General features: G+C 57.0%; 53 protein-coding genes, 4 tRNA genes and 3 pseudogenes (2 of these 60 running past the window's edge). 37 read left to right on the forward strand and 23 right to left on the reverse strand.

Translation table 11 applies throughout. The features are described 5' to 3' along the window. From tsaA to PI739_RS02635, 6 genes are all read right to left on the reverse strand, one after another. Positions 1-130, reverse strand: partial view of a tRNA (N6-threonylcarbamoyladenosine(37)-N6)-methyltransferase TrmO gene (gene tsaA, locus PI739_RS02610; protein WP_271351731.1) — the 5' portion only. Its footprint begins 563 nt before the window's first position; 130 of the gene's 693 nt are visible here — the first part of the coding sequence; the start codon lies at positions 128-130; the stop codon falls past the left edge of the window. A gap of 10 nt (positions 131-140) precedes the next feature. Beyond that, the gene (locus tag PI739_RS02615) at positions 141-602 is read right to left on the reverse strand and encodes a YehS family protein (RefSeq protein ID WP_003433332.1); all 462 of its coding nucleotides are present in this window, start codon (positions 600-602) and stop codon (positions 141-143) included. A 79-nt stretch (positions 603-681) separates the two neighbouring features. Then, positions 682-1,392: an rRNA pseudouridine synthase gene (locus tag PI739_RS02620; protein ID WP_003364769.1), complete on the reverse strand. Its 711-nt coding sequence runs from the start codon at positions 1,390-1,392 to the stop codon at positions 682-684. 92 nt (positions 1,393-1,484) lie between these two features. After that, complete coding sequence (locus PI739_RS02625) at positions 1,485-1,925, reverse strand: GNAT family N-acetyltransferase (protein WP_003433330.1); 441 nt, start codon at positions 1,923-1,925, stop codon at positions 1,485-1,487. 102 nt (positions 1,926-2,027) lie between these two features. Continuing rightward, complete coding sequence (gene rimO / locus PI739_RS02630) at positions 2,028-3,371, reverse strand: 30S ribosomal protein S12 methylthiotransferase RimO (protein ID WP_003433328.1); 1,344 nt, start codon at positions 3,369-3,371, stop codon at positions 2,028-2,030. A gap of 311 nt (positions 3,372-3,682) precedes the next feature. Continuing rightward, entirely contained in the window at positions 3,683-4,774 is a 1,092-nt protein-coding gene (locus tag PI739_RS02635; protein WP_003364761.1) for a catalase family protein, read from the reverse strand. Between the two features lie 333 nt (positions 4,775-5,107). On the opposite strand from PI739_RS02635, the gene PI739_RS02640 reads away from it, so the two are divergent. Then, positions 5,108-7,003, forward strand: coding sequence for a potassium transporter Kup (locus PI739_RS02640; protein ID WP_003433327.1), 1,896 nt, complete (start codon positions 5,108-5,110; stop codon positions 7,001-7,003). Between the two features lie 87 nt (positions 7,004-7,090). Here PI739_RS02640 and PI739_RS02645 read toward each other — a convergent pair whose 3' ends face one another. The 4 genes and pseudogenes from PI739_RS02645 to PI739_RS02660 form a co-directional block, all read right to left on the reverse strand. Then, a complete protein-coding gene (locus PI739_RS02645; protein ID WP_054080765.1) occupies positions 7,091-8,425 on the reverse strand; it encodes a virulence factor family protein in 1,335 nt (444 codons plus the stop codon). Beyond that, positions 8,425-11,042 (reverse strand): annotated as a pseudogene (mprF, locus tag PI739_RS02650) (bifunctional lysylphosphatidylglycerol flippase/synthetase MprF). Before mprF ends, PI739_RS02645 begins: the two are co-directional and overlap by 1 nt. Before the next feature lie 374 nt (positions 11,043-11,416). After that, a tRNA-Met gene (locus PI739_RS02655) sits at positions 11,417-11,493 on the reverse strand. Positions 11,494-11,792: 299 nt separating this feature from the next. Continuing rightward, a tRNA-Met gene (locus tag PI739_RS02660) sits at positions 11,793-11,869 on the reverse strand. A gap of 261 nt (positions 11,870-12,130) precedes the next feature. Between PI739_RS02660 and dinB the strand changes: the two genes are divergently transcribed. Continuing rightward, complete coding sequence (gene dinB / locus PI739_RS02665; protein ID WP_054080767.1) at positions 12,131-13,192, forward strand: DNA polymerase IV; 1,062 nt, start codon at positions 12,131-12,133, stop codon at positions 13,190-13,192. 48 nt (positions 13,193-13,240) lie between these two features. Here dinB and PI739_RS02670 read toward each other — a convergent pair whose 3' ends face one another. The 3 genes from PI739_RS02670 to PI739_RS02680 all read right to left on the reverse strand — a co-directional run bounded on the left by PI739_RS02670 (position 13,241) and on the right by PI739_RS02680 (position 17,496). After that, on the reverse strand, positions 13,241-14,197 hold the full coding sequence (locus PI739_RS02670; RefSeq protein ID WP_003433321.1) for a hypothetical protein: 957 nt from the start codon (positions 14,195-14,197) through the stop codon (positions 13,241-13,243). Between the two features lie 65 nt (positions 14,198-14,262). After that, positions 14,263-15,978: a proline--tRNA ligase gene (locus PI739_RS02675; protein ID WP_003364749.1), complete on the reverse strand. Its 1,716-nt coding sequence runs from the start codon at positions 15,976-15,978 to the stop codon at positions 14,263-14,265. 171 nt (positions 15,979-16,149) lie between these two features. Continuing rightward, positions 16,150-17,496 carry an OprD family porin gene (locus PI739_RS02680; RefSeq protein ID WP_003433319.1) on the reverse strand — a complete coding sequence of 449 codons (1,347 nt, stop codon included), beginning with the start codon at positions 17,494-17,496 and terminating at the stop codon, positions 16,150-16,152. Positions 17,497-18,353: 857 nt separating this feature from the next. Here PI739_RS02680 and PI739_RS02685 point away from each other — a divergent pair. Both PI739_RS02685 and PI739_RS02690 read left to right on the forward strand, forming a co-directional pair. Beyond that, positions 18,354-18,779 carry an HIT family protein gene (locus tag PI739_RS02685; RefSeq protein WP_003433318.1) on the forward strand — a complete coding sequence of 142 codons (426 nt, stop codon included), beginning with the start codon at positions 18,354-18,356 and terminating at the stop codon, positions 18,777-18,779. Positions 18,780-18,781: 2 nt separating this feature from the next. After that, complete coding sequence (locus PI739_RS02690; RefSeq protein WP_003364741.1) at positions 18,782-18,988, forward strand: SlyX family protein; 207 nt, start codon at positions 18,782-18,784, stop codon at positions 18,986-18,988. Between the two features lie 64 nt (positions 18,989-19,052). On the opposite strand, the gene PI739_RS02695 is transcribed toward PI739_RS02690, so the two are convergent. Beyond that, the gene (locus tag PI739_RS02695; protein WP_003364739.1) at positions 19,053-19,661 is read right to left on the reverse strand and encodes a cold-shock protein; all 609 of its coding nucleotides are present in this window, start codon (positions 19,659-19,661) and stop codon (positions 19,053-19,055) included. 458 nt (positions 19,662-20,119) lie between these two features. On the opposite strand from PI739_RS02695, the gene PI739_RS02700 reads away from it, so the two are divergent. From PI739_RS02700 to PI739_RS02780, 17 genes are all read left to right on the forward strand, one after another. Next, positions 20,120-20,593: a Dps family protein gene (locus PI739_RS02700; RefSeq protein WP_003314356.1), complete on the forward strand. Its 474-nt coding sequence runs from the start codon at positions 20,120-20,122 to the stop codon at positions 20,591-20,593. 322 nt (positions 20,594-20,915) lie between these two features. Beyond that, a complete protein-coding gene (locus PI739_RS02705) occupies positions 20,916-21,260 on the forward strand; it encodes a ribbon-helix-helix domain-containing protein (RefSeq protein ID WP_003364736.1) in 345 nt (114 codons plus the stop codon). Between the two features lie 292 nt (positions 21,261-21,552). After that, a complete protein-coding gene (gene aspS / locus PI739_RS02710; RefSeq protein WP_002554661.1) occupies positions 21,553-23,328 on the forward strand; it encodes an aspartate--tRNA ligase in 1,776 nt (591 codons plus the stop codon). Positions 23,329-23,445: 117 nt separating this feature from the next. Beyond that, positions 23,446-24,192: a YebC/PmpR family DNA-binding transcriptional regulator gene (locus PI739_RS02715; RefSeq protein ID WP_003364734.1), complete on the forward strand. Its 747-nt coding sequence runs from the start codon at positions 23,446-23,448 to the stop codon at positions 24,190-24,192. A gap of 130 nt (positions 24,193-24,322) precedes the next feature. After that, on the forward strand, positions 24,323-24,847 hold the full coding sequence (ruvC, locus tag PI739_RS02720) for a crossover junction endodeoxyribonuclease RuvC (RefSeq protein ID WP_003364732.1): 525 nt from the start codon (positions 24,323-24,325) through the stop codon (positions 24,845-24,847). A gap of 86 nt (positions 24,848-24,933) precedes the next feature. After that, positions 24,934-25,542 carry a Holliday junction branch migration protein RuvA gene (gene ruvA / locus PI739_RS02725; protein ID WP_003364731.1) on the forward strand — a complete coding sequence of 203 codons (609 nt, stop codon included), beginning with the start codon at positions 24,934-24,936 and terminating at the stop codon, positions 25,540-25,542. Next, positions 25,543-26,604 carry a Holliday junction branch migration DNA helicase RuvB gene (gene ruvB / locus PI739_RS02730; RefSeq protein ID WP_003433316.1) on the forward strand — a complete coding sequence of 354 codons (1,062 nt, stop codon included), beginning with the start codon at positions 25,543-25,545 and terminating at the stop codon, positions 26,602-26,604. It abuts the gene before it with no gap. A 134-nt stretch (positions 26,605-26,738) separates the two neighbouring features. Continuing rightward, positions 26,739-27,206, forward strand: coding sequence for a tol-pal system-associated acyl-CoA thioesterase (ybgC, locus tag PI739_RS02735; RefSeq protein ID WP_003314364.1), 468 nt, complete (start codon positions 26,739-26,741; stop codon positions 27,204-27,206). Then, positions 27,196-27,891 carry a protein TolQ gene (gene tolQ, locus PI739_RS02740; protein WP_002554655.1) on the forward strand — a complete coding sequence of 232 codons (696 nt, stop codon included), beginning with the start codon at positions 27,196-27,198 and terminating at the stop codon, positions 27,889-27,891. The genes ybgC and tolQ overlap by 11 nt, the downstream gene beginning before the upstream one ends. Before the next feature lie 14 nt (positions 27,892-27,905). Beyond that, on the forward strand, positions 27,906-28,370 hold the full coding sequence (gene tolR, locus PI739_RS02745; protein WP_002554654.1) for a protein TolR: 465 nt from the start codon (positions 27,906-27,908) through the stop codon (positions 28,368-28,370). Next, positions 28,370-29,440 carry a cell envelope integrity protein TolA gene (gene tolA, locus PI739_RS02750; RefSeq protein ID WP_003364724.1) on the forward strand — a complete coding sequence of 357 codons (1,071 nt, stop codon included), beginning with the start codon at positions 28,370-28,372 and terminating at the stop codon, positions 29,438-29,440. Before tolR ends, tolA begins: the two co-directional genes overlap by 1 nt. Positions 29,441-29,487: 47 nt before the next feature. Continuing rightward, entirely contained in the window at positions 29,488-30,738 is a 1,251-nt protein-coding gene (gene tolB, locus PI739_RS02755; RefSeq protein WP_210434907.1) for a Tol-Pal system beta propeller repeat protein TolB, read from the forward strand. 52 nt (positions 30,739-30,790) lie between these two features. Next, the gene (gene pal, locus PI739_RS02760) at positions 30,791-31,294 is read left to right on the forward strand and encodes a peptidoglycan-associated lipoprotein Pal (RefSeq protein WP_003314369.1); all 504 of its coding nucleotides are present in this window, start codon (positions 30,791-30,793) and stop codon (positions 31,292-31,294) included. A gap of 6 nt (positions 31,295-31,300) precedes the next feature. Beyond that, on the forward strand, positions 31,301-32,119 hold the full coding sequence (gene ybgF, locus PI739_RS02765; protein ID WP_080377286.1) for a tol-pal system protein YbgF: 819 nt from the start codon (positions 31,301-31,303) through the stop codon (positions 32,117-32,119). Positions 32,120-32,290: 171 nt separating this feature from the next. Next, on the forward strand, positions 32,291-32,938 hold the full coding sequence (queE, locus tag PI739_RS02770; protein WP_003390957.1) for a 7-carboxy-7-deazaguanine synthase QueE: 648 nt from the start codon (positions 32,291-32,293) through the stop codon (positions 32,936-32,938). 1 nt (position 32,939) lies between these two features. Continuing rightward, positions 32,940-33,629: a 7-cyano-7-deazaguanine synthase QueC gene (queC, locus tag PI739_RS02775; RefSeq protein WP_003364714.1), complete on the forward strand. Its 690-nt coding sequence runs from the start codon at positions 32,940-32,942 to the stop codon at positions 33,627-33,629. A 63-nt stretch (positions 33,630-33,692) separates the two neighbouring features. After that, a tRNA-Lys gene (locus tag PI739_RS02780) sits at positions 33,693-33,768 on the forward strand. 330 nt (positions 33,769-34,098) lie between these two features. Here PI739_RS02780 and PI739_RS02785 read toward each other — a convergent pair. Beyond that, positions 34,099-35,249, reverse strand: a pseudogene (locus tag PI739_RS02785) (IS3 family transposase). A gap of 205 nt (positions 35,250-35,454) precedes the next feature. Between PI739_RS02785 and PI739_RS02790 the strand changes: the two are divergent. Continuing rightward, positions 35,455-37,539 carry a calcium-binding protein gene (locus PI739_RS02790; protein WP_054080768.1) on the forward strand — a complete coding sequence of 695 codons (2,085 nt, stop codon included), beginning with the start codon at positions 35,455-35,457 and terminating at the stop codon, positions 37,537-37,539. A 355-nt stretch (positions 37,540-37,894) separates the two neighbouring features. Here the strand turns inward: PI739_RS02790 and PI739_RS02795 are convergent. Further along, positions 37,895-37,987 (reverse strand): annotated as a pseudogene (locus tag PI739_RS02795) (ATPase, T2SS/T4P/T4SS family); the annotation flags it as partial. Positions 37,988-38,345: 358 nt separating this feature from the next. On the opposite strand from PI739_RS02795, the gene PI739_RS02800 reads away from it, so the two are divergent. The 3 genes from PI739_RS02800 (at position 38,346) to PI739_RS02810 (ending at position 40,693) form a co-directional block, all read left to right on the forward strand. Continuing rightward, positions 38,346-38,612 (forward strand): cupin domain-containing protein, encoded by a 267-nt coding sequence (locus tag PI739_RS02800; RefSeq protein ID WP_003351897.1) that lies wholly within the window; start codon positions 38,346-38,348, stop codon positions 38,610-38,612. Between the two features lie 54 nt (positions 38,613-38,666). Further along, on the forward strand, positions 38,667-39,248 hold the full coding sequence (locus PI739_RS02805; RefSeq protein ID WP_054080769.1) for a DedA family protein: 582 nt from the start codon (positions 38,667-38,669) through the stop codon (positions 39,246-39,248). A 119-nt stretch (positions 39,249-39,367) separates the two neighbouring features. Further along, the gene (locus PI739_RS02810; protein WP_054080770.1) at positions 39,368-40,693 is read left to right on the forward strand and encodes a hypothetical protein; all 1,326 of its coding nucleotides are present in this window, start codon (positions 39,368-39,370) and stop codon (positions 40,691-40,693) included. Positions 40,694-40,763: 70 nt separating this feature from the next. On the opposite strand, the gene PI739_RS02815 is transcribed toward PI739_RS02810, so the two are convergent. After that, positions 40,764-41,618 carry an oxidoreductase gene (locus PI739_RS02815; protein ID WP_054080771.1) on the reverse strand — a complete coding sequence of 285 codons (855 nt, stop codon included), beginning with the start codon at positions 41,616-41,618 and terminating at the stop codon, positions 40,764-40,766. 324 nt (positions 41,619-41,942) lie between these two features. Here PI739_RS02815 and nadA point away from each other — a divergent pair, with 324 nt between their 5' ends. Next, positions 41,943-43,001 carry a quinolinate synthase NadA gene (gene nadA / locus PI739_RS02820; protein ID WP_024639930.1) on the forward strand — a complete coding sequence of 353 codons (1,059 nt, stop codon included), beginning with the start codon at positions 41,943-41,945 and terminating at the stop codon, positions 42,999-43,001. Between the two features lie 76 nt (positions 43,002-43,077). Here the strand turns inward: nadA and PI739_RS02825 are convergent, their stop codons facing one another. After that, positions 43,078-44,511: a M48 family metalloprotease gene (locus tag PI739_RS02825; RefSeq protein WP_003368258.1), complete on the reverse strand. Its 1,434-nt coding sequence runs from the start codon at positions 44,509-44,511 to the stop codon at positions 43,078-43,080. A 140-nt stretch (positions 44,512-44,651) separates the two neighbouring features. Between PI739_RS02825 and PI739_RS02830 the strand changes: the two genes are divergently transcribed. Together PI739_RS02830 and PI739_RS02835 are read left to right on the forward strand one after the other, a co-directional pair. After that, the gene (locus PI739_RS02830; RefSeq protein ID WP_003368260.1) at positions 44,652-44,903 is read left to right on the forward strand and encodes a sulfurtransferase TusA family protein; all 252 of its coding nucleotides are present in this window, start codon (positions 44,652-44,654) and stop codon (positions 44,901-44,903) included. Positions 44,904-44,938: 35 nt separating this feature from the next. Further along, positions 44,939-46,009, forward strand: a complete 1,071-nt coding sequence (locus PI739_RS02835) for an AI-2E family transporter (protein WP_011267087.1) — start codon at positions 44,939-44,941, stop codon at positions 46,007-46,009. Positions 46,010-46,075: 66 nt separating this feature from the next. Here the strand turns inward: PI739_RS02835 and PI739_RS02840 are convergent, their stop codons facing one another. Beyond that, on the reverse strand, positions 46,076-46,549 hold the full coding sequence (locus PI739_RS02840; protein WP_003317382.1) for a peroxiredoxin: 474 nt from the start codon (positions 46,547-46,549) through the stop codon (positions 46,076-46,078). A gap of 9 nt (positions 46,550-46,558) precedes the next feature. Beyond that, positions 46,559-47,122 carry a glycine cleavage system transcriptional repressor gene (locus tag PI739_RS02845; RefSeq protein WP_003368263.1) on the reverse strand — a complete coding sequence of 188 codons (564 nt, stop codon included), beginning with the start codon at positions 47,120-47,122 and terminating at the stop codon, positions 46,559-46,561. A gap of 325 nt (positions 47,123-47,447) precedes the next feature. Here PI739_RS02845 and dapA point away from each other — a divergent pair, with 325 nt between their 5' ends. The 9 genes from dapA (at position 47,448) to PI739_RS02890 (ending at position 55,256) form a co-directional block, all read left to right on the forward strand. Beyond that, positions 47,448-48,326: a 4-hydroxy-tetrahydrodipicolinate synthase gene (gene dapA, locus PI739_RS02850; RefSeq protein ID WP_003368265.1), complete on the forward strand. Its 879-nt coding sequence runs from the start codon at positions 47,448-47,450 to the stop codon at positions 48,324-48,326. Positions 48,327-48,344: 18 nt separating this feature from the next. Then, on the forward strand, positions 48,345-49,463 hold the full coding sequence (gene bamC, locus PI739_RS02855) for an NlpB/DapX family lipoprotein (RefSeq protein WP_003368268.1): 1,119 nt from the start codon (positions 48,345-48,347) through the stop codon (positions 49,461-49,463). Continuing rightward, the gene (locus PI739_RS02860) at positions 49,464-50,222 is read left to right on the forward strand and encodes an MBL fold metallo-hydrolase (RefSeq protein ID WP_003430848.1); all 759 of its coding nucleotides are present in this window, start codon (positions 49,464-49,466) and stop codon (positions 50,220-50,222) included. It abuts the gene before it with no gap. 28 nt (positions 50,223-50,250) lie between these two features. After that, complete coding sequence (gene purC, locus PI739_RS02865) at positions 50,251-50,961, forward strand: phosphoribosylaminoimidazolesuccinocarboxamide synthase (protein ID WP_003430849.1); 711 nt, start codon at positions 50,251-50,253, stop codon at positions 50,959-50,961. 91 nt (positions 50,962-51,052) lie between these two features. Next, positions 51,053-51,142: transfer RNA gene (locus PI739_RS02870), tRNA-Ser, on the forward strand. A 254-nt stretch (positions 51,143-51,396) separates the two neighbouring features. Then, positions 51,397-52,620 carry a hypothetical protein gene (locus tag PI739_RS02875; RefSeq protein WP_271351461.1) on the forward strand — a complete coding sequence of 408 codons (1,224 nt, stop codon included), beginning with the start codon at positions 51,397-51,399 and terminating at the stop codon, positions 52,618-52,620. Between the two features lies 1 nt (position 52,621). Next, positions 52,622-53,194, forward strand: a complete 573-nt coding sequence (locus PI739_RS02880; RefSeq protein ID WP_271351462.1) for a hypothetical protein — start codon at positions 52,622-52,624, stop codon at positions 53,192-53,194. A 181-nt stretch (positions 53,195-53,375) separates the two neighbouring features. After that, on the forward strand, positions 53,376-54,308 hold the full coding sequence (locus PI739_RS02885) for a hypothetical protein (protein WP_271351463.1): 933 nt from the start codon (positions 53,376-53,378) through the stop codon (positions 54,306-54,308). Positions 54,309-54,344: 36 nt separating this feature from the next. Continuing rightward, on the forward strand, positions 54,345-55,256 hold the full coding sequence (locus tag PI739_RS02890) for a hypothetical protein (protein ID WP_271351464.1): 912 nt from the start codon (positions 54,345-54,347) through the stop codon (positions 55,254-55,256). 271 nt (positions 55,257-55,527) lie between these two features. Here PI739_RS02890 and PI739_RS02895 read toward each other — a convergent pair whose 3' ends face one another. From PI739_RS02895 to PI739_RS02905, 3 genes are all read right to left on the reverse strand, one after another. Then, positions 55,528-56,166 carry a recombinase family protein gene (locus PI739_RS02895; protein ID WP_271351465.1) on the reverse strand — a complete coding sequence of 213 codons (639 nt, stop codon included), beginning with the start codon at positions 56,164-56,166 and terminating at the stop codon, positions 55,528-55,530. Between the two features lie 195 nt (positions 56,167-56,361). Continuing rightward, positions 56,362-56,577 carry a hypothetical protein gene (locus PI739_RS02900; protein WP_271351466.1) on the reverse strand — a complete coding sequence of 72 codons (216 nt, stop codon included), beginning with the start codon at positions 56,575-56,577 and terminating at the stop codon, positions 56,362-56,364. A gap of 364 nt (positions 56,578-56,941) precedes the next feature. Next, positions 56,942-56,953: the 3' portion of a hypothetical protein gene (locus PI739_RS02905; protein ID WP_271351467.1), read on the reverse strand. 300 nt of this gene lie beyond the right edge of the window; the window shows 12 of its 312 coding nt (coding positions 301-312); its start codon lies off the right edge, out of view; its stop codon occupies positions 56,942-56,944.

Genomic DNA, 56,953 nt, shown 5'->3' on the forward strand with positions numbered 1-56,953 from the left:
CCTGATCGAACGGTGCCACCAACTCCAGCACCCCGCGGGCCGCCGGGGCCAGTTGTGGCTGGCGAGGGATGGCGAATTTCTCCTTGAAGCAGGAGCGCACGAAGCCGACAGGGGAGACGTTGTAGCTCATCGTGGCAGGTTCAGCCACGCACGCGCAGGGTCAGGCCCTTGAGGAAATTGCGCAGCAGTTGATCGCCACAGGCGCGGTAGTTGGTGTGTCCGACCTTGCGGAACAGGGCGCTCAGTTCTGGCTTGGAGACCGGGAAGTCGACTGATTTGAGGATGGCGTGCATGTCATCTTCTTTCAGTTCGAACGCCACGCGCAGTTTTTTCAGGACGATATTGTTGGTGATCGGCAAATCGATCGGCTGTGGCGGACGGCTTTCGTCCTTGCCACGCTTGAAGTAGACCAGGCCATCAAGGAAGTGCGCCATGATTTCATCGCTGCAATCCAGGTAGCCTTCTTCTTCCTCTTTTTTCATGAACGCGATGACATCGCTTTTCGACACTTCAAAACCGGTCAGTGCGGTGATCTCGACAATCTTGCTGTCGCTGATATCGAGCATGTAGCGCACGCTGCGCAGTACGTCGTTGTTCATCATGAGGCGTGGTTCCTGATAAGTCGTAGGGCAGCGCATGACGGTGGTCATGCGCGCTGTAATAAGGTGGGTGGCGCGAGGGTCAGAACTTTTCCTTGGCCGTCATGTAGCGCCACTGGCCCTCGGGCAGTTTGCCCATGGACACGCCGCCAATACGGATACGGCGGATGGCGACGATCTTCAGGCCGACGGCCTCACACAGCAGGGCGATGATGCCGGGCTGCGGATTTTTCATCGCAAAGCGCAGGCGGTTCTCGTTCTGCCAGCTGGCTTTCACGGCCGGCAGCTCCTTGCCTTTGTAAGTCAGGCCGTGGTTCAGCCGGTTGAGGCCATGAGCAACCATCTCGCCCGAGATCTCCACCACGTATTCCTGCTCGATCTTGCTGCGGTCATCGGTGAGCTTGCGCAGGATCTTCCAGTCCTGGCTGAACACCATCAAGCCGCTGGCGTTGGCCTGCAGGCTTGAAATCGCCTCAAGGCGCATGAAGTGGCCCTTGAGCGGACGCTTGCTGTAGCTGTGCTCTACGGAAAGCGTGCCCGGAGTGATCATCTGCAAAGCCTCTTCGGCGCTTGCCGAGGCGGGTTTGTGCAGGATGATCGTCACCGGCTCCGGGGCGTCGGCCTTGGCGTCCGGGCTGAGTTCGATTTTCTGGGTGCTGACCTTGAAGTGCGGTTCTTCGATGACCTCGCCGTCCACCGTGACCCAGCCGCCCTCGATAAACAGCTCGGCCTCCCGGCGGGAGCAACCGACCAGCTCGATTAGGCGTTTGGAAAGGCGAATGGGGTCTGTCATGACAAAAAAGCCGTTTGCTAAAATAAAGTCGCCATTGTAACCGTCTGGCGACGGTTAATCGCGGCAACATTGCATCTGCGTTGCAATCGATGTCATTGACGATCGATCAGGCGCATTCTGAGCATGGGGTAAGGCTGGCCCAGGCCATCGACTTCAGAGCGGCTGACAACCTCGAAACCATACCTGCGGTAAAACCCCAACGCCTGCGTATTCTGCTCGTTGACGTCCAGTTCACGGATATTGAACTGCTCGATTGCATGAGCCAGCAACTGCGTGCCCAGCGTCTGGCCGCGATGGTCCGGGTCGATGAACAGAATATCCAGACTGGTCTTGCGCGTGCCCGCAAAGCCGGTGATGTTGAGCTGTTCATCCCGGGTACAGAACAGGGTCACACTGCCCAGATACTGCGGCAGCAGCCCCTTGAGCCGGGTGATGTAGGCGTCTGGCAGAAAGTCATGGGTCGCGCGCACCGAGCGTTCCCATACCTCGGTCAATTCCGGGTAATCGTGGGTATCCGGTGTATACAGCGGCATCTCGCGTCCTCCTTTCAGCTGGTCCTGGATAGACAACAGCCGGAGACAAAAAAGCCCTGCCGGTTAAAGGGCAGGGCTTTCGTTTGCAACCAGGGCGAGCGCTTAGAGCATCTCGGCCCACAGGTCGTATTCGTCGGCATCGGTCACCCGGCACATGATCTTGTCGCCGGGCTGAACGGTACTGCCGTCTTCCAGGCCGATGAACACGTTGCCGTCGATTTCCGGGGCGTCGAAGAAGCAGCGGCCCACGGCACCACGATCGTCGACTTCGTCGATCAGCACTTCGATTTCCTTGCCAATCTTCATCTGCAGGCGCGCAGCGCTGATTGCCTGCTGATGAGCCATGAAACGATCCCAGCGATCCTGCTTGACGTCGTCCGGCACGATGGCCGCGTCCAGCAGATTGGCGGGCGCGCCTTCAACCGGCGAGTACTGGAAGCAGCCAACCCGGTCCAGCTGCGCTTCGGTCAGCCAGTCCAGCAGGTACTGGAAGTCTTCTTCGGTTTCGCCCGGAAAGCCGACGATGAAGGTCGAACGGATGATCAGGTCAGGACACTGCTCACGCCAGTTCTTGATGCGCGCCAGCGTCTTGTCTTCGAAGGCCGGACGCTTCATCAGCTTGAGGATTTTCGGGCTGGCGTGCTGGAACGGGATGTCCAGGTACGGCAGGATCTTGCCAGCGGCCATCAACGGGATCAGTTCGTCGACGTGCGGGTACGGGTAGACATAGTGCAAGCGCACCCAGACGCCCATCGAGCCCAGCGCCTGGCACAGCTCGGTCATGCGGGTCTTGACCGGCTGACCGTCCCAGAAACCGGTACGGTATTTGACGTCAACGCCATAGGCGCTGGTGTCCTGGGAAATGACCAGCAGTTCCTTCACGCCGGATTTTACCAGGCGCTTGGCCTCGTCCAGCACATCGCCCACCGGGCGGCTGACCAGCTTGCCGCGCATCGACGGGATGATGCAGAAGCTGCAACTGTGGTTGCAGCCTTCGGAAATTTTCAGATACGCGTAGTGACGCGGGGTCAGTTTGACACCTTGTGGCGGCACCAGATCGATCAGCGGATTGTGGTCCTGACGGGGCGGCACTACGTCGTGCACGGCGTTGACCACCTGTTCATATTGCTGCGGGCCGGTCACCGACAGCACGCTGGGGTGTACGTCGCGGATGACATTGGCGTCGACGCCCATGCAGCCGGTAACGATGACCTTGCCGTTTTCCTTGATGGCTTCGCCGATCACTTCCAGCGACTCGGCCTTGGCCGTATCGATGAAGCCACAGGTGTTGACCACCACCACGTCGGCGTCCTCGTAGGTCGCAACGACTTCGTAACCTTCCATGCGCAGCTGGGTCAGGATGCGTTCAGAGTCAACGAGTGCCTTTGGGCAACCCAGTGAAACGAATCCAACCTTGGGGGCGGACGGCGTGGTGACGGTGGACATGGCAAACCTCGGCGTGAAGGGCACCCGGACGCGAAGCGCAGGCGCTGACTGGGCGCTTGCTGCGCCTCTGATCAAAAAGTGCGCAATTCTAGCGGTGAGTGGACAGGATGACCAGCGTTTGCATGAGAATTACGACGTACGCGAGACGCAGACGGGGTCAGCGCCCACCCATTCGATCGCATCATGATCGACAGTAGCTTCGGTACACGCAGTGTATTGAGGGACATGGCCGAGGTTGCAGCGTGCGACTGAGACATTCTGAATGCAGTCCAGGCCCGCATGAACGGGCCTGGACTGACTTTCACATGTTCTCAGCGCCGCGGTTCATGCATCGGGCAGCCGTTGTGCTGACTGCGAAAGCCCGCTGAGTGTTCATAGGCCGGCTTGCGTACGCGCATGACGCCGCCCAATGGACGATGTGCCTCAAGGCCGTGCCAGGGGCTGAATGCCATGGCTTCGTCAATTTCCTGGACGTTTTGCTCGGACCACGACGACTGGCGGGGCACATCGATGCGAGCGACGGTGACGTAGGGGCTGAGGTCTTCCGGCCAGATCGCCGAGGCGTCCTCGATCGGCATTTTTTCCAGGTCCGTGGCCAGCTGAACGCGGACTTCCCAGCTGGCGTCGTGTTCAAGAAAAAACGCTTTGACCGCTTCGCGCAGACCGTCCGGATTGTCTTTGAGGTCCAGTGCCTTGTCGGTCAGCGCAATCAGCTCGGCGGAGACGGGCACGACGCTGAGCTTGGCGTAGTAGGGGCCATACAGAAAAGGCACGACGGTGTAGAACGTCTCGCCGAGGATGTGGGTCATCGGGTGCCCGCCGAGACTTCTCAGTGTGCCACTTTCGCCCCCTGCAGACTCGATCACCGACTCTATGCCGCGCAGGACGGCAGACAACGCACGTTTCATGCCCGGAGCCTTGTCGGTCGTTTTGGCCAGCAACTTCAAGGTCTTCAGGAAGGCCTTGGGGTCCTTGGCGGTAAAGGCCTTGGCGTTTTGCATGACGAAATCCTGAGTGGTTGCCTCTGCACTGCCAGGCAAGCGCGCGCCTTCGACGCCAACCAGTTTGATGGCCAGGCCTCTGGGCGTGGATACCTTGTCGTCGAGAATGTCGCCCGGGTTGGTCGAGAAGCGCATGACGACCGGGAAGTTGCCGGGCCTGGCAAAGGCACCCTGGGCCAACGGCTCGGGCAGGTCGCCGTAGACCTGAATCTGACCGTGAAGCAAGCCGTGAGCCTTGGCGTGCACACTGCGAATGGCGTGCCCTGTGTCTTGATACGTGGTCTCGAGGATGGAATGCATGGCTTCGACCAGCTCTTTGCTGGTCTGCGCTTCATCGTCCGGAACGACTTCAAATGAGGGCTGGAAGGGTAACGGCTGGACAGTCAGGTTTTGTGTGGTCATCAGAGCATCTCGGTGGGAGGGGATCAGGGTGCCCTGGCGTCGATGCGGTTCTTGAAGACCCCTGATGCGGCAGGCTTAAGTAATGACCGGTCAATATTTTTGTCGTTCCATGAGAAATGTTGCTTCGAAAAACTGCTTCAAGGGGCCGTGATCAAGGCGTGGTGGCAGGCCGGATCGATATAACCATCTGCGTTTCACCAAGAATTACGACGAGTGCTGCGTTATGCTTCGCGCCATCGCGCCGAGGCATGTCAATGTCTGGCTGAATCTGAATTGTTACGCCTTGTGATGTTCTCAGTGTTGAACCTCATGTCTGGTTTCCGGGAGTAGTGGATGAGTCAAGCAAACAGTCATGCGGAGGCCGGAGGCGCTGCCAAGCCCATCGGACTGCTGATCGCCGCAGTCGGGGTGGTTTACGGCGACATCGGCACCAGTCCGCTGTACACCCTCAAGGAGGTGTTTCAGGGGGGGTACGGCGTGGAAGTGACCCATGATGCGATTCTCGGGGTACTGTCGCTGATCTTCTGGTCGCTGATCTGGGTGGTTTCCTTCAAATACATGGCGTTCGTCCTGCGTGCTGATAACCAGGGCGAGGGCGGCATCATGGCGCTGATGGCCCTGGCGCGGCGTGCGTCTGCCAAGCATCCCCGCCTGCAAATGATGATGGTGGTGTTCGGACTGTTCGGCGCCGCATTGTTCTACGGTGACAGCATGATCACCCCGGCAGTTTCGGTGTTGTCGGCAATGGAAGGGCTTGAACTGGCGTTCGATGGCCTCGATCACTGGATCGTGCCCATGGCGCTGGTGGTGCTGGTGGGCCTGTTTCTGATTCAGCGTCATGGCACCGCGCGCATCGGCGTGCTGTTCGGCCCGGTGATGGTGACCTGGTTTCTGGTGCTCGGTGCGCTGGGTGTCTATGGCATCATGCAGTCGCCGGAAGTGCTGAAAGCGGTCAATCCGGCATGGGGTGTGAATTTCTTCATCATCCATCCGGGCATTGGTGTGGCCATTCTGGGTGCTGTAGTGCTCGCCCTGACGGGGGCCGAGGCGCTGTATGCCGACATGGGTCACTTTGGCCGCAAGCCGATTTCACGTGCCTGGTTTATCCTCGTGCTGCCTGCGTTGCTGCTCAACTATTTCGGTCAGGGTGCGCTGGTGCTGGGCAATCCTGAAACGGTTCGTAACCCGTTCTACCTGCTGGCGCCGGGCTGGGCGCTGCTGCCGCTGATCGGCCTGTCGACGATGGCGACCATCATTGCCTCGCAAGCGGTGATCTCCGGCGCGTTCTCGATGACGCTGCAGGCGATCCAGCTGGGCTACATTCCACGCATGCACATCCAGCACACCTCCAGCGACGCGCAAGGCCAGATCTACATTGGTGCCGTCAACTGGGCGCTGATGGCGGGCGTGATTCTGCTGGTGATCGGCTTCGAATCGTCTGGCGCGCTGGCGTCTGCCTACGGCGTGGCGGTGACCGGGACCATGCTCTGCACCACCATTCTGGTGTCGACCGTCATGCTGATGCTCTGGAAATGGCCGCCATTGCTGGCCGTTCCATTGCTGATCTGCCTGCTGCTGGTGGATGGTCTGTTCTTCGCGGCCAACGTGCCGAAGATCTTCCAGGGCGGGGCCTTCCCGGTGCTGGCGGGTGCGGTGCTGTTTATCCTCATGACCACCTGGAAGCGCGGCAAGCAATTGCTCGCGGAGCGAATCGACGAGGGCGGCCTGCCATTGCCGATCTTCATCGGCAGTATTCGCGTCCAGCCGCCGCATCGGGTGCAGGGCACGGCAGTGTTCCTGACGGCGCGTTCGGATGCCGTGCCCCATGCGCTGTTGCACAACATGCTTCACAACCAGGTGTTGCATGAACAAGTGGTGCTGTTGACGGTGGTGTATGAAGATTCGCCGCGTGTACCGTCCGCTCAGCGCTTCGAAGTGGAATCCTATGGCGAAGGCTTCTATCGGGTGATCCTGCACTTCGGCTTTATCGATGAGCCCGATGTACCGGCTGCACTGGCCCTGTGTCACTTGCCGGAGCTGGACTTCAGTCCGATGCGCACCACGTACTTCCTCAGCCGCGAGACGGTGATCCCGTCCAAGATGGATGGCATGGCGCGTTGGCGTGAAGCGTTGTTCGCCTTCATGCTCAAGAACGCCAACGGCAACCTGCGCTTCTTCAAGCTGCCGTTCAACCGGGTGATCGAGCTGGGTACGCAAGTGGAGATGTAAACGTTGGCCGGGTTGTCCGGCAGCGCAGATAAAAAAATCCCGGCAACCTCACGGTGCCGGGATTTTTTTGGGGCGCAGACTGCAGCGTTACTGAGCGGTAGTCTTGCCCTGACGCTTGTTGATCGCGTCGATCAGACGTTTGGCCAGTGCCGGGTAGTCTTCATCGAAGTGATGACCGCCTGGTAACTGAACCGCTTCGCCAACGGTGGTGGTGTCGGTGCAACCGCTGTCTTTCTTCTCTTCTACGCCGTAAACGCAGAACACCTTGGCGGCTGGCAGCTTGGCCATTTCCTGTCCGGTGGTGGCTTCCTTGCCTGCGTTACCGAGCCAGCCGTCAACGTGAATCTCGAAGCTGCCAGTGCGCGCGAAGGCCAGTAGAATGATTGCGTCAACCCGGTTCTGATCGTCTGCGGCCAGGCGATTGTAGATGGCTGGCATAACGTCCGCACCGAACGAGTAGCCAGCCAGAATGAAGCGCTTGGTGCCCCATTTCTGACGGTAGTGGTTCATCAGGTCGGTGAGGTCGACGGCGGTCTGTTCCGGCGTCTTGTGTTCCCAGTAGTAGCGCAGCACATCGATGCCGACCACCGGGTAGCCCATCTTGGCCATGTCGCCAGCCACGACCTTGTCCAGGTCGCGCCATCCGCCGTCACCGGACATGAACAGCGTCACCGTGTCAGACGGCTGGCTGGCCGGGACTTCGACCGTTGGTATGCCCAGTCCGCCGCTGTCATTCTCGCCGAGTAGCAGATGACGAAGTTCGGTATTGAGCACCTGAGGCAGCGGAATGTCGTAGTCGCTGATGCTGGTGTCGGCGTTGGTCTGGTCGCGCACGAACGCTGCGCTCGGATCATCCGGCGCGTCATTCCAGGCGGCCAGCCAGTGCCCGTGCTCAGCCTTTTGTGGCAGTGGCACGTCACAGATCTGTGGTGGCTTTTCGTCCTCTTCCACAACAGGCGGCGGGTTCGAGGCATGTTCAAGCGCAAAACCTACGGAAATGGCCTGCGCCTTGTCATCGGTCTGTCCGGCCAGCCAGCGCCAGGCCAGCGTTGCACCAGGGCCTATGCCACCGACGACCTTTGCCGGGCCGTCGAGCTTCGCCAGAGCGTCCTGGAAGGTCTTCTGCTGCAGGACGCAGTCGTCCTTGGGCAACACCACCTGAATGATGCGTGCTGATGCATCCTTGCTGATCGCCAGCAATTGCTTGTCGGTCAACATGTCTTCAGCGGTAACGGCCAGTGCGATACGGGTCTTGATGCTGGTGGCCGGTGTTACGCTGGTCAGCGGCGCGCCACCGTCAAGGTTCGAGTGTTCCAGCGATGCGGGCGGGGCGGGGCGGGTCCAGACCCAGACTCCCAGCGCTACGATTAAAAGAACAATTACCAGAGCTGCGAGCAAAAGGCGCCAGGAGCGTCGAATCATCAGCGTTTCACCAATCCAGTCAGGCCGCCCGCAATCAGGGCGGCGGTGTCAGCCAGTGCCACGAGCGGATCAAGTCCGGCAGGCACGGCCATATAACGAGGTTCCCAGTCAGGCTGGAACTTGTCCTTGAAGCGACGCAGCCCCTGGAAGTTGTACAGCTGTTCGCCACGGCGGAAGATCATCGAACCCAGACGCTGGGTGATGGGTGCACCGCGTCGTGGCTGCAGACCCGACAAAGGCACCATGCCCAGGCTGAAGCGCGCGTAGCCCTGGGCTTTGTAATGCAGAATCAGGCCGACCATCATGAACTCCATGGTCAGCTTGGGCGCATCCGGGTGAGAGCGCATCAGGTCAAGGCTGGCCAGTTCCGGGCTGGTGGTTTCCAGCAGGTTGGAGAACGCGACCGGCTTGCCCTGAAAGTGCACGATGGCAATGCGGAAGTACTTTAGGTACTCGGTGCTGAAGCGGCCCAGGGAGAAGCCTTTTTCACGGACATTCTTGCCCGTCAGCCAGGCGTCTGAAATCACTTTCAGCTCGTCGATCGGCGCCTGGCCCGGTTCGTAGATTTCCAGCGAAAGACCGTCGCGGCCACCCCGGTTCCAGGTGTAACGCAGGTCCTTCATCTCCTTGCCCTTGGCGTCGATGTCGAAGCGCCGCAGGTCGACGCGCGCTTCTTCACCCAGCTTGATGGCGGTGAGACCGATGTCCATGTAGAACGGCAGGTTTTCTGCACGTACCTGGTAGAACACCGGACGTGCATGGTGCACGTCGCACAGATCGCGGAATTGCCAGATCAGCTCGGCACGCTGCTGTGTAGGGCCGATCGGATCGTAAAGCGCCACCAGACTGCGGCCGCGATGCGAGTACATCAGGAATGCATTGCCGGCCGGATGAAACAGTATCGCCTTGTCGCCGGTCAGCACCAGGCCGCCATCCGGCTGTTTGGATGCCTTGAGGATCTCGGCCGCCTTGTCCAGATCTGCTGCGTCGGGCAGCTTGATGACCGGCCTGGCAGTACGCAGCAACCAGGTCAGCGAAACCACCACCAGCAGTACTGCGCTGCCCAGTGCCGAACGCAGGCCGCGTGGGGCATCTGCATCCAGTGTGAACTGCCACCACAACTGGTGACTGTAGGGCACGTCCTGATAGGCGAACAGCAGCAGCCAGATCGAGGCACCGACCACACAAATGCTGGCAATCAGGTAGACCGGCGAGAACGGCAGCTCCAGCAGGCGGCTTGGACGGTAGAACGAACGGCGGAAGGTCAGCAGTAGGCAGGCGGTCAGCAGCAGCATGCTGGCTTCTTCCCAGTCGAAGCCTTTGAGTATCGACAGCACTGCACCGACCAGCAGCAAAATAGAAGTCAGCATCCATGCGGCCGACAGTCGCCGACGCAGGCCCTGGGCAAGCAGCAGGCACAGTACGCCGACAAGACTGGCCCCGAAGTGCGATGCATCGATCAGTCGATGCGGGATCATGAAGCCGACGTTTTCCAGACGGGTATCGATTTCAGGGGTGGCACCAGAGAAGAGCAGCACCACCCCCGACAAGAAAACCAGTAGTGCCAGAATCGGTGCCGCCAGCCCTGAGGCGACGCGCATGGCCTGCCGGGTCGGCAGCAGGCGTTGGGCTTCGGTAAACAGCAGGGTAAGACAGGCCAGCAGCAGCGGCAGGATCACGTAGATCAGGCGGTACAGCAGCAGCGCAGCGGCGAGCGGGGCGGCACCCAGTTCGTTGGCAAAGGCTGCGAGCAGAATCGCTTCGAACACACCGACGCCGCCAGGCACATGGCTGAGTACGCCAGCAGCGAGGGCCAGCAGATAGATAAGGATGAATGCACCCAGCGGCGGCGCGTGCGGCAGCAGGAGGTACAGGACCATCGCTGCGGCGGCGACATCCAGCGCGGTGATCACCAGCTGGATCAGCGTCAGCTTCAAATCCGGCAGGCGCAAGGTACGACGACCGAGACGAACCAGAATATTGTGCGGGATGTCCTGTTCCGGCAGGCGGCGACGGTAGACAAACACCGCCAGCAGCAGGCTGCCGATCAAAACTGCTGTGGCGACGACAGCCAGCACGTCGACGGGAAGCTTGAGTGCCAGTGACGCGCCTGACAGGTTGCTCAACGTGGCCAGTGCAGCCAGCGGCGGCAGCGCACAACCCAGTGACAGGCTGGCGAACACGGTCATGCGGGCAATTTCGATTGCGCCTACGCCGTGGCGTGAATAAAGCCTGTAGCGCACCGAGCCACCGGACAGCATCGACAGGCCGACCGCATTGCCGATGGCAAATGAGGTGAAGCCGCCGAGAAGCAGCGTCTTGATGGGCAGGTCGACATTGGCATAGCGACTGGCCGACAGTTCATAGCCCATCAGGATGATATAGCCGACGATTGCCGCGAGCAGCGCACCGCCCAAGGCGGGCAGGGGGACTGCGAACAGCGAGTCGTGCAGCGCATACCAGTCCATTTCGACCAGCATGTGGCGGCAGGCTATAAGGGCCAGGCTGAACAACAGCAGCATCACTGCCAGCCCGATGGGCTGTCGGTATTTGCTCAGCAGCTCCCGCCAGTTATGGCGCGGTGGGCTGATGGGTTGCTCTGCATCAATGGTTTCATTGGAATCGGACATGTTGTCGCGCATCAATCACTCCTTGGATCGTGCGCGACAGGATGGAGGTATGCAGCCAAGTTACCAATCCCTACGCAGAAAATATTTCAGGATGTTAGCGCGTCAACGTCTAACGAGCGAATAGCGAATCGAGCCGGGTGATGCTGTTCAGCTACGGTTCAGTCGTGATTCAGCTTAGTAACACCTATCGGCAGCGCACGCAAAAACTGTCGTAAATGCACGCATTACGTTACAGATGTGATGATAGGGTTTCAAAGGACTTTGGAAATAGTCTTTTTTGTCAGACAGTTAGCCGTTGCCCGCACTGCTTTTTTACCGGAAACAAAAAAGGCCACTCTTTCGAGTAGCCTTTCTTGATGTTTGGTTGCGGGAGCCGGATTTGAACCGACGACCTTCGGGTTATGAGCCCGACGAGCTACCAGACTGCTCCATCCCGCGTCTGTGTGGCGGCATTCTACAGCCGAACGCCGACGTGTCAACCCTTAATCCGGAAAGCCTGCAAATGAGTAGCAGATTGTGCAGATTTTGCACGATTGGGTTCGGATGCGCAGTTTTCAGGACTGCGCGCTTGCGTGGGGCGTTATCAGGAAAGCGTAAGGCCTTTGGTCAGGATTTGCCGCAGGTCGCCGGGAGCGATCTATATCTGCGCGAGGCGTGGTCCATGTCCAGGCCTTAGAAGGGTGCTTTTCAGGCGCGCACAAAAAAGGCCACTCTTTCGAGTAGCCTTTCTTGATGTTTGGTTGCGGGAGCCGGATTTGAACCGACGACCTTCGGGTTATGAGCCCGACGAGCTACCAGACTGCTCCATCCCGCGTCTGTGTGGCGGCATTCTACAGAGAGATGGCGAGGTGTCAATGGTTAGTTTTAAGAAAGTGCTTTTTCTTCAAATGCTTAGCGGATCCAAATGATCGGTCTGCACGGCATCGGCGCTTGCATGACGGGGCTTTGCGGCTTTTTCGGTCATGCGTGATGGGCTTTTGACTACTTTTCATGGCGGCCTTTCGCATCATTGGATGTTACTTGGCGGTACGAATGAGATACTGCGCGGCCATTGATTGTAAAATCCCATCAGGTCATGACGCAGCGCAAAATCATCCACATCGACTGTGACTGCTTTTATGCAGCCATTGAAATGCGTGACGAGCCCGACCTCGCTGGCAAGCCGCTGGCGGTAGGCGGCTCTGCGGAGCGGCGCGGGGTGATTGCGACCTGTAATTACGAGGCGCGCGCCTATGGGGTGCGTTCGGCCATGTCGTCCCGGCATGCGCTCAAACTCTGCCCGAACCTGACCATCGTCAAGCCGCGCATGGATGCTTATAAAGAAGCATCGCGGGAAATCCACACGATCTTTCGCGATTACACCGACCTTATAGAGCCGTTGTCTCTGGATGAGGCCTTTCTGGATGTGTCCGAGGCCGGGCATTTTTCCGGCAGTGCCACGCGCATCGCGCAGGACATCCGTCGCAGGGTCTCGAATCAGTTGCACATCACCGTGTCGGCGGGCGTTGCGCCCAACAAGTTTCTCGCCAAGATCGCCAGCGACTGGAAAAAGCCCAACGGGTTGTTCGTCATCACACCGGATCAGGTCGAGGATTTCGTCGCTTCCTTGCCGGTCACCAAGCTTCACGGCGTCGGAAAAGTCACCGCAGACAAGCTCGGCCGGCTGGGTATCGTCGACTGCGCCGACCTGCGAAGCCGCAGCAAGCTCGCGCTGGTCCGGGAATTCGGCAGCTTTGGCGAGCGCCTCTGGAGTCTGGCGCACGGGATCGATGACCGCCCCGTGCAGAATGACAGCCGACGTCAGTCAGTCAGCGTTGAAAATACCTACGACACGGATCTGCCCGATCTGGCGGCCTGCCTGGAAAAGCTGCCGGACCTGCTGGAAACGTTGAGTGGCCGCATGGCCAGAATGGAAGGGCAGTACCGGCCCGGCAAGCCGTTCGTCAAAGTGAAGTTTCACGACTTTACGCAGACGACTCTGGAGCAGTCCGGAGCCGGCAGGGATCTGGGCAGCTATGAACAGTTGCTGGCTCAGGCGTTCGCCCGTGGTGGCAAGCCGGTCCGCTTGCTGGGCATAGGCGTACGTCTGCACGATCTGCGTGCAGCCCATGAACAGCTGGAATTATTCTCTCGATAATGACTGGCCGCGGTTATACGCCGCGGCCTTTCATGTTACGGGCTCTTGCTACTGGCTCTGGGCAGGAACAGCGACCAGGCGGCCAGCGTCTCTGGCGAGAGACTTGAGAAACTCACCCTGCAACTGCGGATCGTTGCGCGTCAGTTCGATCAGGCTCTGTTCCAGCTCACTGGCTTCTTCTTCCAGCCCCATGTCAGAAAGACGTTTGACGCGATGCACCCACTGGCTGACCTCGTCATCTTCCAGGTCGTCGTAGATCAGGGCGTGCGCCTCCAGCAACTTGCCGCGTAGCGAATGGCTGATTGGCAAACTGGCGTTCGCGTGCGCGCTGTCCTGATCGTCTTCGACATTGATATAGATGCGCGTGATGCGGCTCAGGTCCTGTTCCGCAAACGGGCTGTCCAGCAGGTTCAGGCGCAGGATGCCGTTGCGGTCAGTGCTCATTTCGTGAGTTTCATTGCCAGCCTTGACCATCACCGGGCGTTCATTCCAGGGCAGGGTGGAGTTCTCGATCCGCTTGTCCTTCTGAACCTCGTCGATACTCGCCAGATTCTGCTCGGCGCGACCGTGGGACGGGGCATTCATGAACGGGTTCAGACCTGCCACGCCATAGTGAATCCAGTCCTTGGTCATGCTTTCCGGCAAATTGCCCAGCGCAAACACGTTGACCACGTTGGCCCCGACACCTGCGACAACCGCTATTGCGCCGAGCGGGATCTCGTAGACCTCCCGCCACGGTTGGTAAGGCGTGTAGCGGTCATAGTGTCGAGTGACTTCAAAGTCGGTGACCTCGAACGATTTGTGCTCGTGAATCCGCACGCGGCGTTGCGGCAACTCCAGTGTCTTGGGTTCGCCAATATCGACTTGCAGGGTATGTTCGAGCAGTTTGCGTTCGACTCGCTCCTCGTGCTCGCTGCGCTGAGAGAGCTGGTTGGCACAGCCGCCGACGAGAAATGAGCCGCACAGAACGGCGCTGCCGAGGCTTAAGGTGCTTCGTTTGAGCATGGGATCTCTGATGCGGATTGGGCGAGTGAAGAGCGGCGCACCTGCGAGCAGGTGCGCCTTTTGACTCAGCGGTTCACTTTGCCCTGGATGAACGACAGCACGTCCGCGACCGCAATGGCTTGCGGTTGCGATTCGGTACGGCTCTTGTATTCCAGATTGCCTTCGGCCAGGCCTCGGTCGCTCACCACGATGCGGTGCGGGATACCGATCAGTTCCATGTCGGCGAACTTGATGCCTGGGCTGGTCTTCTTGTCGCGGTCGTCGAGCAATACTTCAAAACCGGCAGCCGTCAGGTCGGCGTACAGTTTGTCCGTCGCTTCACGAACGGCGTCTGTCTCGTAGCGCAGCGGAACCAGCGCAATCTGGAACGGTGCGAGGGTGTCGTTCCAGATGATGCCGTTTTCGTCGCTGTTCTGTTCGATGGCAGCCGCCACCACCCGGGAAACACCGATGCCGTAGCAACCCATCGCCAGATTGACTGGCTTGCCGTTCTCACCCAGCACCTGGCACTTCATCGCTTCGCTGTACTTGGTACCCAGCTGGAAGATGTGACCCACTTCGATGCCGCGCTTGATTTCCAGCGTGCCTTTGCCATCCGGGCTTGGATCACCCGCAACCACGTTACGCAGGTCGGCGACGGTCGGCACCGGCAGATCGCGCTCCCAGTTGACGCCGAAGTAGTGCTTGTCGTCGATGTTGGCACCCACGCTGAAGTCGCTCATCAGCTCGACAGAGCGGTCGATGATGCACGGCAGTGGCAGGTTCAATGGGCCCAGCGAGCCCGCGCCTGCGCCGATGGCGTCGCGCAGTTCGGCTTCGGACGCCATAACCAGCGGGCTGGCGACCTGTTCCAGCTGGCTGGCCTTGATTTCATTGAGCTCGTGATCGCCGCGGATGATCAGGGCGATCAGCTTGCCTTCTTCGGCCGCATGGACCACCAGAGTCTTGACGGTTTTCTCGATGGGCAGACCGAAACCCTCGACCAGTTGGGCGATGGTTTTGGCGTTTGGAGTGTCGATCAGACGCAATTCTTCAGTAGCGGCCGGACGAGTCTTTTCGCGAGGCACCGCTTCGGCTTTTTCGATGTTGGCTGCGTAATCGGAGCCATCGCTGAACACGATATCGTCTTCGCCGGATTCGGCCAGTACGTGGAATTCGTGCGAGCCTGCGCCACCAATCGAGCCGTTATCCGCTTCGACCGGGCGGAATTTGAGGCCTAGGCGGGTGAAGATGTTGCTGTATGCCAGGTGCATGCGATCGTAGGTGACCTGCAGCGATTCGTGATCGGCGTGGAACGAGTAAGCGTCTTTCATGACGAACTCGCGTCCACGCATCAGGCCGAAGCGTGGGCGGATCTCGTCACGGAATTTGGTCTGGATCTGGTACAGATTGATTGGCAGCTGTTTATAGCTGTTGAGCTCATTGCGTGCCAGATCGGTGATGACTTCTTCGTGGGTCGGGCCCAGGCAGAACTCACGGTTGTGGCGGTCGACCAGACGCATCAGCTCCGGGCCATACTGCTCCCAGCGTCCGGATTCCTGCCACAGCTCTGCGGGTTGAATGCCGGGCATCAAGATTTCGAGTGCGCCTGCGGCGTCCATTTCTTCACGAACAATGGCTTCGACCTTGCGCAGCACGCGCAGGCCCATGGGCAGCCAGGTGTAAAGACCGGATGCTAACTTGCGGATCATGCCGGCGCGCAGCATCAGCTGATGGCTGACCACGACCGCATCGGAAGGGGTTTCTTTCTGTGTGGCGAGCAAAAATTGACTGGTGCGCATGGTTGGCCGTTGTCGGTTGCTGAGACAGGAAATGACCTGGCATTGTACGGCGGTGTGCCGGTCGCGTACAGGGCGGGGCTGGCTTGCAGGTGGCTTCAGAGCGCTTTGATGGGAGCATGAAAAAGCCCGGCATGTGCCGGGCTTCTTCTATTAACGAGTGCTGAGCGGTGATTACAGGATCGAGATCGGGTAATCGACAATCAGGCGGAACTCGTTGACGTCGCCATCTGCCTGGGCATCGTTACCACGGTGCCACGCCTGACGCATACGGAAGGACAGATCTTTGGCTGGGCCAGTCTGTACAACGTATTTGGCTTCAAGGTTGGTTTCGTGGTGCTTGCCGTCGGCTCCATACATGTTGGCATAGGCACTGGACGCGTCTACTTTGGTGCCATCAATGTTGTCACCGTTGAGGTAGCGGGTCATGAAGCTCAGGCCAGGAACGCCGTAAGGCGTCATGTTCAGGTCGTAGCGCACTTGCCACGACTTCTCGCCTGGACCGTTGAAGTCGGAGTACTGAACGGAGTTGGCCAGGAAAATCGAGTCGCCGCCACGATTGTTGTCGCCTATACCGATGTAGTCGAACGGTGTATCGCCGTCGACTTTCTGGTACGCAACGGTAATGGTATGCGCTGCCAGGAATGAATAGGCTGCCGATGCCGAGTAAGTGGTGTTGTTAATCGACCCAGCTTTAGCGCTGCCTTCGTCAAGGGTGCGGTACAGGTTGACGTCGAAGGCCAGTGACTGATCATTCCCCAAAGGCAATGCGTAGTTCACGTTACCGTAGTACTGATCCCAGATGTCTTCGAGTTTGGCTGCATAGAAAGCTACGCCCAAACCGTCGGTCACTGCGTACTTGCCGCCAACAAAATCTGCGCTGCTGGCTTTCAGGCCGTTGAAGCCGTTTGCGTAAGTTGCCCAGATGCTGCCGTCGTGACTGGTGTCATCCTGGCTTGTGCCCGAGTAGAAGTGTCCTGCTTCAAGATCAAGACCTGCAATCTCACTGCTTTGCAGGCTTAGACCACTAGCGGTTTGAGGTAGCAGGCGTGATCCGCCAACCGCAAATACTGGACTGGTAGGCTGCATATCACCGATTTTCAATTCAGTCTTCGATACGCGGAATTTTACAGCGCCGCCCAGCTTGCCCTGCGTAGCCTCGTTATCACCATTGGCGTCAGTGACCAAGTTTCCAGAGCCTGAGTATTTGTCGAGACCCCAAAGCCTGAGGCCCCCGTAGCCGAATGCCTCAACGCCTACACCGATGGTGCCTTGAGTGTAGCCGGTGCTGAAGTTGGCCCAGATGCCCTGGGTCCAGTCTTTGTCGCTGCGGCCGCCTGGAGCAGGGTTGTTTTTCTTGTCGCGGTTGAAATAATAGTTGCGCAACTTCAGGTCAAGCGTGCTGCCTTCCACAAAGCCCTTGGCATCAGCCTGATCGCTGACGAAAGGTGCGGCTGTTGCCATTTGGGCGCTGGCTGCTGTAACGGCCAGTGCGATTGCGCTCCACTTCATCACTCTCATCGTGATTGCTCCTTTGGTTTTTAGAAGATTTTTCTGCCGTCCCACCTGCTTTTTTATCTGGGCGGCTCTTTCTATTTTTGTCGGCGGAATCTATATCACGCTGACTTGGGTTGCTATAGCTACAGCCTTATCCTTTCAGAATCTTTACGACGCGCAGCCGAGCTAGCCTGTAGTGGCATTCTGCACATTGTCGGATCGATCAAAGTGCGGTCCGTCACGGCGTCCCTCAGGGTCGCAAGCCTTGTTTCCCTTGATGCTGTCACCCCTGTTTTCCGCCAGGGATGTCGTGATCATATGGGTGATAAAGCAACAAGCGTGCACAAAGTTTCCGAAAATGAAAAAATTTTGTGAAAAATCAGAATCAAGATCGCCTTTTTGCTCCATCTAGCTGTTTTAAATGACTATTTTTATTTTTTTAAAATACCGCTGGCTTTTCTCCGCCAAGGCTGGCTTCTGCCCCTCTCGCCCAAAAACGTTACCGGTATAGGCTTACATTGAGTAGAAAACGAATCCACCGTGTTGCTGGCGCAACAGCAGTGTGTGATTTTGGTGCATTCCCCATCGGGTTCGCCTGAACCTGGAGCGTTGCTATGGGTGGCGGTCATGGTGAGGCAATGGATGTTTCATTTTCATGTACGCGAGGCAGGCAATTGTAAGGCGGTGGTTCAAGGTGAGGCTGTTTTCAACGGGGTCCGCCGTCAGTCAGTGGCGTCAAATCGGTGCGGCGACCGTTGCAGTGGATGCATTCTGGTGCGCAGGTGAAGCCTTACGCGAAGCCTAGTATCCTGACTGCCTATCGCAGCACCCTGTTACCGACAGGGCAGGTGCATTCACCTGGCAATCAGGAGCTTTTTATCGTGTTCGTTCTGGATTCCCGGCTTCAACAAGACACCTTGCCGATTGGCGACTTTCCGCTATGCCGGTTACTGCTCTCCAACGACAGCCACTACCCCTGGTTCATTCTGGTGCCGCGCCGCGCAGACATCACCGAAGTCTTTCAACTGAGTGCAGCAGACCAGATGCAGTTGTGGCAGGAGACGAGTGCGCTGGCCAAGGTGCTGAACGAGCTCTTCGATGCGGATAAAATCAATGTTGCCGCCTTGGGCAACGTAGTGAGCCAGCTGCATATGCACGTCATCGTGCGCAAACGTGACGATGCTGCCTGGCCTGCGCCCGTGTGGGGCAAGCATGCTGCCATCGCTTATACCGACGAACAGCTCTCGGCAATCCGTCGGCAGTTGAAGCCGGTACTGACAAATGATTTCCGATTTGAGGAGGAGTAATCATGAGCCTTGAAGAGCGAGTCATGGAGCTTGAAAGCCGTATGGCCTTTCAGGACGATACGATCCAGGCACTCAATGACGTGCTGGTAAAACAGCGGCGCGAATTGGATCATCTTCAACTGCAGATGGCGGCGATGCTCAAGCGTCAGGAGGAAATGGGCAGCCAGTTCGAGACCTTCGAGGAAGATGCTCCGCCACCTCACTATTGATCGGCTGGCATAAAAAAACCGCGACTTCCGTCAGGAGGTCGCGGTTTTTTATTGCTTGAAACAATTAGCGGCGGGGCAGGGCTGCAATGACATCTTCGGCCTGCAGGCCTTTGTCGCGGTTCATCACGGAAAATTCGACGCGTTGCCCTTCGACCAGTACGCGATGACCCTCACCGCGAATGGCGCGAAAATGCACAAAAATATCGTCGCCGGAATCCCGGGAGATGAAGCCGAAACCCTTGGACGTGTTGAACCACTTTACGGTGCCGGTATCACGATTTCCCATGTCGTGGCTTTGCGGCGCGGACGAAGGGGTGTAAGACCTGTAAAAGCTGACACCCAGGTGCAGGGCGACGGCTACGATGGCGATAGCCAGGCTCACCAGAATGGCGGGTTGGCCTGCGATGCCTGGTAGAGGAACAAGCAAGGTTAGCGTTTGTACGATTACCGCAATGACAAGCAGTGCACTGACCAGATTTTGCAGATTATGACGCGGGCCTCGATTCCAGTAAGGAATGACCGGAGCGAGTATCAGGTTAAGCAGCCCTAGAAAAGCCAGGCAGATCGCGTCAGGATTTTGCAGGTAGAGAGATGCCGCTTCACTACGCAGGCTGGGTATGAAAGAGAGCAACAGGGCTGCTGCTCCCGTTACCAGGTGGACGATTTTCAACATTTTAAAAAGCTCACATGCAAGAAGGATTACAAGAAATAGCTGGTAACGCCCGGTACGCTTCTGAACAAGATGAGGCGTGATGCACGGACGCTGGGCCGGCCTATGTGCCAGCGCTGGATGACAACTCGTTGGCGACACGACGTGTATTTAACAGCAAAGCCTGATGCTACTCAAATCAGCAATCAATAACGGCTCTCCTGCTTGCCCTGCCTGGATAGCCTGTGCCGCTACAGGGGTTGAGACAGAGCGTTCAGGCTGGTTTTGCTAACGAGTATTGAGGGTGCGCAGGGATTTTCTGTCCGTGGCGCCTGTCGTGATGCGTCACAAAGCACCCAGGTATGTCCATGAATCGTTGCCGGCTTGTGGCATCGACCCAACGGAAAGCTGCGCCATTCGGGTTCTCTTGATAGAGTAGTGGTCTTTACTGCTTTTCAATCCTCACTAAAAGGGCATGAAACATGGCAATCGATATTGGTATCAGTGAAGAGGATCGCAAGTCGATCGTGGACGGTCTGTCGCATCTGCTGTCGGATACTTATGTGCTTTACCTCAAGACTCACAACTTTCACTGGAATGTCAGCGGGCCGATGTTTCGCACGCTGCATTTAATGTTTGAAGAACAGTATAACGAACTGGCACTGGCGGTTGACTCTATTGCCGAGCGTATTCGTGCGTTGGGCTTCCCTGCTCCTGGCACTTATTCGACCTATGCGCGCCTGTCTTCCATCAAGGAAGAAGAAGGCGTGCCAAGTGCTGAAGATATGATCAAAAGTCTGGTGCAGGGTCAAGAGGCTGTTGTCCGTACTGCTCGTAGTATCTTTCCTCTTCTGGATAAGGTTAGCGATGAGCCGACAGCTGACCTGCTGACACAACGCATGCAGGTTCATGAGAAAACGGCCTGGATGTTGCGCTCGATGCTTGAATCGAAGTAACGGCCAGGGGCGGGTGGCTTCAAGTGCCACTCGTCCCGCTCTTCAACTGTTCTTCCCTCTCGTCACCTGCCTTCATTGCGCAATCACTCGGGCAGCTCAAGGCCCGAATGCCCTGCGCTGCGCTGCAGTTCTCCTCGCTTTCTTCATAGTCCCTTCAAGTTTAAACGATATTCCGCTATTTCCTGTTGCCATCTCCTACAGTGATAAGGTGTAGGGGCTTCTGGCTATAAAATCGCCAATCATGTTTTATACATCGGGACATTTATTTGTTTTTGAATATTTCTTTTGGTGTTTAAAACTCAATGATTCGAAGGTGGCGGTTATGGTGTTGCGAAGTGCTGAGCGAGAACTTAAGTTGTTACATCGAGAGGTGGAAATACGCCATGATCCTTTTGTCGAGGATTTCAATATGACGCTGGCGCAGCCACATTCCAAATCCGTTCGGCTTAACGGTCTGGCGACGTGCCTGCGTCTTGAGAACGTGTACTGGAACATTCTTTCAGGTATCGCCAGTTCCAATGAATGCTCCGTTAATGCGGTATTGTCCTACATTGATCGGGAGGTTCACTTACGGTACGGGGGGGTAAAGAATTTCAGTGGCCTGATTCGTGTTGTCTGTGTGGCGCATCTTTTGAAGGGCGACTGCCTGGAAAATTCCCACGTCTAGCTTGGTTTTATCCTTATTTCTGCGGGCTCGCTCAGGCGTGCCTGCGCTGTCCCCCGCAGCGCGAGTGAACAGCGCGGCTGCGCGGGGTGGTCACAACCTTATCCGGTCGTTAATGGGTTCGTTCGGCTGCACGGTGCCAATTAACTCTATATAATCCTCCGTCTTGCTAGCGGGCGTGACTCTGCGTGGGCCAGGGCTGGCTTTAGCCTTGTGCCGGTGCCTTGTACCACTGAGCGCAAGCCAGGAGCGAAATCGCCACCGAATTCGAATTACGAGAAGTGAAAACACCATCATGATGCGCAGCCATTATTGCGGCCAACTGAACGAGAGTCTGGAAGGCCAGGAAATTACCCTTTGCGGATGGGTCCACCGTCGTCGTGACCACGGGGGCGTTATCTTCCTCGATATCCGCGACCGTGAAGGCATGGCTCAAGTCGTGTTCGACCCTGATCGTGCCGACAGTTTCGCAGCCGCCGACCGTGTGCGCAGCGAGTACGTGGTCAAGGTCGTGGGCAAGGTTCGTGCTCGTCCGGCAGGTGCCGTGAACGCGAATATGGCGTCTGGCGCCATCGAGGTTCTGGGTTACGAGCTCGAGGTGTTGAACGAGTCCGAAACGCCGCCGTTCCCGCTGAATGAGTACTCCGACGTCGGCGAGGAAACACGCCTGCGTTATCGCTTCATCGACCTGCGCCGTCCGGAGATGGCCGAGAAGCTGCGTCTGCGTTCGCGCATCACGACCAGTATCCGTCGCTACCTGGATGACAACGGTTTCCTCGACGTCGAGACGCCGATCCTGACCCGCGCTACCCCGGAAGGCGCTCGCGACTATCTGGTTCCAAGCCGTACACACCCGGGCAGCTTCTTCGCTCTGCCGCAATCGCCTCAGCTGTTCAAGCAACTGCTGATGGTGGCCGGCTTCGACCGTTACTACCAGATCGCCAAGTGCTTCCGCGACGAGGACCTGCGTGCCGACCGTCAGCCGGAATTCACCCAGATCGACATCGAAACCAGCTTCCTCAATGAAGAGGACATCATCGGTCTGACCGAGAAGATGGTTCGTCAGCTGTTCAAGGAAGTCCTGGACCTGGAGTTCGGTGATTTCCCGCACATGACTTTCGAAGAGGCCATGCGCCGCTACGGTTCCGACAAGCCGGACCTGCGTAACCCGCTGGAACTGGTGGATGTTGCCGATCAGCTCACCGGCGTGGAATTCAAGGTGTTCAGCGGCCCAGCCAACGACCCCAAGGGGCGCGTTGCCGCACTGCGTGTACCGGGCGCCGCCAGCATGGCGCGCAGCCAGATCGACGACTACACCAAGTTCGTCAGCATCTATGGTGCCAAGGGGCTGGCCTACATCAAGGTCAACGAGCGCGCGAAGGGGCCGGAAGGCTTGCAGTCGCCGATCGTCAAGTTCATCCCGGAAGACAATCTGAACGTCATCCTCGATCGCGTTGGTGCGGTTGATGGCGACATCGTTTTCTTCGGTGCGGACAAGTTCAAGATCGTCAGCGAGGCCCTTGGCGCGCTGCGTATCAAGATCGGTAATGACCTCAAGCTGCATACTTGCGAGTGGGCACCGATGTGGGTCGTTGACTTCCCGATGTTCGAAGAAAACGACGACGGCAGCTTCACCGCGTTGCACCACCCCTTCACCGCACCCAAGTGCACGCCTGAAGAGCTGGAAGCCAACCCGGCGACCGCGCTGTCCCGTGCCTATGACATGGTGCTCAACGGCACCGAGCTGGGCGGCGGTTCGATCCGTATCCATCGCAAGGAAATGCAACAGGCGGTCTTCCGTCTGCTGGGCATTGCCGAAGACGAGCAGCAGGAGAAGTTCGGCTTCCTGCTCGATGCCTTGAAATACGGCGCGCCACCGCACGGTGGTCTGGCTTTCGGTCTGGACCGTCTGGTGATGCTGATGACCGGCGCGCAATCGATTCGCGAAGTGATCGCGTTCCCGAAAACCCAGAGCGCGGCCGATGTCATGACCCAGGCGCCTGGCGTTGTCGATGCCAAAGCGTTGCGCGAGCTGCACATCCGTCTGCGTGAGCAGCCGAAGGCCGAGTGATGCCGGGCAGGGCGTATCGTCGATACGCCCTGTATCTGCCCTTATTGAGTGAAGCTTTTTGCCCGGGCTGTTCGGGGCGGAAGGTGAAGGTGTTTCAAAAAGAATCTGGAGCGAAAAATGGCAGGTCATTCTAAGTGGGCGAACATCAAGCACCGCAAAGAGCGTCAGGATGCCAAAAAAGGCAAGATTTTCACCAAGTGGATCCGTGAGCTGACCGTTGCTGCACGTCAGGGCGGCGGTGACCCTGGTTCCAACCCGCGTCTGCGTCTGGCGCTGGACAAGGCGCTTGGTGCGAACATGACCCGTGACACCATTGATCGTGCGGTGGCGCGAGGGGTAGGGGCATCCGACGGTGATGATGTCGAGGAGCTGGGTTACGAGGGCTACGGTCCGGGCGGCGTGGCGATCATGGTCGAAACCATGACCGACAACCGCAACCGTACCGCGGCGGCTGTGCGCCACGCATTTACCAAATGCGGCGGCAATCTCGGCACCGACGGCTCTGTTGCCTACCTGTTCGATCGCAAGGGCCAGATATCCTTCGCTGCCGGTGTCGATGAGGATTCGCTGATCGAGGCTGCCATGGAGGCCGATGCAGACGATGTCGTGACCAACGAAGACGGCTCGATCGATGTGTTCACATCGTTCTCCGGGTTTTACGCGGTGCGTAACGCATTGGAGGCTACGGGCTTCAAGGCGGCAGATGCAGAAATCGTCATGCTGCCGACCACCAGCGCCGTGCTTGATCTGGAAACCGCTGAAAAGGTACTCAAGCTGATTGATATGCTCGAAGACCTGGATGACGTGCAGAACGTCTATTCAAACGCGGAAATCCCGGATGAAGTGATGGAGCAGCTGGGCTGATCGCTCACCGGTAACACCAGGTCGGAAGCCGGGGGAACGAAGCTGTGAGCAACACGCAGCTATCGGCCCCCGGCTTCTGCCTTTATGCTGCACCTATTGTTTTGCGTGACCTCCTCAAGCTGCAGGCGTTATGACTCTTATTCTTGGTATCGATCCCGGTTCGCGAATTACCGGCTATGGTGTGGTACGCGACACCGGGCGCGGCTGTGTCTATGTCGCGTCGGGCTGTATCCGCACTGGCAGCGGCGAGCTGCACGAGCGTTTGCAGATCGTTTATCGCGGTGTGCGGGAGGTCATCAAGACCTACGGACCTGTGACGATGGGTATCGAAAAGGTGTTCATGGCGCGTAACGCCGATTCGGCATTGAAGCTGGGGCAGGCCAGGGGCGCGGCCATCGTGGCGGGTGCCGAAGAAGCGCTGGAAATTGCCGAATACACCGCAACCCAGGTCAAGCAGGCCGTTGCAGGAACCGGCGGTGCCAATAAAGAACAGGTGATGATGATGGTCATGCACCTGCTCAAGCTGACCCAGAAACCGCAAATCGATGCGTCCGATGCCCTTGCCATCGCCCTGTGCCACGCGCATACGCGCTCCAGTCTGATTCCTCACGGGTTGGGCACTGCGCGCAGTCGCGGCGGCCGCTTGCGGCTCTGACTGGCATTATGTGTCCGCCTATTTTCTATGATGACGGTGTTCAACTTCTTCGCGCGAGCGACAGGCAACACGAAAGGATCTGAAACGTGATTGGACGTTTACGCGGCTCTCTCGCCGAAAAGCAGCCTCCGCATCTGGTGCTGGATGTCAACGGTGTCGGCTATGAGGTGGAAGTGCCGATGACCACCCTGTACCGGCTGCCGCATGTTGGCGAAACGGTGACTTTGCACACCCACCTGGTGGTCCGCGAGGACGCGCACCTTTTGTACGGCTTCTACGAAAAGCGCGAACGCGAGCTGTTTCGTGAGCTGATCCGGCTCAATGGCGTCGGCCCCAAGCTGGCACTGGCGCTGATGTCCGGTCTGGAAGTCGATGAGCTGGTGCGTTGCGTGCAGGCGCAGGACACATCAGCGCTGACGCGTATCCCCGGCGTGGGCAAGAAGACCGCCGAGCGGCTGCTGGTCGAGCTCAAGGACCGTTTCAAGGCCTGGGAGTCCTTGCCAGGCACCTTTACGCTGGTTTCCAATGGCCCCAATCAGGCCGAGCCTGTCGCGTCGGCAGAGTCCGATGCGGTCAGCGCACTGATTTCGCTGGGCTACAAACCTCAGGAGGCGAGCAAGGCCGTCTCCGCCATCAAGGAAAAAGATTTGAGCAGTGCGGATCTGATTCGCCGTGCGTTGAAGGGGATGGGTTAAGTGATAGACGCCGACCGCCTGATAACCGCCACTGGTGGCCGTGATCGTGATGAACAGATGGACCGCGCGATTCGGCCACTGAGCCTCGCGGACTACATCGGCCAGCCGACCGTACGCGAGCAGATGGAGTTGTTCATCCAGGCTGCCCGTGGTCGCAGCGAAGCGCTGGATCACACGCTGATCTTCGGTCCGCCCGGCCTGGGCAAGACCACGCTCGCCAACATCATCGCTCAGGAAATGGGCGTGTCGATCAAGAGCACGTCCGGCCCGGTCCTCGAACGGCCTGGCGATCTGGCAGCGATCCTGACCAATCTCGAACCCAATGACGTACTGTTCATCGACGAGATCCATCGTCTGTCGCCGATCGTCGAGGAAGTGCTGTACCCGGCAATGGAAGACTTCCAGCTCGACATCATGATCGGTGAAGGCCCGGCAGCGCGTTCGATCAAACTTGATCTGCCGCCGTTCACGCTGGTCGGCGCGACCACTCGCGCCGGCATGTTGACCAACCCGTTGCGCGATCGCTTCGGCATTGTGCAGCGACTCGAGTTTTACAACATCGCCGATCTTTCGACGATTGTCTCGCGCTCGGCAGGCATTCTGGGGCTGGTCATCGAACCGCAGGGCGCTTTCGAGATCGCCAGGCGCGCCCGTGGCACGCCGCGTATCGCCAACCGCCTGTTGCGTCGGGTGCGGGATTTTGCCGAAGTTCGTGGCAACGGGCAGATTACCCGGCAGACAGCCGACAAGGCCCTCAACCTGCTGGACGTCGACGAGCACGGCTTCGATCATCAGGACCGGCGTTTGCTACTGACCATGATCGAGAAGTTCGACGGTGGTCCGGTGGGTATCGACAGCCTGGCAGCGGCTATCAGCGAGGAGCGTCATACCATCGAGGACGTACTCGAGCCCTATTTGATCCAGCAAGGCTATATCATGCGCACACCTCGCGGGCGTGTGGTCACCCGGCATGCGTATCTGCATTTCGGCCTGAACATCCCGTCGAGGATGGGGGAGATACCAGTGCCGGACGATTTTGGCGACGAGCCTGTGGATTTATAGCGATGGCTTGCAATTTATTTGCGGTCTCTGTGGTCACATTGCCAGTCCTGCCGCCGATACCTGTAACTAAGTGGCAAAAGGTTGAAAAACAGTTGCCTGACCCGATTGGCAACCTGAGGAGTAAGCTCTAGAGTATGCGCGCGCAAAACGGGGTTCAGTCGTTCGCACATCGCTGTCGCGTTTATTACGAGGACACCGATGCCGGCGGCATCGTCTACTACGTCAATTATCTGAAATTCATGGAGCGGGCTCGTACCGAGCGGCTACGGGAATTGGGCTTTGCCCAATCCGAACTGGCGCAGGAAAACCTTTTATTTGTCGTGCACTCCAGTGAGGCTCGTTATCACAAGCCGGCGCGGCTGGATGACGAGTTGCTCGTCAGTGCGGAAGTAACCGAATTGAATCGCGTCAGCCTGCGCTTTAAACAGCAGATCAGGCGGGCGTCGGATGCAACGCTGCTCTGTGAAGGGCAGTTCCTGGTGGCGTGTGTACGCGCCGATAGTTTTAAACCCCGGGCCATTCCCGAAGCTCTGCGAGCGGCCTTTGCCGACCAGGGCGGCGCGGGCATACATTCAGAGCAGGAGATAAAGCGTGGAAGCTAACGTCGTCGACCATTCCTCCATGTGGAGTTTGGTCAGCAATGCCAGCATTGTTGTTCAGTTGGTAATGCTGATTCTGGTAGCTGCTTCGGTCACTTCGTGGATCGTGATTTTTCAGCGCAGCAACATGCTGCGCGCAGGCCGACGTGCACTGGACAGCTTTGAAGAGCGTTTCTGGTCGGGTATCGATCTGTCCAAACTGTACCGTCAGGCGGGCAGCAATCCCGATCCGGACTCGGGCGTCGAGCAGATCTTCCGTGCCGGTTTCAAGGAGTTTTCGCGCCTGCGTCAGCAGTCCGGCGTCGATCCTGATGCGGTCATGGAAGGTGTGGCGCGCGCCATGCGTGTTGCCATCTCCCGCGAGGAAGAGAAGCTCGAAGCGGGTCTGCCATATCTGGCGACCGTGGGTTCTACCAGCCCTTATGTCGGTCTGTTCGGTACTGTCTGGGGGATCATGAACTCCTTCCGCGGTCTGGCGACGGCGCAGCAGGCAACGCTGGCGACCGTGGCACCGGGCATTGCCGAAGCACTGATTGCAACGGCCATCGGCCTGTTTGCAGCCATTCCGGCCGTTATTGCCTATAACCGTTTCGCCGCGCGCAGTGAGACCTTGATCAGCCGTTACTACACGTTCGCTGACGAGTTCCAGGCCATCCTGCACCGTAAAGTGCACACCAGCGAAGAGTGAGCAGGTAATTCCCCATGGCTTTAATCGCTCGAGATCGTCGCAGAAAACGCAAGCCGGTCGCCGAAATGAACGTAGTGCCCTACATCGACGTGATGCTGGTGTTGCTCGTGATTTTCATGGTGACGGCTCCCATGATCAACCAGGGCGTGAAAGTCGACTTGCCCAAGGTCTCCAGCGAGGCTTTGCCGCAAGACAACAACAATCAGGTCCTGACCATTTCGATCAAGGCTGACAAGACCTATTACTGGAACCTTGGCAGCGAAGTCGATACCGACAAGCAGATGGACAAGGCAATGACCCTGCCACAGCTGACTGCCGCAGTGACCAAGATCGTCGCTGCCGGTCGTGATGCAGGCAAGCAGACGCAGGTTTTCATTCGTGGTGACAAGACCGTCGATTACGGCTCGGTCATGGGCACGATGGGCGGGCTGCAGAAGGCTGGGGTCGGGAATGTTGGCTTGATTACCGAGGCACCCTGATGCAGCCGATTCGAGAGCCGTCCGCCTCGGAAAGCTACTTCTGGCCCAGTGTCTGGGCCGTGGCATTGCATATTCTGATCTTTGGCATGCTGTTCGTAAGCTTTGCCATGACTCCGGATCTGCCCGAAGCCAAGCCTATCGTTCAGGCAACGCTCTATCAGCTCAAGTCCAAGAGCCAGGCCACTACCCAGACCAACCAGAAGATTGCCGGTGAGGCGAAGAAAACCGCTGCGCGACAAACCGAAGTCGAACAGCTGGAGCAGAAAAAGATCGAGCAGCAAAAACAGGAAGCTGTAAAAGCTGCGGAACAAAAGAAAGAAGAGGCTGCTCAAAAAGCCGAAGAGCAGAAAGCTGCCGACGAAGCCAAAAAGGCCGAACAGAAAGCAGAGGAGGCCAAAAAGGCTGACGATGCCAAGAAAGCCGATGAAGCCAAGAAGGTTGCCGACGCCAAAAAGCTTGAAGAGAAGCAGCAGGCTGATATAGCCAAGAAAAAGGCCGAAGAAGAGGCGAAGAAAAAAGCCGAAGAAGACGCCAAGAAAGCTGCTGCCGAGGAAGCCAAGAAACAGGCTGCTGATGAGGCCAAGAAAAAGGCCGCAGAAGACGCCAAGAAAAAGGCTGCCGAGGACGCGAAGAAGAAAGCCGCTGCCGATTCCGCCAAGAAGGCGCAGGAAGCAGCCCGTAAATCCGCCGAAGACAAGAAGGCGCAGGCATTGGCCGATTTGCTCTCCGACAAACCGGAGCGGCAGCAGGCTTTGGCTGACGAGCGGGGCGATGAAACGGCTGGCAGTTTCGATGACCTGATTCGTGTCAGGGCTTCCGAAGGCTGGAGTCGTCCACCATCGGCACGTAACAACATGTCGGTAACGTTGCAGATCGGGATGTTGCCCGACGGTACGATTGCCTCTGTATCGATTGCCAAATCCAGTGGTGACGGACCGTTTGACAGCTCTGCGGTTGCTGCGGTGAAGAACATTGGACGTTTGACAGAAATGCAGGGTCTGAAGCCGGCTGACTTCGCGCCCTATCGTTCATTCAAGATGACATTCACACCTGGAGATCTAGCCTTGTGATCAACCTTTTTCGAGGACTGCTGGTCGTTCTCTGTTTCGCATCCGCAATGGTGTCGGCAGAAGAAAAGAACATTCTGGTCACCAGCGGCAGTGACCGTGCAGCGCCCATCGCTGTTGTGCCTTTCGGATGGCAGGGCGGTAACGTTCTGCCTGAAGACATGGCCGAAATCATAAGCAACGATCTGCGCAACTCCGGCTACTACGCGCCGATCCCGAAGCAGAACATGATCAGCTTGCCGACCCAGGCCAGCGAAGTCATTTTCCGTGACTGGAAAGCGCTGGGTGCCCAGTACGTCATGGTCGGCAACATCACGCCTGCCGGCGGACGTCTGCAGATCCAGTACGCACTGTTCAACGTCGCTACCGAGCAGCAGGTACTGACCGGCAACGTATCGGGTACCAATGACCAGCTGCGTGACATGGCGCATTACATTGCCGACCAGTCGTTCGAGAAACTCACCGGTATCAAGGGTGCGTTTTCCACTCGTATGCTCTACGTGACGGCCGAACGCTTCTCGGAAAACAACACGCGTTACACCCTGCAGCGTTCGGATTACGACGGTGCTCGTGCGGTAACCCTGTTGCAATCCCGTGAGCCAATCCTGTCGCCGCGTTTCGCGCCGGACGGCAAGCGTATTGCCTATGTCTCGTTCGAACAGAAGCGTCCACGCATCTTTGTTCAGCACATCGATACCGGTCGTCGCGAACAGATCACCAACTTCGAAGGCCTGAACGGTGCGCCTGCCTGGTCGCCGGATGGCAGCAAGCTGGCGTTCGTGCTGTCCAAGGACGGCAACCCGGAGATCTATGTAATCAATCTGGCGTCGCGTCAATTGAGCCGCGTCACCAACGATTCTTCGATTGATACTGAACCTTTCTTCGGTAAGGACGGGTCTACGCTATACTTCACGTCGGACCGTGGCGGCAAGCCACAGATCTACAAGACCAATATCAATGGCGGCGGTGCCGAACGCGTGACGTTCGTGGGTAACTACAACGCCAACCCGAAATTGTCAGCCGATGAAAAGACGCTGGTAATGATTCACCGGCAGGACGGCTTCACTAATTTCAAGGTGGCAGTGCAGGATTTGGCCCGCGGTAGCGTAAAAATCCTCACAGATAGCAACCTTGATGAGTCGCCTACTGTTGCGCCCAACGGCACCATGGTAATCTACGCCACCCGCCAGCAGGGCCGGGGAGTCTTGATGCTCGTGTCCATTAATGGACGCGTAAGGCTCCCGCTTCCTACCGCTCAAGGCGAAGTCAGAGAACCTTCCTGGTCCCCTTACCTGAACTGACGCGGCGCTACACGATTTGCTTAACACACTGGGGTTCATTAGGAGTTTCAAGATGGAAATGCTGAAGTTTGGTAAATTTGCTGCGCTGGCTCTGGCCATGGCCGTAGCTGTAGGTTGCTCGTCCAAAGGCGGCGACAATGCCGGTGCAGGCGGTGCTGCTGTTGATCCTAACGCTGGTTACGGCGCCAACTCGGGTGCTGTTGACGGCTCTCTGAGCGAAGAAGCTGCTCTGCGCGCAATCACCACCTTCTACTTCGAATACGACAGTTCGGACCTGAAGCCAGAAGCCATGCGCTCCCTGGACGTGCACGCCAAAGACCTGAAAGCTAACGGCGCTCGCGTTGTTCTGGAAGGCAACACCGACGAACGTGGTACTCGCGAGTACAACATGGCACTGGGCGAGCGTCGTGCGAAAGCCGTTCAGCGCTACCTGGTACTGCAAGGTGTTTCCCCAGCTCAGCTGGAACTGGTTTCCTACGGCGAAGAGCGTCCAGTTGCTACCGGCAACGACGAGCAGTCCTGGGCTCAAAACCGTCGCGTCGAACTGCGTAAGTAATTTGACATGCGAACGTGCCGACGTGCTCTAACCGTTTTGGCCCTCGCCCTTCCGCTTTCAGCGTTGGGTGCGGCACCTGTGGTCGATAACAATTCTGGCTCTGGCAGCAGCAGTTATCCGCCAGCGGGTTATGGCACGTCCGGCGCCTATGCCGGGGGAGGGGTTACGGCCCCTGCCTCGGCACAAGGTCAGCTGTTCATGCAGCTGCAGCAAATGCAGGACGAAATCGCGCGTTTGCGCGGTGTTGTCGAGGTCCAGCAAAATGATATCCAGCGCATCAAGCAGGAAGCTCTGGAGCGTTATCAGGAACTCGATCAACGTATAGCCAGTGGCGCAGCCGCTCCGGCTACCAATAATTCCCAACCTGCTGGTGGCGCTATCGACGCCGGCGGGACGCCTTCGGCCTCAGCGGCTCAGCAGGCACCGGCAGCAGGCACTGAGCCTCCTGATCCGGCGAAGGAAAAGCTTTATTACGAAGCAGCCTTCGATTTGATCAAGGCAAAGGATTTCGACAAGGCCAGTCAGGCCTTCACCGCTTTCCTGCGCAAATACCCCAACAGCTCGTATGCGGGCAACGCCCAATACTGGCTGGGTGAAGTAAATCTGGCCAAAGGCGACCTTCAGGGCGCTGGTCAGGCGTTCGCCAAAGTCAGTCAGCAGTATCCGAAGCATGCCAAGGTGCCTGATTCGCTCTACAAGCTGGCTGATGTCGAACGCCGTCTGGGTCATACCGATAAGGTAAAAGGCATATTGCAGCAGGTCGTTGCCCAGTATCCGGGCACTTCAGCTGCACAATTGGCGCAACGGGATCTCCAGCGCCTTTGATGTCCTGACCCGCTGATCAAGAAAGCCGCGCTAGTCGCGGCTTTTTTCGTTAGAATCTCGCACCCGAAATTCCGGTACACCTTACGCTTTTCTGGATTCCGCGATTGCCGAGTCCCTTGAAGTGCCTGACGGAGGCGGACGGCCTGTTTAGCTGTTACGCCCGTGGCTGATATGCAAGACACATTACGCATCACCGAAATCTTTCACTCGTTGCAGGGTGAAACCCGTACGGCTGGCCTGCCCACCGTATTCGTACGCCTTACCGGCTGCCCGTTGCGCTGTCAGTACTGTGACAGTGCCTACGCGTTCAGTGGCGGCACCATTCAGACGCTGGACGACATCCTTGGACAAGTGGCCTCCTATCGCCCTCGTTATGTCTGCGTCACTGGTGGCGAACCTCTCGCCCAGCCCAATGCCATTCCGTTGCTGAAGCGTCTTTGCGATGCAGGCTATGAAGTGTCTCTGGAGACCAGTGGTGCTCTGGATATCTCGGCGGTGGACCCTCGTGTCAGTCGCGTAGTAGACCTCAAGACCCCAGGGTCAAAAGAAGTCTCGCGTAATCGCTACGAGAACATGGAACTGCTGACGGCCAATGATCAAGTTAAATTCGTGATCTGTTCGCGCGAGGATTATGACTGGGCCGTTTCCAAGCTGATTCAGTACGGTCTTGATCGTCGTGCGGGCGAAGTTCTGTTCTCGGCCAGCCACCACGAGCTCAAGGGCCGTGATCTGGCGGACTGGATCGTGGCGGATAACCTGCCGGTACGCCTGCAGATGCAGTTGCATAAAATTCTTTGGGATGACGAGCCGGGGCGCTGATATGAGTGAATTGACCAAGACTGAAAAAAGAGCCGTGATCCTCCTGTCTGGTGGTTTGGACTCTGCGACCGTCGTAGCCATGGCACGCGCCGAGGGTTACACCTGTTACACCATGAGCTTCGATTACGGCCAGCGTCATCGCGCCGAGCTGGATGCCGCTGCACGCGTTGCCGGTGATCTCGGTGCCGTGGAGCACAAGGTCATCGGCCTGAACCTCAACGGTATAGGTGGCTCGGCATTGACCGACAGCTCGATTGCCGTGCCTGAGTCGCCTTCTGAAGGCATTCCGGTCACCTACGTACCGGCACGCAACACCGTCTTCCTGTCGCTCGCCCTGGGCTGGGCAGAGGTCCTGGGCGCGCGGGATATCTTCATTGGCGTCAATGCCGTGGATTACTCGGGTTATCCGGATTGCCGTCCCGAGTTTGTCGAGTCATTCGAGCGCATGGCCAATCTGGCTACCAAGGCCGGTGTGGAAGGGCAGGGCTTCACCATCAGGGCGCCGCTGCAGAATCTGAGCAAGTCGGACATCGTCAAGGCTGGCACTGCGTTGGGAGTCGATTACTCGCTGACGGTTTCCTGCTACCAGGCTGACGACCAGGGTCGTGCCTGTGGCAAATGCGACAGCTGCCGTTTGCGCGCAGAGGGCTTTACCGCCGCCGGTATCGCAGACCCGACTCGCTATTTTTAAAGTTTTTTAAAAAAGGTGTTGAATTACTGATAAAAATCAGTAATATACGCGCCACACAACAGAGGGTCGTTAGCTCAGTTGGTAGAGCAGTTGGCTTTTAACCAATTGGTCGTAGGTTCGAATCCCACACGACCCACCATTTCGAAAATCTGGAAGGCCCATGAAAATGCGGATTTCCAGGTTTTTTTTTGCCTTGCAGATTATCCGGCCTGAGGTGGGGTAGCTGATTGGGCTTCCGTCACGGCATTTCAGCTGATCGGCGGGGTCGTAAGCAGGGCGCCCAGTGGCCTTAGGCTGAGCTTTCTCAAAGCCGAGCTGGCCCAGATCGAGCTTGGCGACATACAGGTCGATAACCCGTACGAGGTTATCTTCAGGGATCAGTTCCTCCAGCGAGACCGGGAACAGGCTGGTCTGGCAACGGGACTCTCCTTGTATGTAGGCCATAACGGAGTGAATCGCCCCGGATTTTCTAGACACCTTGCAAGCTCATTGCGTAACGTTTTTCGAACTCTACCGGTGACAGCTGATTGTTGAAACCATGGCGGCGTTTTGGGCTGTAGAACATCTCGATGTAATCGAACACATCACTACGAGCATCTTGCCGTGAGGTGTAGATTTTCCGCTTGATTCGTTCCCGTTTCAGAAGCTGGAAAAAGCTCTCAGCCACGGCGTTGTCATGACAATTGCCTCGGCGGCTCATGCTGGCAACCAAATTGTTTGCCTTCAAAAAACTGCCCCAATCGGAGCTGCTGTACTGGCTGCCCTGGTCGGAGTGAACCATCACCTCTTGTTTCGGTTTTCGCCTCCAAACCGCCATCAATAACGCATCAATGGCCAAATCACTGGTCATCTGCGACTTCATTGACCAGCCAACGACCTGACGAGAAAACAGATCCAGCACCACCGCCAAATACAGCCAGCCTTCATACGTACGAATGTAGGTGATGTCGGTGACCCAAACCTTGTTGGGTTCCACGACATCGAACTCGCGCTTCAGTAATTTGGGTGAGGCGACCGCTGGCTTACCGCCGTACTTTCCAGGGCGACGTCGATACCCTGTCTGAGGGCGCAGACCTTCAAGACGCATCAACCTCGCCACACGATGCCGACCACAATCTTCACCGACCTCGCGCAGGTCTTCATGGATTTTGCGATAACCATAAACTCCGCCGCTCTCCAGCTACGAGTGCTTGATCAAACCCAGCAATCGCTGGTCGTCTTTAGCGCTTGCAGATTGCGACTCAGACAACCAAGCGTAATAACCACTGGGATGGACTTTCAGCGTCAGGCAAAGCCGTCGAATGGAGTAGTCGCCCGCGCGCTGCTTGATAAAGGCGTACTTCAGCCGCACTCCTTGGCAAAGTACGCGGCGGCCTTTTTTAAGATGTCTCGCTCTTCAGTGACCCGCTTGAGTTCCGCTCGCAGACGACGCAGTTCAGCGTGCTGATCATCGTCTTGCTGCCGTTCTACCTGAGGTTTGCTGTAGCGCTTTATCCAGGCATAGAGGCTATGCGGCGACACGCCAAGACGCGCCGCCACATCAGCGACAGGCAGCTTCTTTTCGGTCACTTGATTGACCGCTTGGATTTTGAATTCTTCGGGATAACGTGGGTTGCTCATGGCACCTCCTGATTGGCCTCAGTTTAAGGCATGGAGGTGTCTACGAAACCCGGGGCGATTCAATATGCACTGAGCGATGCTCGCACTGCGATTGTCGGCAAAGCTTAAACCGTTCGCATTTATTCATCTTGCCAAGGTCAGATCCACAGGATCCGTGCAAGCCCCTTCCCAATCCGTTCGGGTTCCATGCCTAAAGGACAATGTCATGGCGTCAATCGATAGCAAGGCCACCATCAACTACACCGTGCGAACAGGCCCGGGAACAGTGCAGGTCGACCCATCCTCGGGTGGCGATTCAAACTGGAGCATCATCCTTCAGCCTGACGGCAAAATCCTTGTCGGTGGCGAAAGCTTCCAGACTGCCATTGGCTATCCTGGCTCGCCGGGCGATGAAAGCTATGGTACGCGCGGCAGCTACACGGCGGTGCGCCTCAACGCTGACGGCAGCCTGGACAACAGCTTCGGCCAAGAGGGAATTGCCCTCGTGCCCGGCAACCTGGACCCGGAAGATTATGCTTACTACGTAATGTCGGTGCAGGCCGACGGTAAAGTGCTATCAGCACAGCCAGGGCTTGGCGGTTTGAAGGTAGAACGCTTCAACGTAGATGGCACTCTGGACACCACTTTCGGCAAAGGCGGCGCGGCTGGCCTTGATGTACCGATCGGCGCTGATGGAATGGCTATTTACGCCACAGCAGATGGCTCGGTGTACGTCAGCCTTCGCGGCACGTCCCAAGCGATCGTGTTCAAGCTGGACAGCACCGGGGCGCCGGTCGAGGATTTCGGTGCCAACGGCGCACTTCTCCTCAACCCGACGGGGCATTACGGCACCGGTAATATCGCCACCGTTGTGCAGACCGACGGCAGCTTATTGCTCGGCAGTTGGCTGTATGTGGGCGCCGACGGCCCCCACGACCCGGGCGGTCCGGTTTATGCCGTTCAGCGACTTGCAACCGACGGCAACCTGGATACCGCGTTCGGTGTGGACGGTGTGGTGTATTTTGATACTGCGCTGGGGCTGGACTACCGGGCTGCGATAACCGTGCAAGCCGATGGCAAGATCATCGTGGCCGGCGAGAGTAACGACAATAACGCCTTCAACGTACTGCGGCTGAATGCGGATGGCTCGTTCGACACCTCCTTTAGTGACGATGGCAAGCTGACGATCCAGGTGCCCCAAGGCGCGAAGAACTATGCCCACTCGGCAATCGTTCAGCCGGATGGCAAAATCCTTATCGCCGGCGACGTGATCACCCGACTGAACGCCGATGGCAGCTTGGACACCACCTTCGGCAGCCAGGACGGCCAATACCACGTGGACGGATCCAGCCAGGCCAACCACCTGATTGGCAACGACACAGCCGAGATTATCCGTGGCCTGGGCGGAGACGATGTGCTGCAAGGCGCGGGTGGCCGTGACGTGCTGGCAGGCGGGACGGGCTCAGATATTTTCCGCTTCACCCAGATCAGCGACAGCTACCGTACCGCTACCGAAACAGGCAGCGACCGGATTCTGGACTTCGACGCCTCTCAGGACCGTGTCGATCTGATTTCGTTGGGCTTTACCGGCATTGGCGATGGCCATAACGGCACGCTGGCCATCCAGGCCAACGCTGAGGGCACGCGCACATACCTGAAAAGCTTCGATGCCGACGCCAACGGACAGCGCTTCGAACTGGCGTTCGAAGGCAACCTGACGGGGCAGTTTAACAGCACCAACCTGGTGTTCACGGCCCCCACCGTCGAAGGAACGGCTGGCAAGGACGTAATCACGGGAAGCGCAATGTCGGAAGTCATCTATGGCCTGGCCGGCAACGACCGTATCGACGGCGGCAGAGGCTCGGATGTGATCATCGGAGGCGCGGGCGCCGACTTGCTGATCGGCGGCGACGACCCGAACCTTTCGGTCTCTGGCCGTAATGGCATCAATGACGCTGACGTATTCCGCTACACGGCAGCCACTGACAGCTACCGCACGGACAGCCAGAGTTTCGTGGACCTGATTGTCCGGTTCGCAAACAACAACGACAAGATAGATGTGTCGGCGCTGGGTTACACAGGGTTCGGTGACGGTACCGGCACTACACTGAAGATGGCCTATAATGCGGATCTGGACCGCACCTACCTCAAGGATGTGGAACCTGACGCTCAGGGCCATCGGTTTGAGATTGCCCTCACCGACGACTGGACCCAGGATCTGGGCAACAACGATATGATCTTTGCGCCAACCGCGCAGGTGTCGCTGGTGGGTGTGGCTAGCGCGTTCACCCAATCACCAGATATGGTGTAGCTGGGCAGAACATTGATGGGGTTCTGAGCAGTGGTGAGGGTGGCTGGCGCGCCTTTGGGCTTGCTGGCTGCCGTTATCCAGGACGACGCTATTCTGGACAACAGCCACTTCACGAACTCATAAAAGTCGTTCTAATGCCCGCCACGGCCTGATGTCGATCCAAGGGTTGCTCAGCACGAGGATTCGATATTCGCATTCACCAAAATCACGGATCCCATTTATGAGATCTCGATTTTCTTTCAGCTCATCCTTTCTGATTATGTTGTCGCTGACAGGATGCGCAGCCAGTATGGATCCTCAAAAGCGCGATCAGCTTGGAGAAAGCGCGCTTTACGGCAGTTGGCGTGCTGCAGGTGTCTTCCGGAAATCCCAACTGGTCGAACTGACGCACCTGCGCATTTGATCTGCGCAGTACGAACACATCCTGGCCGAAGGCATCGGGTAGCCGATCCTCGACCTCAGATTCATCGTCGTAAGAGATGTCATTAGTCAGTGCCTCAACGAGCCGGATACGAAGCGAGCCTAGGCAACTGAGTCGGTAAGCGGTCACATGCCCCCTTGATTGTCAGACCACCGGCCTTTCACCAGCGGAAGTCGGGGCTTGCGTGTGCGCTTTTCGGGAACTCCCTGCCACCAGGCGATGGTCTCCAATGTGCTCGGCAGGCAGGGCCGGAAGCGCTGGCAAACTTATTGAATGTTGCTCCCTCAAGGTGATCTATAACGCTGTGATTAATTGTCCCGGCGCCGCCATTCCAGCCGTCGATCAGGTTCGCTACTCCATCCAAAAGATTCAGGAAAAGTGAAAAATGGAAAAAGAGGCTTTTTTGCAACTGCTGGCTGCCGAAGGGTTTGGAACCGTTGTTGAAGTTGAGCGCGAAGCGTTTGGAACGCTGAACTCGCATGCCCACAACTTTGAGGCGATGGCGCTGGTTCTGCACGGTAGCCTCGTCATCCATAAATCTGATGGTGATTTCACCTACAACTCAGGAGATATTTTTCACCTGGAATGTAACGAGCCCCATTCGGAAGTGTTTGGTGAGCATGGCGTACGGTACCTCGTGGGAAGAAAGTGACGACGCTGGCCTTTCAGCCTGGATTCAAGTGATGTCAGACGTACAGGAAAGACCATGTTCGAACATCTCGACCTCAACGCGCTGATCGCCGCCTACGGCTATTGGGTCATCTTCCTGGGCTGCCTGTTGGAAGGTGAAACAGTGTTGATCCTTGGCGGTATCGCTGCGCATCAGGGCACTTTGCAATTGCTGCAAGTAATCGGCTTGGCCACGTTGGGCGGTATGCTCGGCGATCAGTTGTTATTCTGGACCGGACGTTATTCCGGGGAGCGCCTGCTGCCCAGACTCAAGCGTCACCAGTCTGCCATTAGGCGGGTCGAGGGGCTCATCCAGCGCTACCCCACGACCTCGGTATTCGCTGTTCGCTTTCTCTACGGCATGCGCCTGGTAGGGCCCATGGTAATAGGTGCAAGTGGCCTGTCGCCTTGGCGTTTCGCGCTTATCAATGTGCTGAGTGCGGCAGTCTGGGCAACCCTGTTCGTCTGCGCCGGCTATTGGGCCGGAGAGGCGTTACAGCATTTACTTGGTGACCTGAAGCCGTATCGCCTGCCAATCTTCCTTTCGGTGGTAGCACTGGTGACTCTCGCGGCGTTGGTGCGGTATATGCGTCGCCGATCCAAGACAACGCATGATTGAGGTGGCGGTGGAGTCGGCGTAACGGCAAGACGCCCTTCAGTGACGGACAGAGACCTGTCTGTATTGGAACCGCTGTCTGCGTCGGGTCCACCAAGGGGTTTTAGGCCATGAGACCCGCCATGAACCCCATTCGTAATTCTCCGTCTTTCATCCCGCCCGCTCATTCGCCGGCAACTCAAGCGCCATCGCCTGGCACTGCGCTGCATGCTGCAGTGGTCAGTCGCGACAGCAAGGCCGTAGCGCAGCTGCGCAATGAGGGCGCGCGCGCCAATAAACTGGATGCACAAGGGCACTCGCCTCTGGACGTCCTCGACACTATGCGTGATATCGACGAGCGCAGCCGTTCCAGTCTGCGCATGGCATTACTGCAGTCACTCAATCCGACTGCGCAACTGGGCTATACCAAGCCCGAGGCTCTGCACGGAACGCCCTGGGGCCTGGAAATCCTGCAGTCGGGAGCGCTCAGGGGCGGTGTCAATGATGCAAAGGGTGGAACCCAGTCTCTTGAAGGCAAGGTGTTTTTCTCTGATCGAACGCGGGAGAGTGCGAGCGCTGAAACCACTCGTGCAGACTTGCGCAGCAAGCCCAGAGTCTATGCGAGAGGTGAGGGGATGCATCCCAGCAATGCTTACTCGCGCGCTCAGCAACACCGAATGGCGCAAGTGATCCTGCATGCGCTGGACAACGGCAGATCGCTCTCCACCAATGAACTCGCGCCATCGATCGAAGTGAGCAGCCCAGAGACGCTGCATATCGAAGGTGCTGCGTGGCTGCAACGTTTACTGCATGGCGGGTACATCAATAAATTAGGCGGGCTCCCATTCATCAATGCCCCACTGGGCGAGCATCTGGACTCACTGAGGTTACCTGGCTCGATTGAGTTGAGAGTCGATGGGCAGGTAAAGAAGTTACAGGGTGAAGAGCTGAATCGCTTTTATCATCAGGCGGCGAGTGAACTGCAGCGTTCTCTGGAAAATGGCAAGGCCCCTTACCTGGGTTTGTTGAACAAGGGAGCCATTGTTCCACTGGTGTTCGGTTTCGAGAAAATCAACAACCTGTCTACGCATGAAATCAAATTACGCTCGAAAACCACACAGCACTCCTATCAGGATACCGAGCACCCACTTGCCGGAAGTCCGGAGAATGGTGGGAAGCTGAAAGAAGTGGAGGTGCGTAGCCTGGGTGATTTCGCCACATTGTGCCTGGGGTGCGCGGTCAAGGGCTTTGAATTGCCTACCGACATAGTCGTGCGTGTTAAAGGCCAAAAAAGCCAAAAAGCTCAGTATCTGGACGCGCAACAAATACAGGCATTTCGGCAAAACCTGGCAGCTCAAGTGGCCGAGCAGGCAAAGGGGAAGCCTCTGGGAGCGCTCCCTTTGCATCAGTTGCAGGAGATCAATTCTCGACTGCGGGCTGGCGATTTAAGTGACTGGACCAACGTTTGAGAATGGGTGGGCGATGCGTGCCTGACAGCATTCATCGTCCCTGCCTGGCAGCTGTGCAGTGCTCAGCACCTCACTCTTTCGGAAAGTCCGCGCCGATGCTGATGTCGTGAACCTGCTCGATCTGCTTCAAGCGTGCCTGACGATCAGCCACCACGGCGTCATATCCCCAGCTGCCCAATACAAGATGACGCGGCGCATCGGCTTTTTGGGTCAGGGCGACCATCGCCTCTGCGGCGCGTACCGGGTCCCCGGCCTGATTGCCACTCGATTGTCTGGTCGACTCCAGACGCTTGGTGGCAGTGTCCTTGTAGTCGTCGATGCGCGATGGCGTCTGGCGCAATGAGCGTCCTGCCCAGTCGGTGCGAAACGGCCCCGGCTCTACGCACGTGACGGAAATCCCCAATGGCTTGACCTCCGCGAGCAGCGCGTCGGAAAAACCTTCGACGGCGTGCTTGGAGGCTGCGTAGTAGCCCGATCCCGGAAAGCCGATAAGGCCGGCAACCGAAGTGATATTGATGATGTGGCCGCTGCGTTGTTCGCGCATGATCGGCAGCACGGCGCGGGTGACGGCGAACAGACCAAACACGTTGGCATCGAACTGGGCACGGATTTCAGCATCCTCGCCTTCTTCGATCGAGCTCTGATAACCGTAACCCGCATTGTTGACCAGTACGTCGATTCTGCCGAACTGCTCCTTTGCGGCAGCCACTGCGGCTTCTATCTGGTCTGCCTTGCCGACGTCGAGGTCGACCACCAGTACCTGGCCTTCCGCGCCCTCGGCCAAGTCTGCGACTCGCGACTTGTCCCTGGCCGTTGCCACGAGGCGCCAGCCGCGAGCGATGACAAGTTTGGCCAGTTCGCGGCCGAAGCCGGTGGAACAGCCGGTGATGAACCACACCGGGGTATTGGTCGATTCGCTTGCCATGTCATTTTCTCCGTCACAAGGGGGCTAATGGCTGTGACAGGGCATAACGTGCGTCGTTTCATTGAGTCGCCGGTCGGAATCACGCCTAGGCAAGCGGGTCTTCAGGAACGCTTCTCATCGCTGCCTGATGAGCCAGAAACAGCTGTTAAATCAGTTTTTTGGCGCTAGAATCGGCGCGCCTCAAGAGAAGTCTGGCCGATATCCACCGGGTATCAGCCATAAGCCTTTGTACAGATGGCGCAGCCTCTGTCAGGCTTTTTTTATTGCCTGTATTTCGGGTGTAAACTTGCCTTTCGCGCACTGGCGCTTTCAGGTCCCGTGAACATGACACAGATCTCCGAACGTTTCCTGGTGCAGGCGCATCTTGATGCCAAACAGCCCAGGACGTTGAGCCCGGCAGAGCAGGCGCGTTACCGTGCCGACATTGCTGAGGAACTCAAGAAGCAGGACGCCGTGCTGGTCGCTCACTATTACTGTGATCCGGTTATCCAGGCGCTGGCCGAGGAAACCGGTGGCTGCGTGGCCGACTCTCTGGAAATGGCGCGCTTCAGCAATAACCACGCGGCCAGTACTGTGCTGGTGGCGGGTGTACGTTTCATGGGCGAAACCGCGAAGATCCTCAACCCGGAAAAACGCGTGTTCATGCCGACGCTCGAGGCCACCTGCTCGCTCGATGTGGGGTGCCCGGTCGACGAGTTTTCCGCTTTTTGCGACCAGCATCCGGAGCGTACGGTGGTGGTGTATGCCAACACCTCGGCAGCGGTCAAAGCCCGTGCGGACTGGGTAGTGACCTCAGGCTGTGCGCTGGAGATCGTCGAGAGTCTGATGGACAACGGTGAGAAAATCATCTGGGCGCCAGACAAGCACCTGGGCCGCTACATTCAGCGTGAAACCGGTGCCGACATGCTGTTGTGGGACGGTGCCTGCATCGTCCACGAAGAGTTCAAATCCAAGCAGCTCGAAGACATGAAAGCCTTGTACCCCGAGGCTGCGATTCTGGTTCACCCGGAGTCGCCGGAAGCGGTCATCGAGCTGGCTGACGTGGTCGGCTCCACCAGCCAGATGATTGCTGCAGCGCAACGCTTGCCCAACAAGACGTTCATCGTCGCCACTGACCGCGGCATCTTCTACAAGATGCAGCAGCTGTGTCCGGACAAGATCTTTATCGAGGCGCCTACGGCCGGTAACGGCGCGGCGTGCCGGAGTTGCGCACATTGCCCGTGGATGGCGATGAATACGCTTGAGCGCACCTTGCAGTGCCTTCGTGAGGGCAGCAACGAGATATTTGTCGACCCGGCGCTGATCCCCAATGCCGTGCGCCCATTGCAACGCATGCTGGACTTCACTCAGGCAGCGCGCTTGCGACAGGCAGGCAACGCCTGACCGCTGTGATGAAAAAGCCCGACTGAAGCGTCGGGCTTTTCATTTGTGGTCGTATCGGGCGCCTTGCGCCGGACGATCAGTTCATCATGTCCTTGACCATCCGCTCCTGCTCGATCAGATCCTTTTGCCGCGCATCGATCCGTGATGCCAGCTGAAAATTATTGGCCGCACGGCGTTTGGCGAAGTCCAGCTGCTGGATCGCCTGACGGAAATCACCGACCAGCGCAAAGTACTCGGCGCGCGCCTGATGCAGTCCGATGGTGTTGCCATTCAGGCCACGGGTTTCCGCCACGACGTACCAGATGTCCGGATCGTCCGGGCGGGTCTTGAGCAGGGCTTCAAGGCTTTTCTCGGCTTCGGCCGTCCGGTTCTGCTTGAGCAGCACGTCGATACGCACGTCGTTGAGCGGATAATTGCCGGGGTACAGCGTCAGCATGCGATCGACACGCTGCTGCGCATCGGCCAGCCGGTTATTGGTGATGTCCAGGTCGATCTGCGTCAGGTTGTAGGTAATGTCGTTCGGCGCTTTTTCGAGCAATGGCTTGAGGGTTTCCCTGGCCTCGTTCAACTGTCCGCCCTTGATCTGTGCGATGGCCAGGCCATAGCGCGCCGGATCGGATTTCGGGTTTTCAACCAGTTGCGCACGGAAGCGCTTGGCGGCGATGCCAGGCGTTTCTTCATAGATCAGTGCCACGCGGGCGCGCATCAGTTGATACAGCACGCTGTCTTCCTTACCGCCCGGTTTGGCCTGTTCGGCACGGTTGCGTGTGTCGGCGATCCGCGATTCGCTGACCGGGTGAGTCAGCAGAAACTCCGGAGGTCTGGCGTCGAATCGATATTGGCGCATGAGGCGCTCGAACATGGTCGGCATGTTACGCGGGTCATAACCGGCCTTCTCCAGGTTGAGAATGCCGATGCGGTCGGCCTCCTGCTCGTTCTGGCGTGAAAAGCGCCGTTGCTCCTGGATCGCGGCGGCCTGTGAGCCGGCGATGGTGGCGATACCCGCATCACCGGCGCCTGCGGCTGCCATGACGATACCTGCCAGCATCGCGGCCATGACTGGCACCTGCATGCGTTGCTGGGCTTCTATGCCTCTGGCGAAGTGGCGCTGCGACAAGTGAGCCAGCTCGTGAGCCAATACCGAAGCGTACTCGCCCTCGGTCTGAGCATTGAGAAACAGACCGCCGTTGACGCCGATGATCCCGCCGGGTGCGGCAAAGGCGTTGAGTTGCGGGCTGTTGATCAGGATGAATTCAAGCCGCCGGTCCTGAACCTGACTGGTCTCGGCAAGGCTGTAGACCGAGGTTTCGACGTAGTCCTTGAGTTGCGGGTCCGACAGCTGCGCCACCTGGCCGCGCAGCAACCCCAGCCACGCACGGCCCAGACGGTGCTCCTGTTCGGGAGAGACAATCGAGGAGCTGGCGTCACCCAGTGAGGGGAGGTCATCCGCCATGCCGTGTGTAGCGAACAGGCAGGCGAGAGTGAGCAGTGTAGGACGCAAAAAATTCATGCATGAAGCTCTGGTCAGAAGAACCTGTACTGTAGCTGGCTCAATGGCGTGCTGACCAGAGTGAGGTATTCTTGCCGCCTTGTTCGTGCTGCCTTTTCGGCCCCGCTTTGTAATTCGATGTGTCCGCCTGGAGAGAAACGATGTCTGACGCTGTAGTGCGCCCCGAGGCCTGTGATGCCGAACTGGATGCCAGTGGTCTCAACTGTCCGCTGCCCCTGCTGAAAGCCAAGATGGAGCTCAACCGCCTGGCCAGCGGTGCGGTGCTTAAAGTCATTGCCACCGATGCCGGTTCGCAGCGCGATTTTCGAACCTTTGCCAGGCTTGCCGGGCATGAGTTGCTGTATGAAGAGGTCGATGCTGGCATTTATCGTTACTGGCTGCGCAAGGCCTGATCCATTGCTGCGGTTTTTTTCGAAAAGGATGTTTGATGTTCAATGTGCTTCGCAATTGGGTGCAACGCTATTTCTCTGACGAGGAAGCGGTGGTCCTGGCAGTTTTGCTGTTTCTGGCGTTCACCCTTGTCCTGACGCTGGGCGGCATGCTGGCGCCGGTTCTCGCCGGTCTGGTGCTGGCGTTTCTGATGCATGGTCTGGTCAGCGCTCTGGAACGCCTGCGCATGCCTGAAATGGCCGCCGTCGGTCTGGTATTCACCCTGTTCATCGGCGTATTGCTGGTGTTCCTGCTGGTGTTGGTGCCTCTGCTCTGGCATCAGTTGATCACCTTGTTCAACGAAGCACCGGGCATGCTTGCCAAGTGGCAGTCGGTACTGCTGTTGCTGCCCGAGCGTTATCCGCATCTGGTGTCCGACGAGCAAGTGCTGCTGGCCATTGAAGTCGCCCGTGGTGAAGTGGGCAAGATCGGTCAGTTGGCGCTGACGTTCTCGATCTCCAGTCTGCCTCTGCTGGTCAACCTGATGATCTATCTGGTGCTGGTACCGATTCTGGTGTTCTTCTTCCTCAAGGATCGGCACATGATCGGCCGCTGGGCGCGTGGTTATCTGCCCCGTGAGCGTGCCTTGATCAACCGGGTGGCGGATGAGATGAAGCGCCAGATTGCCAATTACATTCGCGGCAAGGTCATCGAGATTTTCATCTGTGGTGGCGTGACCTACATCGCTTTCGCCGCGCTCGGGCTCAATTACGCGGCGCTGCTGGCAATGCTGGTCGGCATATCGGTGGTCGTGCCTTATGTCGGCGCAGTGGTGGTCACCGTGCCGGTGGCGTTGATCGGTCTGTTTCAGTGGGGTTGGGGTGATCAGTTCATCTACCTGATGATCGCTCACGGGATCATTCAGGCGCTGGATGGCAACGTGCTGGTGCCTCTGTTGTTTTCCGAGGCCGTCAATCTGCACCCGGTCGCAATCATATGCGCCGTGCTGTTGTTCGGTGGGCTGTGGGGGTTCTGGGGGATCTTCTTTGCGATTCCGCTGGCCACGCTGTTCAAGGCCGTGCTCGACGCCTGGCCACGCAATGAGCCGACGGTAGCCCCGTTGCTTTGACGCGATCATTGCGACAGAAGGACTGAATCGCTGCGGCACCTTGCGCGCCGCAGCGGGGCATGCTGATCAGCCTTTGTTCAGGGCTTCTGCCTGCGCCAATACTTCAGCCACATGGCCCGGCACTTTCACACCGCGCCATTCCTGACGCAGTACGCCTTCCTTGTCGATCAGGAATGTGCTGCGGTCGACGCCCAGGTATTCCTTGCCGTAGAGCTTCTTGAGCTTGATGACGTCGAACAGTTGGCAGACGGCTTCGTCCTTGTCCGAAATCAGCTCGAACGGGAAAGACTGCTTGGCCTTGAAGTTTTCGTGGGTCTTCAGGCTGTCCCGGGAAACACCGAGCACAACCGTGTTGGCTGCCTGAAACTGCGCGATATGGTCACGAAAGTCCTGGCCCTGCGTGGTGCAGCCGGGCGTGTTGTCTTTCGGGTAAAAATAAATCACGACCTGCTGACCCTTGAGCGCAGACAGCTCGACAGTCTGTCCGCTGGTAGCGGGTGCCTGAAAATCGGGAACCGGATGATCTACTGTGACAGTCATGAGGACTCCTTACATTGGGGCTTGTGGGCGCCAGGGTTCGATCAGTGCGTCCAGATTCAACGCGTCGGCGAAATCGAGGAATTGATCGCGCAGCCAGCTGATCTGCGTCCCGGCAGGCAGTGTCACCGTGAACGTGGCGTTGAGCATGGTGCCGCCGGTCTGCGGAGCCTGATAGGTGTCGCAGATCAGGTTCTCCAGCTCGACGTTGTGGTCAATAAAGAACTGGCACAGCTCATTGATGATGTCCGGGCGGTACGCCGAGCTGACGTAGGCCACGTAGGGCAGGGCTTCCGGACGGTTCTCCAGCGTGGCGCTGCGCACGACGCTGGTCGTGAACGCATGCTTCTTGGAGAGACTCGCCAGGCCGGTTTCAAGGCGCGCCAGAGCGTCCCAGCTGCCCGACACCTGAAGAATCAGCGCACTGCACTCGCCGTGGCGGGTGAGGCGCGAGGTGACGACCGAGCAGCGGTTTTCATGGCTGGCGCGGCACAGGACGTTGGTCAGCTCCATGGGGTTTGCGCCAAGGGCACTGATGACAAGGAATTGTTCGCGAACTGTGGGGGTGGACGACATGCAGCATTCCTAGACGATGAGCGGTCGGTACTTTTTCGGACTTGCGGGGCTGTTTCGACAATCGATGGCGCAAGATAACTTGCCGGGTCCCTCGGCGCCCGGCCTGCATGGATATACCATGACTGGGCTGGAGTGCGCTGGGGCAGGGCTTCTGGCGACAAATTCGACCGATTGAGCGAGGTGCGCAGGTGACCAGTACCGATCAAAGGACGAAGGGTAGCGAAAACCATCGCTCAGGGGAATGCTCAGAGCGCGGTACTTCGCTTGTACAAGGCTGATAGCGCCAGTACCATTACGGCTCTCTTTTTCCGGCAGGAGCGGTTGCATGATTGCGGGCAGTATGGTGGCACTGGTCACACCAATGGATGCACAAGGTCGTCTGGACTGGGACAGCCTGAGCAAACTGGTTGACTTCCACTTGCAAGAGGGCACCAACGCCATTGTTGCCGTAGGCACCACCGGTGAATCGGCGACGCTGGATGTGAACGAACACATCGAAGTCATCCGCCGGGTGGTCACTCAGGTTGCAGGTCGCATTCCGGTCATCGCCGGTACAGGCGCCAATTCGACGCGTGAAGCCGTCGAACTGACCACCAACGCCAAAAATGCGGGTGCCGACGCGTGCCTGCTGGTGACGCCTTACTACAACAAGCCGACTCAGGAAGGCCTGTTCCAGCATTTCAGCCACATCGCCAATGCCGTCGACATCCCGCAGATCCTCTACAACGTGCCGGGCCGTACGGCCTGCGACATGCTGCCAGAGACCGTTGCGCGTCTGTCGACGGTAAAAAACATCGTCGGCATCAAGGAAGCCACCGGCAACCTGCAACGCGCCAAGGACATCCTGGCCAGCGTCAGCAGCGATTTTCTGGTGTACTCCGGCGACGACGCTACAGCAGTCGAGTTGATGCTGCTGGGTGGCAAGGGCAATATTTCCGTCACCGCCAACGTTGCACCGCGCGCCATGAGCGATCTGTGCGCAGCGGCCATGCGTGGCGATGCGCAAACGGCCCGGGCGATTCACGAAAAGCTCATGCCGCTCAACAACACCCTGTTCATCGAATCCAACCCTATCCCCGTGAAGTGGGCCTTGCATGAAATGGGTTTGATGCCAGACGGTATCCGTCTGCCGCTTACCTGGCTCAGCGAAGCCTGTCATGAACCGCTGCGTCAGGCCATGCGCCAGTCCGGCGTCCTGGTTTAATTGAGGAAGTATCACGCAATGAAGCGATTGGCCGGACTTTCCGCACTTGCTCTTATTATCTCCAGCACCAGCGGTTGCGGTTGGCTCTGGGGCGAAGATGGTTACTTCCGTGATCGCGGCAGCGATTACCTCCAGGCGACCCAGACCCCGCCCATGCAGTTGCCCGCCGATGTTAGCGGCGTCAAACGCCTGGATCCTTTGCTGCCGATCCCGCGTAACGTGGCTGACAGCACCCAGAAAGACGGCGAGTACATCGTGCCGCGTCCTCAGCCGCTGGGCACGACTTCCGAGTCGAGCGACTTCAGCCTGCAGAAGAGTGGCGATGCGCGCTGGATCCTGGCTCAGCGCCAGCCTGCCGAAGTCTGGCCGGTGGCTCATCAGTATTTCGAAGACAACGGTTTCCGTATCGCCGAAGAGCGTCCGCAGACAGGCGAGTTCAGCTCCTCGTGGCAGCGCCTCGATGAGTTGTCCGCTTCGGTGGCCAAGCGTCTGAGCGCCGCTGGCGTCGCCGCCGATGCAGAAACCCGCGTGCGGGTGCGTATCGAGCCGGGCGTGCAGCGCAATACCAGTGAAGTCTACGTGGTCAGCGTCGAGCGTCCTGCCGGCAGCACTGCCGACGTGGCCTTCCCGACGCGCACCACCAACCTGGGCCTCGATGCCGCACTGACCGACGATCTGCTGGCCAGCATGGGCCGCAACGCCGAGAAGGGCGGCTCTATTTCCCTGTTGGCGGCACGTGACTACGACACCCCGAGCCGTGTTGCCTTGAGCGAAGACGGCAGCGGCAACCCGGTATTGAACCTCGGTGCCGACCTGGACCGCGCATGGTCGAGTGTTGGCCGCGCCCTGGATCAGGGCGACTGGCGTGTCGAGGACATCAACCGCAGCCTGGGTCTGTACTACATCAACCTGGCTGAAAAGGCCAAAACGCCTGAAAACGAGCCTGGTTTCTTCGGCAGGATGTTTGGCAGCAAGTCGACCAAGGAAGAGATCGATGCCCGTGCCGAGCGCTATCAGGTCCGCCTGAGCAAGGTCGGTGACAACGTTCAAGTGACCGTCGAGAAGAACATCAACACCGTTGCGCCAGCGGATATCGCGCGCCGGGTGTTGAGCGTTATTCAAGACAACCTGGGTTAAGTGCGTTTCGCGGTTCTCGGCAGCGGTAGTCGTGGCAACGGCACGCTGGTCGCAAGCAACGATACGTACGTACTGGTCGATTGCGGTTTCTCCTTGCGGGAAACCGAGCGGCGCCTGGCTCGTCTGGGCGTCTCGGCAAGCCAGCTGAGCGCTATTCTGGTAACCCACGAACATGCCGATCACGTGCATGGCGTGGGTTTGCTGTCGCGGCGCTACAATGTGCCGGTCTACCTCAGCAACGGGACCTTGCGCGGAATGCGCAAGCCGGTGGAAATTGCCGGCCTCTTGGCAGGCGGGGAGAGTTTGCGGATCGGCGCACTGGACATCGACGTGGTGTCGGTCGCTCACGATGCGCTCGAGCCGACGCAGTTCGTCTTCAGTGACGGCAAGCGCCGCTTCGGCCTACTGACCGACCTTGGGTCTTACTGCTCCAACGTATTACAGCGTTATCAAGGCCTGGATGCCTTGATGATCGAGGCCAATCACTGTCGCGACATGCTTGCCCGAGGCCAGTATCCGGTCTTTCTCAAGCAGCGCGTGGGCTGTGAAACAGGTCATTTGAACAACCATCAGGCCGCCAGCCTGGTGAGCGAGCTGGGATGGCAGGACCTTCAGCACCTGGTGCTGGCGCATCTCAGCAGCAAGAACAACCTGCCGCATCTGGCCCGGCAATGTTTCGTCGACACCCTCGGGTGCGACCCGGACTGGCTGCAACTGGCCGATCAAGATTCAGGGCTCGACTGGCGACATATCGCCTAGCCCAACTACTTAGCAAGCGGAGCCCATCATGGAAAAACGTGAAGAACTCTACCGCGGCAAAGCCAAATCGGTTTACAAGACCGACGACGCTGACCGCTTGATCCTGCTGTTCCGCAACGACACCTCGGCGTTCGACGGCAAGCGCATCGAACAGCTGGACCGTAAAGGCATGGTGAACAACAAGTTCAACGCCTTCATCATGCAGAAGCTTGAAGAGGCGGGTATCCCCACCCAATTCGACAAGCTGCTGGGCGATAACGAGTGCCTGGTCAAGAAGCTCGACATGATCCCGGTCGAATGCGTCGTGCGTAACTACGCCGCTGGCAGCCTGGTCAAGCGCCTGGGCATCGAAGAGGGCACCAGGCTCAATCCGTACACCTTCGAACTGTTCCTCAAGGACGACGCCAAGGGCGACCCGTTCATCAACGAATCCCACGTTGTGGCGTTCGGCTGGGGTACCGCCGAGCAACTGGTTCGCATGAAAGAGCTGTCGATCAAGGTCAACGACGTGTTGACCAAGCTGTTTGACGACGCTGGCCTGCTGCTGGTCGACTTCAAACTCGAGTTCGGCGTATTCCACGGTGAAATCGTCCTTGGCGACGAATTCAGCCCTGACGGCTGCCGTCTCTGGGACAAGGACACCCGCAAGAAAATGGACAAGGACCGCTTCCGTCAGGGTCTGGGCGACGTTATCGAAGCTTATGAAGAAGTCGCAAACCGTCTGGGCGTGCCGCTGTAAGCGGAAAAAGCACGCAAGCGCTTGATAGCACGAAAAAAAACAGCAGAAGGGCTTCGCCTTCTGCGTTGATGCTGTTATGATGCGCGCCGTTGGAGAGATGCCAGAGTGGCCGAATGGGACGGATTCGAAATCCGTTGTACCTTCACCGGTACCTAGGGTTCGAATCCCTATCTCTCCGCCATTATTTGAAAAGCCCCGTAAGTCACTGATTAACGGGGCTTTTTTGTGTGCGCTGGCTTTTCGCTTTGCCCACTGTCTTTGCCCACTCTATTATTTGGAACGCCATCACCCTGCCGTGGCACCCTAACCGCTGCCAGACGACCACTTGGCTTGTGAGTCTAACGATCTAGTGAGTGCTGATATTTGAACGTAAAGGCTCATTGCCATTGTACAGCCGCCTGAGCTATCGTCCATAAATCGAAGGGAGGGAAGCAGATGGACTTGGATCGATTAAAGCTTGCATATCGGAATAGCACTACTAATATTTGGCTAGTTCGAGCTACGGGTGGGAAGTTTCTAGAACACTTCAGACAGAACGGTGTAGTTGCGATAGGGCATCTCGACGATATTTATGATCACCGGGACGCCGTTGACAGCAATATTCCGAGATTTGACGATATTCAGTCGATGCTGCTTCGTAAGTCGGAATATACAACGGTGGTGGAGGGAACTAAAAGATCAGCGAAAAAGTTAAATGGAAAGGGGACCAAGAAACTTAGACAGATTGCTAGCTTTAACGAGCGAATTAAAAAAGGCGATATCATAGTGTCGACCGATGGCGATGCTTTGGTTGTCGGTATATGCAATGGTCCAGCGTTCTTTGGCTCAGAGTCAGTCAGCATTGAAGTACCCGACAATGCTGATCCAGGATTCAGACCGCCTAAAATGTATCACCGGCTTCGGCGTGAGGTTATATGGGGTCCCCGGATAGCACGTCATAACTTGCCTAGTGCAATCAAAAAAACCTTGCAGGGTCAGCAAACAATCATTGATCTTCAGAGGCACTGGGATAAGTTCTACCATTTGATTTATCCATTCTTCGTCGATGAAAACTATCTTTATATTTCCAACAAGATTACTGGTTCAGGTGCAGTCAATAATCTTGCTATTGGCGGCTTGCTTCAGAATGTTTCTCTTATGCAACTCTTCGCACAGGAAATAGAAGATACAGGTACAATTGATCTTGATTCTATTGCTCGGCTTCTGAATTTCGAGCTGGGGCTCGGTGAGCTTTCTGCCACTACCAAAGCGGAATTCATGTCCCCGGGAGACTTGTGGAACCGAATTCCGCTTGAAGGGTTCGGGGACAAAGCTCAAGGCGCGATTTTGTGTGTGGCGCTGACTCTTATAATGGCCGGATATGCAAACGCGGACGAATTTGTCGCTGATTCATCTACTCCCGTTTTGCAGGCTGATGCAGTAAGTCCAGATGAGATGGTCCGGGATATTTTTCGGTCGCCAAAGAAGAAAGTTAACAAGCAGCAAAAGGCGGTGCGATCCGTTGAGCAAAATTCTGATGAGTTAGATGAGGCTAGTAAAAAACGCCACTCTAAGAAAATCAAAGGTTCGCTGGCATTAAATCTGCCTACCGTCGATACCCGATCTTTAGAAAATTTTGAATTCGGCATACCTGCGATCAAAGTCTTTGAGGACCGGTAGTATGTTTGCCAAATTTCTTGAGACGGTAAGTGCAACCTTCATGCTCACGGCTGCAGCATATGCCGCTGGAGTTGTACAGAGTAAAGAGCTTTTCAGAGAGCTAGGGGTCGAGCCTGAATTGGTGTCAATAGAAGTACAGAAGGCGCTTTATGATGGTGGCTTGCTGATTTTTGCTGAGTTGTCTCGGGACTTTTGGAAGCTGATCCCGTACTTCGCGGGGGTAGCGGCTTTATGTTTGATAGTGCTTCGCATACGACGTGTAAGGGAGTGGCTGACTACCCACGGTATTATAATTGTTCGATGTCTATCTATTTTTTTTTATGCCCTGTTTCTATGGGTGATTTACGATGTGTCGGTAAGTGCCTTTGCAAAAGGGCGAACTCTAGGTGCTGAGTTTGCGATCCATCTGAAGAAGGAATGCACGTCCACGACAGTTAAGTATGAGGGTGGTGCATCAGCCGGGCTTTGTGCAATCGGACGAACGTCAGATTTGCTCTGGTTTTACGATCCAAAATCGCATAACTCGGTCGCATTTGGGAAAGACAAAGTAATCAGGTTAACTACCGGAAATTGACTGTCGGCTTCCACGAACGAGAATCAGGGTTTCTCAAGTGGAGTATGTCTGAGGCTATGGTGTCTAAGTTAGACCACGATATCCGGCAAGTTTTCAGATAGTGATGATCTAAGATGATTCGCTAGCGTGCCGTGCATTTGAGACTATGTAGAATGATGACGAAATGTAAGGAGGTGTACAAGTGAAATGGCTAGATTTTGATCCTCACGTTACTTTTTTGAAGTTAAAATCTGTGGCGTACGTTATTATAATGATACTTGTCGCCGCATCATTAATTGCACTTACCATCTTGGTGTTCACTCCGAACTTGAAATTCAACCCTTCAAGCGAAGGTTGGAATAATGCAATTGAAATATTTAAATTTCCTTTAGGGCTTCTGGCAGTATCCATCCCCCTGATCGCGCTATTCGCTGCCAATCATCGCTCAGTTCAGTCTAAGGCTCAGATGGAGCTGACCCAGTCTCAAATAAAGCTTAGTAACATTCAGATAGAATTAACCCAATCTAATAACCACTTAACGAATTATTACAAGCATGTGGATGAGTTTCAGAAGTACCTTGAAACCCACGTAAACAAACTTGAATTCATAGATGGGAATAAAGCTCGAGTAGCATACCCAAGAAAACTGCATAAGATGATTTTCCCCGCCGCTAAGCGTGGAGTCTTAAAGGTGGATGAAGACTTTATCAAAGTGCTTTGCTCAGATATGGAGAAGGTGATTGCAGCGACTGATGTATTCCGTGCGGAGAAATATGAAAACCGTGCCACTCATCTCCATATACTCAACGTCAAAATCGACCGATTGGCTAAGAAGTATCAGGTGACAAACCATAGGGCTAACGGCATACCAGAGATGACGGAGATGAACGGTGACCTCGTGGGCACCGCCACCATCAGTGATTTTTTGTATCCTTTTGGCCTAGTGAGCACGGTAATTACGGAGTCATTGTTATTCGATGAGTCCTTTGAGGCTCCACCGCTAATTGATCAGATCGCTAGATTTGACTGGCAGAATGTAAGGCCTGACAAGAAGATAAGTAATTCAATGAACTATCACTTTGACCATCTGCTAGCAGACGACGCAACGATAATGGCTGAGAATGAAGGGCTTTGATAATACACATATTTCGCAGCTGACTCGGACCGCGCAGTGGTAACCTCCTCCCTGAGTAAGGACGGATATGACGAGATGGCCATAAACTATATAAGGGAAGAGCTTGATAGACTTGCGTCTAAGTTATCGCAACTTAATCAGCGCAAGTCACAAGCGAACAACATATACGCAGAGCACCACAAAGCAATTCAGGAATTCCACGACCAGCTACCAGAGTGGGCGCTTGAGCTTCAGTACGGCATGGAGCATCCATTCCATTTCAGGTGCCCATCAACTGGCGAAGACCTCATGCACAACGCTCCAGCGTTATCGCTGGAGGATCGCATAGAACTGAATCTGCTTCAGAAACTGAAGACGTATCAGTGGCTTTTGGTAGAGGCGTACGAAGCCTTTGAAGACTTCGTCGAAAGAGCCTACGCGTCTTGCGGCCTTGCTGGGATCGGCATATGGAAGCTTCCAGTTGACTGGAACCACGAGGGTTCGAACGACATCCAGCGCTACCATCAACTCCCGACAAGGAAGGACCGGAAGCCGTACGCACAGCTTAGAGAGTTTCGAAGAGCGTCAAAGCATTTCGAGCATTTCGAATCCGAGAACCCAACGGGGACAAATTACAGGGTGATACTCGTTCTGGTCGAAAAGCTAAGGCACTACATTGTCCACAATGGCGGATACTACGACGATGCTGGAACCCTAGCAGGCAGAGTGCATCAAGAGTTGCCGGATATGGACATGAAAAGCGTAATGGGGTTCGTGAACTCGTTCTTCATACCCCACGGCCATGGCAAGATAGTTGACTTGCTCGAATATCCAGCCGACCCAGAGGAAAAGAAGCCACAGGGCACATTTCATGATCCGATGCTTGGGTTCTTCAGAAATCTGATGGAGTACGGCCTCCTGATCTTCCAAACCATTCACATGGAAATCGAAGCGCGAAAGCATCAGTAACAGTTTTCTGGGAATACCAAATCCCCCGCCGCGCGCAGGTCGGATGTTAAAGGAGATTGAGCGTGCAGCCAGAAAAAATAATGTGGCGCCCTTGGAGACATCCGCAAAGCTATCAAACACGAGCCGACCCGGCCCCATGGCAATGCTCCAAAGGGAACCACAAATAAGCTTCTCAGTTGTTAAAGAGCGATGCCGCCAGAAGGCCCTGTAGTGCCACGTGGTAAGCGTTCATACGTTTCACCTCCTTGGGTTTCGTCTGTTGCAGTGATGCTTAGGCTTGATCCTGAGCGGTCTTGGCTTCACGTTTGATCCTGTACACCGTAGCAACGCCGCATTCAGCGAGCTTGGCCACGTCGTCAGCGCTCATGTCCGGGTGCTTAGCCACAAGCGAATACACCTTCTTCCACAGGTCAATGTTCTTCGCCTTACCTGTCGGCTTCCACTCGGGATCGGCAGCCTTCTTGTTCTCGATGCCTTGCTTGATCCGCTCAACACGTTTTTCTTGGTCCAGTCGTGCCATGGTGGCCATCAGGTCCAACAGCATGTTGTTGATCACTTTCATAATCTGCCCGGTGATGCCTTTGTCTTGCACCAGCATATGGCTGGTGGGCAGGTCAGCGATAATCAGACGCAAGCCCTTCGCCTTGATCGTAGTCTTCAGCACTTCCCAATCGTCCTGTGACAGACGTGATAACCGGTCCACGCTTTCGCACAGAAGGATTTCGCCTGACTTGGCGGTATCCAGCAGACGCATCAACTCGGGACGCTGAAGCTTGGTGCCGCTGATGTTCTCGGCATACACGCCAACCACACCCAAGCCTTTCTCGACCGCAAATGCTTCCAGCGCCACCTTGGCACGGTTCGCATCTTGGTCTTTGGTGCTGGCTCGGAGGTAGAGATGGGCGTTCATGGCGACTATCCTTTGGCATCTGTTTCGATAGGTCAATGATAATGCGATCATATAGGTATCACCTAACCCTTTATGATAGCGCCCGACGGACGGTTATCGTACTACCATACGAGTAGACCTAAACGATAGTGATTCTGGGATGCAGCGGGATGGGATGGCAGCCTTGGCGATCAGTACCCGGCTGCAAGGATGGGCCTATTCGTCGATCAGCAAATCGGTAGCAACCTCCCTTCCCGCTGGCGTCAAGGACACCTCGATAAACTCTAACCCACCATCATCTGAAGCGTCCGCTCCCGTCGCAAGTCCGCTTCTGATCAGCGCTCTAAGAGTATGGACATCTTCACCTGTAATAGTCGAAGCACCGTCACGGATCGCCATTAACAGCTTTGCCTCTGTCTTCATCATTTGCATCTTGTGGTCCTCATCACTAGGTTTTCACTAGAGTCACACAAATCAAGGGAGGAATCAAAGTTATAGCTTGACGTGGGTGCCTAGGTGTTATAAGCGCTGCATAGGCCAAGAACTGACGCACACCGGATGCTCACGAACGATTTATATCGTTGGTTCGCTAATTAATAGCGTTGAAAGCGCCCGGCTTGACCCACGGTCAGCACAGGCCCAGCCGTTACTGGGCTGTAGCCATTTAAGAGTTTATAATCTACAAATCTGATGGGTATTAATAGGGGGTTTACAGGAGTTTATACGACGTTTGGGACATATAAAAAACTGACCCTATAAACCCTACCTACCAAAGCCAGCTAAATTGCTGTAACGGTCAGCTCTCGGT

Origin of the sequence: Pseudomonas cerasi, from assembly GCF_027983475.1 — a bacterium.
GTDB classification, from domain to species: Bacteria; Pseudomonadota; Gammaproteobacteria; order Pseudomonadales; family Pseudomonadaceae; genus Aquipseudomonas; species Aquipseudomonas cerasi.

Coding starts and splice junctions, on each gene's coding strand:
- PI739_RS02615 (WP_003433332.1), bottom strand. CDS start 602: ATGATGAACAACGACGTACTGCGCAGCGTGCGCTACATGCTCGATATC.
- PI739_RS02620 (WP_003364769.1), bottom strand. CDS start 1,392: ATGACAGACCCCATTCGCCTTTCCAAACGCCTAATCGAGCTGGTCGGT.
- PI739_RS02625 (WP_003433330.1), bottom strand. CDS start 1,925: ATGCCGCTGTATACACCGGATACCCACGATTACCCGGAATTGACCGAG.
- rimO (WP_003433328.1), bottom strand. CDS start 3,371: ATGTCCACCGTCACCACGCCGTCCGCCCCCAAGGTTGGATTCGTTTCA.
- PI739_RS02635 (WP_003364761.1), bottom strand. CDS start 4,774: ATGACCACACAAAACCTGACTGTCCAGCCGTTACCCTTCCAGCCCTCA.
- PI739_RS02640 (WP_003433327.1), top strand. CDS start 5,108: ATGAGTCAAGCAAACAGTCATGCGGAGGCCGGAGGCGCTGCCAAGCCC.
- PI739_RS02645 (WP_054080765.1), bottom strand. CDS start 8,425: ATGATTCGACGCTCCTGGCGCCTTTTGCTCGCAGCTCTGGTAATTGTT.
- dinB (WP_054080767.1), top strand. CDS start 12,131: ATGACGCAGCGCAAAATCATCCACATCGACTGTGACTGCTTTTATGCA.
- PI739_RS02670 (WP_003433321.1), bottom strand. CDS start 14,197: ATGCTCAAACGAAGCACCTTAAGCCTCGGCAGCGCCGTTCTGTGCGGC.
- PI739_RS02675 (WP_003364749.1), bottom strand. CDS start 15,978: ATGCGCACCAGTCAATTTTTGCTCGCCACACAGAAAGAAACCCCTTCC.
- PI739_RS02680 (WP_003433319.1), bottom strand. CDS start 17,496: ATGAGAGTGATGAAGTGGAGCGCAATCGCACTGGCCGTTACAGCAGCC.
- PI739_RS02690 (WP_003364741.1), top strand. CDS start 18,782: ATGAGCCTTGAAGAGCGAGTCATGGAGCTTGAAAGCCGTATGGCCTTT.
- PI739_RS02695 (WP_003364739.1), bottom strand. CDS start 19,661: ATGTTGAAAATCGTCCACCTGGTAACGGGAGCAGCAGCCCTGTTGCTC.
- PI739_RS02700 (WP_003314356.1), top strand. CDS start 20,120: ATGGCAATCGATATTGGTATCAGTGAAGAGGATCGCAAGTCGATCGTG.
- PI739_RS02705 (WP_003364736.1), top strand. CDS start 20,916: ATGGTGTTGCGAAGTGCTGAGCGAGAACTTAAGTTGTTACATCGAGAG.
- aspS (WP_002554661.1), top strand. CDS start 21,553: ATGATGCGCAGCCATTATTGCGGCCAACTGAACGAGAGTCTGGAAGGC.
- PI739_RS02715 (WP_003364734.1), top strand. CDS start 23,446: ATGGCAGGTCATTCTAAGTGGGCGAACATCAAGCACCGCAAAGAGCGT.
- ruvC (WP_003364732.1), top strand. CDS start 24,323: ATGACTCTTATTCTTGGTATCGATCCCGGTTCGCGAATTACCGGCTAT.
- ybgC (WP_003314364.1), top strand. CDS start 26,739: ATGCGCGCGCAAAACGGGGTTCAGTCGTTCGCACATCGCTGTCGCGTT.
- tolR (WP_002554654.1), top strand. CDS start 27,906: ATGGCTTTAATCGCTCGAGATCGTCGCAGAAAACGCAAGCCGGTCGCC.
- tolA (WP_003364724.1), top strand. CDS start 28,370: ATGCAGCCGATTCGAGAGCCGTCCGCCTCGGAAAGCTACTTCTGGCCC.
- tolB (WP_210434907.1), top strand. CDS start 29,488: ATGGTGTCGGCAGAAGAAAAGAACATTCTGGTCACCAGCGGCAGTGAC.
- pal (WP_003314369.1), top strand. CDS start 30,791: ATGGAAATGCTGAAGTTTGGTAAATTTGCTGCGCTGGCTCTGGCCATG.
- ybgF (WP_080377286.1), top strand. CDS start 31,301: ATGCGAACGTGCCGACGTGCTCTAACCGTTTTGGCCCTCGCCCTTCCG.
- queE (WP_003390957.1), top strand. CDS start 32,291: ATGCAAGACACATTACGCATCACCGAAATCTTTCACTCGTTGCAGGGT.
- queC (WP_003364714.1), top strand. CDS start 32,940: ATGAGTGAATTGACCAAGACTGAAAAAAGAGCCGTGATCCTCCTGTCT.
- PI739_RS02790 (WP_054080768.1), top strand. CDS start 35,455: ATGGCGTCAATCGATAGCAAGGCCACCATCAACTACACCGTGCGAACA.
- PI739_RS02800 (WP_003351897.1), top strand. CDS start 38,346: ATGGAAAAAGAGGCTTTTTTGCAACTGCTGGCTGCCGAAGGGTTTGGA.
- PI739_RS02805 (WP_054080769.1), top strand. CDS start 38,667: ATGTTCGAACATCTCGACCTCAACGCGCTGATCGCCGCCTACGGCTAT.
- PI739_RS02810 (WP_054080770.1), top strand. CDS start 39,368: ATGAACCCCATTCGTAATTCTCCGTCTTTCATCCCGCCCGCTCATTCG.
- PI739_RS02815 (WP_054080771.1), bottom strand. CDS start 41,618: ATGGCAAGCGAATCGACCAATACCCCGGTGTGGTTCATCACCGGCTGT.
- nadA (WP_024639930.1), top strand. CDS start 41,943: ATGACACAGATCTCCGAACGTTTCCTGGTGCAGGCGCATCTTGATGCC.
- PI739_RS02825 (WP_003368258.1), bottom strand. CDS start 44,511: ATGAATTTTTTGCGTCCTACACTGCTCACTCTCGCCTGCCTGTTCGCT.
- PI739_RS02830 (WP_003368260.1), top strand. CDS start 44,652: ATGTCTGACGCTGTAGTGCGCCCCGAGGCCTGTGATGCCGAACTGGAT.
- PI739_RS02835 (WP_011267087.1), top strand. CDS start 44,939: ATGTTCAATGTGCTTCGCAATTGGGTGCAACGCTATTTCTCTGACGAG.
- PI739_RS02840 (WP_003317382.1), bottom strand. CDS start 46,549: ATGACTGTCACAGTAGATCATCCGGTTCCCGATTTTCAGGCACCCGCT.
- PI739_RS02845 (WP_003368263.1), bottom strand. CDS start 47,122: ATGTCGTCCACCCCCACAGTTCGCGAACAATTCCTTGTCATCAGTGCC.
- dapA (WP_003368265.1), top strand. CDS start 47,448: ATGATTGCGGGCAGTATGGTGGCACTGGTCACACCAATGGATGCACAA.
- bamC (WP_003368268.1), top strand. CDS start 48,345: ATGAAGCGATTGGCCGGACTTTCCGCACTTGCTCTTATTATCTCCAGC.
- purC (WP_003430849.1), top strand. CDS start 50,251: ATGGAAAAACGTGAAGAACTCTACCGCGGCAAAGCCAAATCGGTTTAC.
- PI739_RS02875 (WP_271351461.1), top strand. CDS start 51,397: ATGGACTTGGATCGATTAAAGCTTGCATATCGGAATAGCACTACTAAT.
- PI739_RS02880 (WP_271351462.1), top strand. CDS start 52,622: ATGTTTGCCAAATTTCTTGAGACGGTAAGTGCAACCTTCATGCTCACG.
- PI739_RS02895 (WP_271351465.1), bottom strand. CDS start 56,166: ATGAACGCCCATCTCTACCTCCGAGCCAGCACCAAAGACCAAGATGCG.
- PI739_RS02900 (WP_271351466.1), bottom strand. CDS start 56,577: ATGCAAATGATGAAGACAGAGGCAAAGCTGTTAATGGCGATCCGTGAC.